The organism is Bacillus sp. K2I17 (genome assembly GCF_002209985.1).
Classification (GTDB): Bacteria; Bacillota; Bacilli; order Bacillales; family Bacillaceae_G; genus Bacillus_A; species Bacillus_A wiedmannii.
The window spans coordinates 173,015-225,658 of sequence record NZ_NJGF01000007.1 but is presented as its reverse complement, the minus strand read 5'-3'; the positions used below and the strand labels follow the sequence as shown (position 1 = coordinate 225,658).

Here is a 52,644-nt window from a genome sequence, read left to right as displayed (position 1 = left end):
ATATCGAATCTCAATGGCTGCTTAGTCTTTTTTTAAAGCTGTCTACTTGACGGGGATAAGACCAATTTGAGTGTCTTATTTTATTATCGTTGATATAGCCTGCTTGTATATAAGCTGTTGTTTTCCATCAACTAACATTAAAACGGTAAATTTGTCTATTGCAACAACTTCTCCTACTATTCTAACGCCACTCTTTAAAAAAATTGTAACAATACCTTTTTCTTCTTTTATTTGTTTATATAGCTCTTCTTGTAAATGTTCCAAATACTTTTCTCTCCTTTTCCGCAAAATATCTTAATATAAAACACTACAAATTATTTATGTACTTTATCTTTTACATTCATAAACTTATTAATAAGTATATCTAAATCTCGGCTAAATAACAAAACTTTATCATGATCCAATCCGTGTCTAGCAACAAGTTGGATTAGCTCTTTCTTTTTGTTTTCTATTTTATTGTGTAATTTTCCCATCTCCATCTCTTTACTAAAACTCCCTTTTCCCATAATATTACTTGTAAAATTATAGTACAAATCCTCTCATAAAAAAATATAAAAATGGTTTTTTTTACAATTTTTATATTTTTTTATGAACAAATTGCAAAATATATAATGATTTCTTCACATACCCCCAGCACAATATACAATCAAAATAACCATACAGGCGTTTGTCTAATTACAAAAGAGACTGGCTCCTTTTCCATACAAAAAACATACTGTATATAGTAGTCCATGAATTATATAGATTAACTTACTCAAAAGGAGGAAAACATATGAGCTATGGTGGAAGTTGCTCTGGTTTCGGCGGTGGATTTGCTTTGCTTATCGTACTATTCATCCTTCTAATCATCATCGGATGTAGCTGCTGGGGTGGCGGCGGATACGGATACTAATATATCCTATCCTTAACAAATGAACGAAAAACTATACGAAAACAGCTCATATTTGAGCTGTTTTTTCATACTTTCGTATGAAGTGATATCCCTCTTTTTTGTGATTTCAACTAATAAAAAAACGTTTACTATGAAATAAGAAATGTTTTACTAAGGAGGATTATAATGATTAAAGGTCTTTACGAAGCACACTTACCTGTCAGTAACTTAGAGATATCAATATCTTTTTATGAATCACTTGGACTGAAATTATATAAAAGAGGAGATGATATTGCTTTCTTTTGGATTAAAGAAAACGAAAGTTGGCTCGGTCTTTGGGAAGGCACAGAATACAAAGTTAATTATCATCCCTCTTTACGGCACATCGCCTTTCAAGTAAGCTTACATGATTTAGAAAATGCGATTCATTGGCTAAATCAAAAAGGAATTTCAGCAAGAAAAGATTTTGGAATGGAACCAATTGAACCGATTGTTTTTCCAGAATTAGCACATGCCGCCGTATACTTTAACGATCCTGACGGAAATAGTTTAGAATTGATCGCACAATTACCTGTTGGACTTCCTACAGCGGAGAAAGTGTATTTAAGCGAGTGGAAAAAACAAGTTCAAGCATCATCATTACATAAAGATTAAATTTTATGTCAGTTTCTTATTCCACACTTCTAAAAACAAATAAAAACTTCAATAAACTATTTTACGGGCAAACGTTAAGTGTACTTGGAGATTGGTTTCATACTTTAGCTTTAGTAACATTCGTCTATAGCATAACGGAATCTCCGTTTATGATTGCACTCACTTTTATAAGTAAAGGTTTACCACAGCTACTTCTTAGCCCTTTTATAGGCGGAGTTGTAGATCGTTTTTCTAAAAAGAAGATTCTGATTTTTACCGATTTTTTACGAGGCATGATCGTCCTCACTTACTTATTTGCATTATATAAAATTGAGATTATTTTCATTTCTAACATATGTTTATCCGTACTTTCTTGTTTATTTGAACCAGCTAAACAAGCAACCTTAAAAAATATCGTACACCAAAATCATTTCGTAACTGCTAACTCTCTTTCTAGTACAATTAATGGTTTTATGTCTATTATGGGTGCTTCTTTGGGCGGGATAATTGCACAATCTTTACATATTGAGTTCGCTTTTTTAGTAAATAGCCTGTCATACTTTATTTCAGCCTATTTTATTTATAATATGAATATCCCTTCTCATGATACTTGTAACAAGTAAAAAAGCATTTTTTACTGATATAAAAGATGGGTAAAGTTTTTTCATTCCATTATTCCATTTACGGATCTCTTATTCAGTTATCCATGTTTTTTACAGGAGCGCTTTTAGAAATTCTTTCTCCGCAAATTATTGGTAGCCTATTAGCTCTATGCTGTATTTTTGTTAGTTTTATATGGCTTTACCTGTTTTATCGCGGGAAACTGAGTGAAGAATCTACTAACACTTAATAGCATGTTTATGTACATGCTATTTTTCTTTATGTCGAAATATAAAGGAAAAAGGCGATTTATTTTCCTTACGTTCTAATTTTTTAGAATGTACAATAAATTTAGATCATAAGAAAGGAGATATCATAATGTTTGACGATAGACTTACTATTTCAGCTGAGCAGCAGAAGCTCATTTCTAATGCAACTCGCATTCAAATTCTTCACCTTTTAAAAGACGAGGCACTCACTGCAAAACAAGTAGCTACTAAACTAAATAAATCTGCTGGTAGCGTTCATTATCACGTTCAAATTTTATATGATGGAGGGTTACTTGAATTAGTAGACACGAAAGAAAAACGAGGAATTATTGAAAAATATTACAAGGCAAAATCTGCTCATTTCTATATTAAAGAAAGCGGCACAGAAGGAACGAATACAGGCAGTCATATTGTATCTCATTTATTTTTAACTCCAGAGGAATTACAACAGCTTACTTGGGAAGTTACACAAGTTTTATTACGCTGGGAAAACAAAACCGCTCGTCAATCAAACTCCGAAGAGGAATACGCTATTTCCTGCAGGATTAAAAAACAATGAAAGAAAGGTCCAACTGCTTATGAAAAATAAATTATTATTATTGTCGGGAACAGGAATTTCTCGTTTAGGTGATTTTATGTATCTCATCGCCCTAAACTTAATGGTGTTAAATAGCACAAACTCCCCTGCTGCTGTAGCAGGATTATGGATTGTAGGTCCAATTGCCACCGTTGTTACAAAAATATGGTCTGGTAGTATAGTAGATCGATTAAACAAACGGTCCATTATGCTCATCACAGATATAATTCGGGCAGCTCTTATTGGCTGTATTCCACTATTTGATTCTATTTGGGCCATTTATATTTTTATCTTTTTAACTCGCATCGCTACATCATTTTTCGATCCAGCTTCATTCACTTATAAAACGATGCTCATACGAGCTGAAGAACGCGCTCAATTTAACGCTTGGAATAGCTTTTGTACAAGCGGGGCTTTCATTATCGGTCCAGCTCTTGCTGGAATACTTCTCACCACGTACTCAGCATCCTTTGTGATTTACTGCAACTCACTTTCCTTTCTACTTTCTACCATTCTCATTTACTTCTTGCCAAACATTACACTACAAACAAAACAAAACGAAGAAGTTGCAAATACTTTAGTACAAACATTACGAAGTGATTGGAAACAAGTTTTTTCATTCGCTCGAACTGAAAGTTACATTATTCTCATATTCGTTTTATTTCAAGCTACTATGCTTGTCTCTATGGCACTCGATTCACAAGAAGTTGTTTTCACAAAACAAGTACTGTTTTTATCCAATATAGAATATAGCATGCTTGTTAGTATAACTGGTGCTGCTTACGTTTTCGGTTCATTTCTTGTTTCTCTCTTTGCTAAACGATTACCAATTCAACATTGTATCGGATTAGGTATGATTTTCACAGCAATAGGCTATGTAATTTTCGCCTTTTCAAATTCATTTATAGTTGCAGCGAGTGGTTTCATTTTACTTGGCATTTCTTCATCATTTGCTGGTACTGGCTTTATAACATTTTATCAAAATAACATCCCTGTACATATGATGGGACGTATTGATAGCGTATTTGATTCCATAAAAAATTTCATCCAAATCTTTTTCATTTTAGCAATTGGGGCATCCGCACAATTTCTTTCCGTTCAAATCACTGTAATCAGTAGCTCATTACTCATTCTTTTCCTTTCCTGTTTATTAGCAATCCGGGTAATGAAACCTTCACGAGAAAAATATTTTAAAGCTACAGGGTCATCATTGGAATATTAAATGCGAGAAAAAAGCGGCTATTTAGCCGCTTTTTTCCCGTTTTAAAGGACAGTAAGCCCCACTGATTAAAGTTTCACTTTATGTTAAAATATGTATTGGACCTAATTATGTAGGAGGACTATTTTGGAGATTATATTCACTTTCATATGTATTATATTAGTAGCTTCTATTTTACAAACAAGTACAGGTTTTGGCTTTTCTATTATGGCAACACCTTTCTTACTCATGTTATTTCTACCACAAGAAGCTATACAAATAAATATCATTTTATCATTAATTATTTCTATATCACTCATCTGGAAAATAAGAATGGACATTGATTTTATTCTACTGAAAAGATTAATTTTCGGAAGTATAATTGGTGTTCCTTTTGGTATTATCATTTTCACTTCCATTAACATCAACACATTTAAATTAGCAATTAGCATCCTTCTCTTACTATTAACGTTGATGCTAATATGCAACTTTAAGATTCAATCAACAAAATCTAGAGATTTCATAGTTGGCGGATTATCTGGTCTTTTAACGACAAGTATCGGTATGCCAGGACCTCCACTGTTACTTTATTTTACAGGAACTGATACGAAAAAGGAGAAGTTACGAGCAACTACATTGGCTTTTTATCTATTTATATATTTCATTAGTCTACTAACTCAAATACTCTTCACTGGGACAAACAAAACAATTTGGGAATCCAGTTTATATGCTATTCCAATCGTATTTCTAGGTTTGTATATAGGTCAAATTATTTTCAAATGGCTTAATCAACGGATTTTTCAAATATTTACGTACATCCTTTTGAGTTGTACGGGTATGTATCTTCTTATTGAAAGTTTGCATTTATTATAAGTAAGTTTTTCAAGATAAAACGATTAAAGCTTGCTTCATTTTTCTCCTCCAAAAAAGGCAGACCTGCATGCAGGTCTGCCTTTTTACTCATTTCTTATTAAATCCTTTTTCACTTAAAAACTCTTTCATATGCATTCTTTTTTCTTTAGCCATAAACGAACTCATTGATTCCGTCCATGTTACGTTTTTCTTGTTTGCTGATCTTTCTTTGTAATACGAGCTCATCGTTTCATCGTATTCGTTTAATAATTCATCATATTTCTTTTCATCATACCCATTTTCATGAAGAATTGCTGCTACTGGTAAACGCGGTTTCACTCCATGATTTTCATCTGGTACACCAACTGTCATTCCGAATATAGGATATACTTTATCTGGTAAATGAAGCAATTCACTTACTTCTCTCGGGTTATTACGAATACCACCAATATAACAAATACCGTATCCTAACGATTCTGCTGCTAACGCTACGTTTTGCGCGAACAGTGAAGCATCTACAGTCGCAACGATAAAGTCTTCTACTCCTTCATGCTTAATCTCTGTACCATGCTGTTCACACGCCATTTCAAGTCGTTTTAAATCTGCACAACAAACAAAGAATGCTGCGCAGTCTTTCACGTGACGATTTCCGGATAGCTCTGCTAGTTTAACCTTTAGGTCTTGATCTGTTACATATATAACAGAATACGCCTGTACAAAATGCGAGGAAGCAGCATGCTGCGCAGCTTGCACCATTCTTTCTACTACATCTTTCGGAATTGATTCTTCTTTATATTTACGAACTGAAACGTGTTGCTCCATTTTATGTATGATCTCATTCATGAAAAACACTCCTTTTTTCTCTTCATAATGAAAAATTAACATATCTTTTTCAATATTCACAACTTATAAGCACAAAAAGAGCAATTCTTTTTGAATTGCTCTTTTTTAAAACGTCTATTAGTACGGTAAATGAAATTATATCGACGATTCCTTGCATTATATCAACGATTTTTCAAATATATCGACTTATCAACAAATACCGACAGGTTTACATCAAATTATTTCTTGTCTTATTACGTTGTTTTCAAAACTTTAATACCTTTTACGATATTCCAAATGAAGTAATAAATCCCTACAAGAATGAATACTGCATATGTGATCATCATTCCAATTCCAGCACCATCAGATTGATTGAAGCTTAAACCATATATGCCGGATACTGCTAATCCACCAAATAAAACCGCATACGGGAAAATATGTGACCAAAATGATTTTTTCGCGTGGTATTTCACTTCATCCTCCGCAACGAAGTAGACGATAATTGGCAGTAAAAATGGTGCAAAAAAGATACTAAAGTAACATAGTGAAGATAATATATTATTTCCTTTCATCCGATTCACCTCTAAATAGTTTTTGTTATCTTCATTATGTCAGGAATCGATTCTAGAAACTATCGCTTTACCTTTCATGAACATGACATATTTGTAAGATTTTCATCAAAAATAATCCCGACTGGACTTCCAGACGGGATTACTTTTCTCTATATTCGATTCATAAACCAATATTGCGTAATGGCTAAATACTCTCGTATATTCGATGGAATGACAATTCGCTTCGGTGTTTCAGCCGGAAGACCTTCTAATTGTAAACCTTGCTTGGCTGCTATTTTTTTCGCTCTAAACATATGGAAATCGTTTGTTACGATCATTCCTTTTTTCATATTGTCTGGAATTAACGGTTTTGAGAATTTAATATTCTCATCTGTACTCGTTGACTTATCTTCCATTATAATGCGGTCTTCTGCAATTTTTAGTTTCATTAATCCATTTTTCATTGCTAATGCTTCTGAAATATCTTCTCCTTTTCCTTTCCCTCCAGATACTATAGCAAGTGTTTTCTCATGTGATTGTAAATACTCAGCTGCTTTATCAATACGATATTGCAATGAGTACGACGGTTTCGTTCCATTTACTTTCGAGCCTAATACAATTATATAATCCGCATCGTATGTTGCATTCATCTGTCCATGCTTATAAATGTTATATTGTAAAAATCCTGCATAAACGGTGCAAATGATTATAATGCCTATCATATACTTAATTATTTTCTTCTTTTTCATATCCATATACTCCTATGTTCTTTGCTTCTTTCATGATAATATCCATTTATTTGTTTGTATACAGACAAATTCCAATTCAGCCTAATTTATCCTCTGGAAAGTAATATTTATATTTCTTTCGGGAACAGTAAGTACAACTTTGCACGAAGGAGTGTCTCTATTGCTTCTCTTTTTATGTAACGTATCGTTCTTTTTCATCTTATTTTTACTATCACTTAAAATGCTCGGTAAATCAGCTTTAGCACAACTAACTCCTCATGATTTTGGTGCTATTATCTTTTTATCTTATTTAGCTTTTCAGGCCATACCTGTCTCTGGTGCTTTGCAAGCTTTTCTCGGTATGGTCGTTATTACATGTTTGCATTTGCTTCTTACAAAATTAAGCTTACTAAACAAACTAAATCGTTTTATTCTCGGGCACCCTATCATTTTAATTAAACATGGTGATATTATTTTTGAAAACTTACAAAAAAGTAGATATCCAATCGCTGAACTACTGTCTAACCTTCGCGTCGCAGGATATCCAAGTGTTCACGAAATTGAATATGCTATTTTAGAAGCGAACGGAGCCATTAGCATTTTACCAAAGCGTGAACTTGTACCATTAACTCCAAAAGATTTAAACATAGATGTTACGTATGCTGGATTACCAATTGCCCTTATCGTTGATTCGCAAATTCAATACGATAACTTAAAGTTAATTCATAAAGACGAAAAATGGTTATATAAAGAATTAAAAGAAAAGGGCATCACTAATATTAAAAGCGTTGCTTTCGCGTCTGTTCAAGAAACAGATGGATCTTTTGCGATTAGTTTAAAAGAGTAAAAAAATCCCCTTACTTGCTCAAGGGGATTTTCTTCATTAAATCGCTTCTTTCTCTCCCGCCATATTTAATGGAACAGGATGTTTCATGCGATTCATCGTAAATACGATAATCGCTGTCAATACTTCAGCTACTGGCATAACGAGCCAAATTCCATTTATCCCAAATACTTTTGGCATAATCCATAATAATGGAATAATAAATAGTAACCCTCGGCTCATTATAATCAGCACTGATTTTGTCGTTTGTCGCACTGATTGGAAGTACTCTCCATACACAATGTTATATCCTAAAAATACATATTGGATAAAGAACAAGCTAATACCCGTTAATGTTAACTCCAATAACTCTGGAGATTGGACATCAAATAGACCAATAATATATTTCCCGAAGAATAATCCGATAACTATTGCAATACCACCGAGTACTACCGCAATTTTTACAGCGAACTTTAATCCTTCACGCAATCTTTCTGGTAAATTTGCCCCGTAATGGAAACTAGCGATCGGTTGTAACGCTGCTCCAACACCGAAGAATAGTAGTAATGTCATCGCATGAATACTGTTCACCATCGCATAAGAAGCGACTCCTACTTCTCCTGCATATTGAACGAATGCAATATTAAAACCAATCGTAACAATCGCTACTGTACTTTCTGCTGTAAAACTAGGAAAACCTATAATCATAATTTGTTTAACTGTATCCCATTCAAAATGGAATTTCGTCCACTTTAAAATACTACTTTTTCTAAAGAAATGCGTTAATAATACAAGGAAACCAATTGCTGCTGAAAGAATAGTCGCTGAAGCAGCACCTGTTACACCCCATCCAAAGATGAAAATAAAGATATAGTCAAACACTATATTTAATACAGCAGTTACAACTAGACCTGCCATTGCTAAATTAGGATTTCCGTCATTTCGTATAAATGTACTTAAAATATTTTCTAAAACGTATATCATTCCAAATGTTAATAACACGTGTAAATAGTCTAACGCATACGGTAAAATCACTTCGTTTGCACCGAATAAGTATGCTAAATCTTCTATTCTCCATAAGCAAATCGCTGCTAACACACCTACGATAATTACTGCTACCGTCATGGATTGAGTAAAAATAGATCTTGCCCTATCTAATTTATTTTCACCTAGTGCAATGGAATATAACGTTGCCCCGCCCATTCCAATCCATAATGAAATAGAGAAGAAAATTGAAAACGCTGGAATAGCCACGTTTACTCCTGCTAATCCGTTCGCTCCAACTCCCCTACTAATCATAACCGCATCAATCACAATATTAACTGACATTAACACCATTCCTAGAACGGCTGGTATTAAATAAGAAATAAATAAACTTTTTATCGGTTTTTCTCTTAACTTTTCTGTTGTTTCCATCATATAAATGCTCCTTTTTCAATGCTCTGTTCACAGTTTAAACCTTAAAGTTACTTGAAGGTCAATAGAGAATTAAAAAATAGGTAACTTAATTATCGTGTTTGATGCCAATTTGTAATGATACGAGTCCTACAACTTATTGCTTTGTTTTTTCATTATAGGAATTTGAATTTCTGTTACTTGCTCCTCTGGATTATCTGTTACAGACCAATCAATTAATGCAATCTCAATCGCATCTCCACTTACTTCGTATCCTTCTTGATCAATATATTTCATTAACTTCTTATATGTTTCATCCGTTTCTTCATATGGTCCATGATGATATACACAGGCAAACATGCCTTCTTTAATTTCATCTGAACTATGTATTTGAAAAGGCATGTAATCCAAAAGAATAAAAACACTGCTATATGCTTGAAACTCATTTTGCATTAATCCTTTTTTCGCAACTGTTACACCGATATCTCCAGAGAATAAGCTATCATCCATTTGTTTCATATTTTTTTGCAACGAATGAATATAGTACTCAAACATATCATCCGTCGTATTCGGGGCAACCGCAATTGCTGTAATTTTTCGCTGCGGGATCTCTTTAATTACCATTTGTTCAGCTTTTGCTTTTGTCGCTTCCTTAATTAAATGAATTTTATGTTCCATTTTCGCCAAAGCATACTCAATTTCTCTTTGTTTTTTCAACATCATTTCTTGTTGTTTTTCCAGTAAATTGAGTGCGTATGCCGGATTTCTTTCATCAATATATTTCTTAATTTCCTTTAATGGAATATTTAATTGGCGTAAAAATTTAATCGTATCTAATAGTGAAAATTGATCGATCGTATAATAGCGATAATTTGTTTGCGGGTCCACAATGGACGGATGAAAAATCCCCTTTTCATCATAATAGCGTAAAGTAGATTCCGCTATATTATGCATTTTTGCCATTTCTCCAATTGTAAAACGTTTATTTAATAACATATACCCTTCTCCAATTCATAAAAAATGTAGCCTTATTTCTTCTTATTATATAGTGATTCCCTCCATACCTAAATCGAATCCTATCATGAAAATCTGCTATTTTTTCATTGATTTTTCATACATTTTATTATATATTAATTACAGGTTCAAATTACGAGTTCAAAAGAACTTGTAATCAGACCCTTTGTTTAATGGGTTTTACATATTTTCATTAGGCAAATTCCGAGAAATCGTATGATAAAAATAAAAATGATGAGGAGAGGATCCGATGGATTTCGAATTTTTCTTTCAAATTGCACTTATTTTATTAAGTACAAAGCTTGCTGGTGACCTTAGTGTTAGACTAGGTCAACCTTCTGTACTCGGTAAATTAATTGTCGGTATCGTTATCGGTCCAGCTATATTAGGTTGGATTGAAAATTCAGAGCTTCTAACACAATTAAGTAATGTCGGTGTTATTCTTTTAATGTTTATGGCAGGACTTGAAACAGACTTAGAGGAATTAAATGCAAATCGTAATTCTTCTTTAGCTGTTGCACTTGGAGGTATCATTCTACCATTCGTAGGTGGTTACGTTTCTGGTCTTGTTATGGGAATGGAACAAGGAAATGCTGTATTTTTAGGATTACTTCTATGTGCGACAAGTGTTAGTATTTCCGTACAAACACTTCGTGATTTAGGAAAGATGAAAACACGTGAAAGTACAACTATGCTTGGCGCGGCTGTATTTGATGACATTCTTGTTGTTATTTTATTAGCATTTGCAATGAGCTTCTTAGGTACAGACGATGTTAACTTAACAATGGTTATCTTGAAGAAAGTTGTATTCTTCGCTTCTATTATTTTAATCGGATGGAAAGGTGTTCCTGCGATTATGCGCTGGTTATCACCACTACGCGTATCTGAGTCTATCGTGAGCGCGGCTCTTATCATCTGTTTCTCATTCGCATATTTCGGCGAACTATTAGGAATTGCTGGTATTATCGGTGCTTTCGCCGCTGGTATCGCTATTTCTCAAACGAACTACAAACATGAAGTAGAAAAGAAAGTAGAACCAATCGCTTACGCTATGTTCGTTCCAGTATTCTTCGTTAGTATCGGTATGAATATTACATTTGACGGTATTGGCAATCAAATTTGGTTCATCCTAGCATTAACAGTAATCGCTGTATTAACGAAACTAATTGGTTGTGGATTTGGTGCACGAATGACTGGATTTGGCGCTAAGTCTTCTGCAATTATCGGTGCTGGAATGGTTTCTCGTGGTGAAGTTGCACTTATCATCGCAGGAACAGGACTTTCTTCAGGTCTACTAGCACAAGATTACTTTACAGCTATCGTTATTGTCGTTATTTTAACTACAATGATTACACCACCAATGTTAAAATACACTTTTGGTGCAAAAGATAAAGCAATGAAAGCAAGTAAATAAGTTTAATAAAAAAGGAGATTGCTATCTTATAAGATAGCAATCTCCTTTTTCGTTTTATCTTTAAACAATTTTATTCGTTTTTAACCATTTTTCAAAAATAATTCGTGCTTCTTCATCGTCCATATCATTACTAAATGAATACACCATAATGCCATAATCATCTATATATTCACCTAGCTTCATTTTCTCCACTTTCTTATAAAAATTGTCTACCTCATAGTGCGGAATATAAGCGTCCCAAACTGGTTCATTTATTCTTTTGTACGCCGTCACTTCTAAATCGTATCCATCTTCATAATACCCGATGTGATAATGTTGACTAGGGTCATATTTCTTCATAAAAGTTCCCTCCCTTTGAAAATTTATCATATTTCACATAATAAACAAAAGCGAGCTGTATATTACAGCTCGCTCGATTCATTAAATACGTTCCATCGCCGTCTTCAACGTTCCAACAACAAAGGCAATTTCTTCACTTGAAATAACAAGTGGTGGTGCTAATGTTAAGACGTTATTATATCCTGCTGTTGTCATGCCGTTTCGTCCAATAATTAAACCTTTTTCTTTACAAGCATTTACAACACTTGCAATTTTGTCGTTATCAATTGGTTCTTTCGTCTCTTTATCATTTACTAGTTCGATTCCAACTAGTAGACCTTTCCCTCTAATATTCCCAACAAGTGGATGCTCTCCAATTTCTTCTTTTAATTGCTCTAATAAAAGCGAGCCCATTTGTGCAGATCGCTCAATTAAATTTTCATTTTCCATAATCTCTAAGTTTTTAAGCGCTAATGCACAAGCTGCAGGATTTCCACCAAATGTATTAATATGACGGAAGAATTCATATTCTCCCTTCCCTTTAAATGCTTCATATATTTCTTTTTTCACAGCTGTCGCTGATAACGGTAAATATGCGCTCGTAATCCCTTTTGCCATCGTAATAATATCTGGCTGAACGTCATAATTCATAAATCCAAATGCTTTTCCTGTACGTCCGAAACCGCAAATCACTTCATCACTAATGAGCAAGGCACCGTGTTTTTGACACGTTTCATGAACAGCTTTCATATAGTCTTGTGGCGGCATTAAAATGCCTCCGCCCGTAATAATTGGTTCCATAATAAAAGCTGCAATCGTTTCACTTAATTCCCATGTCATAACGCGATCTACTTCTTTTACACATTCTACATCATAAATATTCTCTCTTTCTATTCCAGGCATACGATAACAATCTGGCGGCGTTACATGTAAAAATCCTGAAGCAAATGGCTCATATTGATATCTACGCTGTGCTTGTCCAGTCGCTGCCATCGTCGCCATTGTATTTCCATGATACCCGCGGTAACGTGACATAAATTTATAACGATGCGGTTCACCTTTTTGAGCATAGTATTGTCTTGCTATTTTAAAAGCTGTTTCGTTCGCTTCCGAGCCACTATTAGAGAAGAAAATAACATACTCTCCTCCAAGCCACTCATTTAATTTTTCTGCAAGCTTTATAGCCGGTTCATGCGATTGTGACATTGGAAAGTATGATAATGTTTGTAATTGCTTATAAGCCGCCTCTGCGAGCTCTTTTCTGCCATATCCACTATTCACACACCAAAGACCACTCATACCATCTAAATATCTTTTCCCTTCTATATCTTCAACCCAGCACCCTTCTGCTTTTGCCCCTACCATTGTACTATTTGGACTAAAGGGACGCATTCCGTGCCAAACATATTGCTCATCTTTTGCTAATAATTCATCAGTCTGTTTCGTTTTCATCATTTCTTCCACCTTCCATAACAACTTATTTTTCACAAAAGCTGTGCTGGTGCCATGATGATTTAATTTTCTCCCTGCTTATTTTCATTCCACAAAATTAAGACAAAATCCTACTTACAATACAGTAATATTTACAAGAAAAAAAGAGCTTTTCTTATATATCGAAAAGCCCTTCTCTTTTTAATGTGACGATGCATCACTAACACCATGACCTGTATTAGATTTCACAAGAATCTCATCAAATTTCGCAGCATCTTCTTTCTTACTAGATAACACGGTTCCTAAATATGCTGCAAGGAATCCAAGCGGAATTGAAATAATTCCAGGTGTCGTATATGGGAATATCGCTTCCCCAACAAATATAGCTTTTCCAGCTACAGGGTTCCAAACATTTGGACTTAAGGCTACGAGAACAATTGCTGATACAAGACCAACGACCATACCCGAAATGGCACCTGTTGTATTGAAGCGCTTCCAATATATTGTGAATAATATAACTGGTAGATTTGCACTCGCTGCAACTGCAAATGCTAATGAAACTAAAAATGCTACGTTCAACGTTTGAGCAAATAACGCTAGTATAATGGATAATACCGCTACCCCAATAGACGCATAGCGAGCCATTGACACTTGCTCTTTTTCCGTTGATTTCCCCTTGCGAATAATTTCATTATAAAAATCATGTGCAAATGCTGATGCTGCTGTTAATACAAGGCCTGCCACTACAGCTAAAATAGTTGCAAAGGCAATTGCTGATACGAAAGCAAATAAGAAATCTCCACCTAACGCTTTAGCTAATAAAGGTGCTGCCATATTACCAGCAGGGTTTGCTTTCATAATTGCCTCATTTCCTACAAATGCTGCTGCCCCAAATCCTAAGAAGATTGTCATAATATAAAATGCGCCAATTAACCACGTAGCGTACACAACAGATTGCCGTGCCGTTTTTGCATCACGTACTGTAAAAAAGCGAACAAGAATATGTGGTAATCCGGCAGTACCAAGAACTAGTCCTAAATTTAAAGACAGTGTATCAAGACCATCCTTATACTTTACCCCTGGATTTAAAAATGAATCTTTTAATGGCGTAGCTGTTTTCATTTGCGCGAACATTTCAGTCACACTAAAATTAAATTTTGAGAAAACGATAACAGAAATAATAAATGTACCAGCCATAAGTAATACAGCCTTAACAATTTGTACCCAGCTCGTCGCAGTCATTCCGCCAAAAATAACGTACACTGTCATTAATGTACCAACGATTAAAACGGATGTCGTATATTCGATCCCTAATAATAATTTAATAAGTGCACCAGCCCCAACTAATTGTGCAATCATATAAAAAATCGAAATCGTCATTGTATTAAGCGCTGCAACGCCGCGAACTTTTTTCGCATCAAAACGCGCCGCAATCATATCTGCTAACGTGTACTTCCCTAAATTTCGAAGTGGCTCTGCAACTAAGTATAATACAACTAAGTAAGCAACTAAGAAACCGATACTATAAAAGAACCCATCAAAACCAGTTAATGCGATGGCTCCGGCTATACCAAGAAAAGACGCAGCAGACATATAATCTCCCGCAATGGCCAGACCATTTTGCCAACCAGTTAATCCCCCTCCAGCTGTATAAAACTCACTCGCATTTTTCGTTTTCTTCGATGCAAAATAAGTTATGACGAGTGTACCAAGAACGATGATTAAAAATAATGCAAAAGCGGTTACATTCAAAGTTAGCCCCTCCCTTTTTGCATATCTTGTAGAATTTTTTGCGAGATTTTATCAAAGGATTCTGCTTTTTTGCTATAAATCATACATAATGACCACGTCATGATAAATTGCGCAAATGCAAACACCCATGCCCACGTAACATCCCCAAATGCTGGTGTATTGAGCACCTTTGAATACGATGTTAAAATAGGTAATGCAATAAAAAAGCTTAAAAAGAAAATACTCATCGGAACGATAAACTTCTTTTTCGTATTTAATAGCAATTGAAATTCTTCTGACTGAACAACCTCTGTATAATTCACTTCATTTTGTAACTTACGTGCTGATGTATCATCTCTTTTCATTCCCATTCCCCTCTCTTACTGAAAATACAATTCCCCCTTGTATACCTAAAGACTAAATTTTATAAATATTCAGAAACTTATTTCTATTTTAGACAATCCATACATTCCTGCAAAGATTTTTCGATAGACATTTTTCGCCAATTTCTCCTAAGTTTTTAATATACTTTTTCAACATAAAAATTACGCACTTCAATTCCTCACCAGTCAAGCTTTACAGGAAGTTATCTTCCATCTAACTTCCTCATATTTGCCGGATTTTGAGGCGGGAGTTTTACCACCCGGCAAATTTCCAAATAAAAAAAGTAGTGCTTATCGCACTACTTCTGTCTTTTTCTCTTTTTCTAAATTACGAGCTGTTTCACTTAATTCAACGTCTTTCCCATCTTTAAGTGTTCCAAATATGAAATCGAATACTGGATTTGAAACACCAAACCAAAACTTTTCATTTTTATAATGGTGTAATATGTGCTGTTTTTTTAGCCATCTTCCAAACTTAGTGAACGGACGAATCGGCTTATGTGCAATATAATGTTTCCATTCATAAACGAGAAGCATGATAATCATTCCAATTCCGAATGAAAGTGTAATAGTAGCACTTTTTGTTATACCATATGCTATAAGTAAATATATAGTAAAGCTAGGTATACTAAACCATACAGGCAAAAACAATAGTTTTAAATCATCTGGATATACATGATGATCATAATGTAATCTTCTTAACATTTTTAATAAAAATACGTTTTTAGGTGGCTTTAAATGGAATAAAAACCGATGTGTCATATATTCGTTAAGCGTATAAAAAACAATCCCAAACAAACACGCGAACATACCGATCCATGTGAAAAATTGCATTTTTAAAATAATGATGAAAATAAATAAAATACTATACATAATAACGATATCATGTTGTAAAAAGAACTCTTTCCCCACTCTCTTCATCTTCCTTCCCCCTTTTCCAAAAAAACAGCCGCAACATATCGTTACGACTATTTCTTTTATTTTTTATTTTATTCTATTCACTTTACAAATTTGCCTGCTGCTCTATTGTCGAGAAAAAATTGTTCGATCCAAATATATTTTGCTTTGGAATAATATGTTCCACCGCAAACACTGTTACTTCTCCTCTTTGTACCTCTCCAATAATGAGCCCAAATATTTCATGATTTAGCGCAAACGTTGGTTGCTTTGTTTGCAGTAATCTTGCTGCATTATGAAATACCGCTTCATATAGTGGATTCCTATCAGTAATTTCTTTTCGGATTTTGGGTGCTAACGTAATAATAATTTCTTTTCCGTCAATAGTGGTTCGATACATAAAAATCTCCCCTTCAATCTTATGTGAACAACTGTAAAGCTTTGTATGCAAAATGGATAGAATATCCTACTAAAATAATACCGGCTCCGGCTGTTATATAGCCAAGTGCTTTTTGCTTTAATAAAGTTCTGCCAAAATGGACAGAAAAAGCAATATTTAAATTCCATAAAATAATGCCAACGATAATACAAAGACTGTATAAAAAGGCTTCTTGTTTCGTTACCTTCGTAAGCAATGAGCTAAGTGTACTTCCGTATATACCAAACCAAAAAACAAGATTTAATGGATTGGATATCGCAATTAAAAAACCTGCCATAAACGATTGTTTAAGGCCACCTACCTCTTCCTTTTTATATTCCATATTCGAGTGGGAAATTCCTTGTTTTACACTTTGAAATCCTAAATAAAATAATAAGAAAAACCCTGTGCAATACATAAAAGCTTGTACATATGTATACATAAACACAGAAGATAAACCGAAATAAATGAGAAGCATAAACAAAATATCTGCAGTCATTCCACCAATTCCAACAACCCATGCATGCCAAAAACCTCGTTCAATTCCTCGTTTTAACATTTCAATATTAATCGGACCTACTGGCGCAGCTAATGAAATACCTAATACAATTTGTTGTATAATCGCTCCAAACATCGCTCTATCCTTTCTACTTCCTTTACTATTAAGTAATGATGTAATGATTAAAAATAGACTAGCTTTCATCAAAATATTTACTACTAAAATACCCTTTTTTATCCAAAATATGCAAAAGAACCATCTGGATGATGGCTCTTACTTTTCTAACTTATGAAGAAAAGGACATTTTCCTTTTATCGGCTCTACATCGTCTCCTATGAAGTATTGTTTCCATTCGCGATGATCTGGATCACCATAATGACTAATGTTAGGGTGTTTCGGCAGCTGATCCCACTTTTCAACTCGATCTCGGACCGTTTGTCTTGAATATGCTCCTTTAGGGCGATCCCCTTCTAATCCATCAAAGATGGTACGCGGTTGAAATCCAATAACGAGAGAATTTCCTAAATGCCTAGTTTTTCGTTGTTTATAAGCTGGCGCATTTCCAAATGCGAATATCGGTTCACCACCAAATGAAAATTCCCATAAGTAATGGTCTGGGTCTTCAGGAATTTGCTTCGGCCATGTTTGGTCATCGTTTTCATGTAAATATTGTAGTACTTTCCAAAAGTACTCACGATAATATTCCAGTGATTGTTCCTCACATTCCGGTTCCACAAAAAGAAAGAATCCTCTTCTTACAATTGGGCGCTCTTTCATTAACTCTAAAAAAGATAACATTGTATGTGGCAAATGACTCCAATCATTATGAGAGAGAAATGAATAACGAAGTTCATTCTTTTTCAAAGCTGTTAAGCCGAAATAACATGGGAAAGTTGGTTCTAGCACGACACTCGAAAAATTTTGAAATTCTTTTGCAACCCAATTTGGTATGTCAGTTCTCGTTCTCATTCCTTCATTATCTAATAAATAAGACTCATTCATTCTTTCTTTCACCTCATTATGTATAGCATTCAATTAAGAATATTACATACTCGGCCTGTCCTATACCTATTTAAAAATTCGGCTGAAAAATTATTTAAAAATACAAAAAAATAAAATCGCTTACTTGACTAATTTCTACCAATTCGTGTATATTTAAATTAATCATTTAGCAGAATATTCAAGATTATAGCATTTTTAGTTTATATTATCTTTCAAATGAATTTCACTAAATGAAAAAAGCAAATGTTTTTAGGAGGAATTGTAACATGCAAGGAAAAGTAAAATGGTTTAACAACGAAAAAGGTTTTGGATTTATCGAAATGGAAGGCGCTGACGATGTATTCGTACATTTCTCTGCTATTCAAGGTGACGGCTACAAAGCTTTAGAAGAAGGTCAAGAAGTATCTTTCGATATCACTGAAGGAAACCGCGGACCTCAAGCTGCTAACGTAGTAAAACTTTAATCCAACATATAACAGGAGGTTACCTTACTTGGTAACCTCCTTTGTTATTCCTTTGTATATTTCCGTTTTACAGAGCAAAAACTATGTGAAATGCGCAATATACAAAGGAGGAAGTAATAATGGGATCAGAAGTAAATGATTTTGAAGAAGTGAAATTCCGTGTAGAAACAGCACAAAAAATGGTAGGGTCAGCGACAATTTCAATGGATCCAGATACATTAGAGCATGCGACTACTGCTGTAGAAGCCGCTCGCTCTCAGCTTGAAATTATGAAATCTGTTGCGACAGATTTAGATGAGCCATTTTTAATGAATGAGGAAAAGAAATTAAGTAAATGCGAGCATCAATTAAATGAAGCAAGACACTGAAAAACATCCAGAGAATTTTCTCTGGATGTTTTTCATGATAACTGTTCCCCATACTTTTTCAATGTTTCTCCAACTGTACATTGTCGTATACAAAATGAATGAGCGTAATACTTACTATTTGTCTTTCGATTATGTTCTCGCAAGAAACATCCTTCACAATACGTTTCTAATAAGTCATTTACCTCTGTAATGAGTTGCTTTTTATCCACCTTTGCACCTCTCTATTCGGTTATTTCTTTATGACTATCAATGACTGTTCCTTCTAATGCTTGCGTAGCTAATTGATGCGCTTCTTTATTTTGTTTTCTAGATATCGGTTCACATACAAGTTTTAATTTCATTTGCTTCGCTTTTTGTTCAATTTGATCTAAGTAATGATTTAAATGCTCATCATAACAAGGCCATTCTCCAGCCAATTGCTGCAGTACAACTTGAGAATCGCCGCGAAGTGTAACTGCTTCATACTTAATTCCGAATTCCTCGAGTATATTCATGCCATATAGTAATGATGCATATTCCGCTTCATTATTATCATATATACCTTCTATATATGCATTACGGCGAATTCGGTATTTTGTATTTCCTTTTTTATAGTATACACATATACCTAATCCAGCTTCTTTCGTCTGTACATCATAACCGCCATCAAAATAAACGAGGATTTCTTGGGGCTCTTCCTCCACTTGTTTACTCAGCTTTTTCATTTCCTTTAATGACCATTCTGCATCCATTTCATCATAAAATGATAGTTCTTTCACTCTTCCTGTTTTCTCGAAATCCTCTGCAAATTGCAATACATCGTCTATGTTCATATAATCTGTCGTTAATTCCGTCTGCAATCCGCTCTTTGTTTTATACAACCAATGAATTTTATATTTCATACTAGATTCCCCTTATATAAGACTTCTTATATGTAGTCAGCTAATGAAAGCCTCACTTTATTTTATTATATTGTATCAAGAGTCACAGCATTATATTCAATATGATTACATACAAAAAGAGCTATCCCTATAGGAATAGCTCTTTCATCTATTGCATAAATCTTTCAAATTGTACTCGTTTATTAATCCAGTACATTACAGGCATACCAATTGCCATGACAACAAATTCACCGATGGCACATGTTAACCAAGTCAAAATAAATGGTAAATCAAATGCAAGATGAAGCTCAATTGCAATCATAAACATTGTAATTGTAAAAATAACTGTATTAAAAATCATACGAGCCCAAACACCTTTAATAAATCGCATAGAAATAATCGTTGCAACTAATGCAAGAATAGATTGCCCTACTCCAAATACTAAATCGTAAGCGATCATAGGTGAGAAAAAGAGATTTGTTAAAAATACACCTAATACAATTCCGTAAATTGCTTTCTTATTAAATACAACAAGATGATTAAACATCTCTGAAATACGAAACTGTACACTCGTAAAGCCAAATGGCTGAATAAGCATAGAAACAGCAATATATAATGCCGCTAAAATACCATTACCGACTAATGTTCTTATATTCATGACAAAATCTCCTTAGTTTTTTTACGTGGGATGGTTTCGAACCACGTTATTCGTTTTTTAAGCAACAAGAATATATTCTACGCAATACACACCCTCTCGTCAATAGATTCCTATCATTAACTACCTTTTTTCTTTTAGACAACGTATAATAAAACATATGAAAGTTTTAGGAGGTTTCACTTCATGACAGCAACAATTCAAAATGAAAAAGTGGTCGTTTCCATTTCTGACAAAGGTGCAGAATTACAAAGCGTTCGCTTAAAAGAAGATAACACTGAATACTTATGGCAAGGCGATTCTTCTTATTGGGGGCGCCGCGCACCAATTTTATTCCCAATTGTCGGCCGATTAGTAGATAATACATACTACGTAGATGGTAAACCATATTCTTTAACACAACACGGCTTTGCTCGTGATCTTACATTCTCTGTACAAGAACAAAGTGAAACGAAAATCACTTATATTGTAACTAGTAATGAAGAAACATTAAAAAAATACCCATACCAATTCGAATTACTCGTTTCTTATGAGCTAGACGGACAAATCGTTCATGTAACATATGAAGTAAATAACCCTACTTCAAAAGAGATGTTCTTCTCAATCGGAGCACATCCTGGTTTCAACTTCCCCTTATTAGAGGGCGAATCATTTACAGATTATCATTTATCATTTAATGGTTCTGAACGCTTAGAAACAAGCGTATTAGAAGGACCTTACCTTTCAAGTAAAAAACAATTAATCGCTGAAAATACGAATGAATTACCACTTACATACGATTTATTCAAAAATGATGCGCTTATTTTTGAAAATATGAATACGGATGAAATCTCTATTCGTTCTCATAAACATAATAAATTTGTAAAAGTAGAATTTGATGGCTTCCCATTTGTTGGCGTATGGACACCAGGTGAGAACGCACCTTTCTTATGTATTGAACCTTGGTACGGTATTGCTGATGAAGTAAATCCAGCAAAAGATTTAAAGGAAAAAAAAGGAATTCAATCTTTACAAGCGAATGAAACATTTACATGTCGTTATAGTATTACAATCGGCTAAGTTACTCTATCCCCTACTTCAAAGAAACATATAAGTAGGGGATCATCTTATAATTTGGAGGTTTCTCATTTTGATTGAAGTATATATTGATGGTGCATCAAAAGGAAATCCTGGTCCTTCTGGTGCTGGAGTGTTTATTAAAGGGGTGCAACCAGCTGTACAATTATCATTGCCCCTTGGGACAATGTCCAATCATGAAGCAGAATACCACGCTTTACTTGCGGCATTAAAATATTGCACGGAGCATAATTATAACATTGTCTCTTTTCGTACAGATTCGCAACTTGTCGAGCGAGCTGTCGAAAAAGAATACGCAAAAAATAAAATGTTTGCACCACTATTAGAAGAAGCATTACAGTACATAAAAAGTTTCGATCTCTTTTTTATTAAGTGGATTCCAAGTAGTCAAAATAAAGTTGCTGATGAGTTAGCTAGAAAAGCTATCTTACAAAATTAACGGGGGTATGAGTGTGAAAAAAGATTGGGTTGCTCCTCTTGCTTTATTATTTGTCTCTTTTATTTGGGGAGCTACATTTGTTGTCGTTCAAAATGCTATGTCTTTCGTTGGTCCATTTACTTTTAATGGTATTCGCTTTTTATTCGCTGGAATTATTTTATTATTCGTTCAAATGATTTTCTCAAAAAAATCTTCAAAACAAGATATAAAACAGAGTAGTCTCGCTGGATTAATCGTTGGATTTTTTTTATGCGTTGGCTATGTATTACAAACATTCGGCTTACTTTATACAACTTCTTCAAAAGCTGGTTTCTTAACAGGTCTTAGTATCGTTATGGTACCAATTTTGTCTTTTATCTTTTTAAAACAAAAAGCTACCATTTTTATCGTAATGGGCATTGCTGTAGCAACAGCAGGTTTATACTTATTAACTGCTGGTGATTCTTTTCAATTAAACATTGGAGATATACTCGTTCTCGGTTGTGCAGTTGCTTTCGCTGCCCATATTCTTGTTAACGGCTTCTTCTCTAAGAAAATATCACCTTTATTATTAAGCACGTCGCAAGTATTAGCTGTCGGTATGTTTTCTTCTATTTGCGCCTTTTTGTTTGAAGATTGGGAAAAATTATTTTCAGTAGCACTATGGACGAATTCTTCCTTTTTATTCGCTCTATTTCTAACTTCCCTATTTGCGACATCCATTGCTTTTTTTATTCAAACATCAGCACAAAAACATACGTCTCCAACGAGAGTAGCAATTATTTTCGCAATGGAGCCTGTTTTTGCTGCATTAACAGGCGTTCTCGTTGCAAACGAACAACTTTCTATTTCCGCTATTATCGGATGCCTATGTATTTTCCTAGGCATGGTTTTTGTTGAATTACCTTCCAAAACAAAAAAAGAAGCGCAGGCTGCGTGAAGTTACGCTTGTAACTTCCGCATAAAAGCCTTAGCGCTTTTTTTATCTGTAATTTCTTCTTCTTTCAAACGTTCTAATAACGCAACAAAATAACTCCCATCAAACTGTAATTGATGTTTAATTGTCGCTTCTATTGCTGCGTTCACAATTCCATCAGATGCACCAGTATATCCTTGTCCAAACATAATAAACCCTTGTGCTTCCTCTGATAGTTTAAATCCTTTCGTATGTAAGAATGAAAGATAATCTTCTACTGTTTGCATGATATTCCCACCTACTCAAAAATTCTCCATCTCCTATCATACATGTTTTTACACGCTATGAGAATGAAATTTCTTTGACAACTTTGTAAATCTATCGTCTACTGCATAGACAATAAAGGTTTTCCTTGCAATATGAATGAATATGTATAGTGGAACTTATTTCATATTAAAGGGGAGACACGATGAAACAAGCACTATTAATTATCGATGCGCAGCAAGAATTAATGGATGGGAATGAACAAGAAAAAGAAGTTTTTCGCAAAAAAGAGTTATTATCTACACTAAATACAGCCGTACAAAAAGCAATACATGCAAATGCCCTTATTGTTTTCATAAGAGATATCGATGTTGCTTCTGGTAGCGGAGAAGGATTTGAAGTACATAATGAAATTAAAGTACCTCAGTCTGTAATCCTTATTAATAAAGCAGCAACAAACGCATTCTATGGCACTTCTCTACTTGAACTTTTAAAAGAAGAAAAAATTAATCATATCGTTATCGGTGGATGTAAAACAGAACATTGCATCGACACCGCAGTTAGAACAGCTACTGTACAAGGATTTGATGTTACATTAATTAAAAACGGTCATTCCACAACTGATTCTAACGTGTTATCTGCAGAACAAATTATCGAGCACCATAATAAAGTTCTACACGGTCATTATAATGTGGATCATTTTTCTATGGTGAGAGATATCGAGGAAGACCTCTTCCAACCAACTCACGACCAATATCGTGATTAATAAAAAAGAATCCTTCATTTAGAAGGATTCTTTTTATCCAAAAATTTGCGCTGCAATACTGTATAGTTCCCCATTTCTTTTCAAAAATTGATCACTATTTCTCATCATAATTGGCGGTGTATTAACCTTTTGAAAACCAGTAATCTCTAATTCTTTCATGAAACCTTTCTTTCCTTCTGGTACATCAATTCTTAATTTACCATGGTGCTCTCTTGCTAAATCATGCACAATTCTCATTGCCATCGCATCATTTTTCGCAACGACTGGACCTATTATTTTATTTTCTGGTGTTTGTATACTTAAACCGTAACCTAATACATTTTGGTTGTTGTCCTTTACAACGATGCACTGTTCACTTTGTATAATTCTTTTCGTTAAAAATGCTTTTCTATTTATTCCAAACGCATTTTCATCTAATTTTATTATTTTTTCTAAATCACACTCTTCATAATTCATCATATAATCTTCATTTCCTACACAATAATCATTCACATTGTACGAGTTACATATGTATTTAGAAACATAGCTTACTGCCCTAAATCCTAGTTTTTCATATAACGGCTTTCCTTCATCCGTAGCAATAAGCATAATTGGAGTTTGAGCCGATACGCTCTTAATGCATGAATTCGTTATCGCCTTTCCAATCCCATTCCCCTCATATTTCGGATGTACAATGACCATTCCGATAGACGCTAATTTCTCCCCATATAATATAATTGCCGCGCTAGCAATAAGTTCCTTTCTCTTATTCCACACACCGTATATAATACCTGAATCAAAAATAGTTTCAATTTCTTCTTTATTATAATCCCACCCAATATAAGAAGATAATGCTACAATATCGCCTATTTGTTCGTCCCTAAGACGCTCCACCTTAATTTCCAATTCAAGCATACTTCATCCCCTTCTCTAGACATTTAAATCATTATTATTAAATCAACTTGTACATGTTTCCCTTTATTTGTCACACACATATCCTATTTTGACCAAGACTATATTATAAATGAGGTGACAACATGCCCATTACGAATCGATTTTCTACCACCACTAACGGCGCACTCGCGATTACAGGTAATACTTTAGGCTTAAGTAAAATTAGTAATCAAAACCGGGCTGGTACAATCGGGGCAATTGGTGCATTTATAACTACAAATACCGCTTTACAAGTACCGAGTTTTCCTGCTGGTACAACATTAAGTTATACACAAAATAGTTCTACCGCTATTTTAAATATCCCTGCTGGTAGTACTATTCTTTACGCAGAACTCGTTTGGGGTGGAAACTACTTATCTCGTGATCAAAACATTACGAGTGTATTAGGAAACTCGGTTTCTTTTACAACACCTGTTTCAACATACTCGATTACCCCTTCAGCTGTTACAGCTTCAAATCAAACATTCGTTTCCGGATCTGTCACATTTGGATTTTATACACGTTCTGCAGATGTAACATCCCTCGTTCAAGCTGGAGGATCTGGCTCTTATACAACCGGTTCTGTCCCTGGACTTGTTGATCCTTTAGATGCTTCTAACGGAGCTATCAATTCTTCTGGATGGACGCTCATTGTCGCTTATCAAAACGGTTCCTTACCCGCAAGAAATTTAACAATTTACGTAGCTGGTAACCGTGTTTCTGTAGAAACTGGTAGTGCAGATGTATCTGTCTCAGGGTTTTTAACACCTGCCGGAGGACCTGTAAGCGGGAGATTATTTATAAGTTCTACTGAAGGGGATGCTGATTTAACTGGGGATCAAGCATTATTTGGACCAAATTTCAGTTCATTAAATGCATTATCCGGGCCAAATAATGCTGTAAATAATTTCTTCGGTTCTCAAGTGAATAATGCTGCTGGAAATTTAGATACAACTGGGACATTTGGAACACGAAATCAAAGTGCTTCTACAAGTACAAATATCTCCGCAGGAAGGCAAGGCTGGGACATTACTTCTATTGATATTTCTCCTTATTTAACAAATTCCCAAGTGTCTGCCGCAATCCGTTTAACTACTAACGGAGATGCATATATGTTAAATACAGTCGGATTACAAATTAATATAAACTCGCCTAACATACAAGCAACGAAAAATGTGAATAAAAGTGTCGCTGCAATCGGAGACGTCCTCACTTATACCGTTACTATCCCTAACACTGGACTTCTTCCTGCCAATAACGTTATTTTTATAGACAGTCTTCCTAACGGCACTTCCTTTATACCTGGCACTGTAACGGTAGATAGCATACCACAAACAAATGCAAACCCGGCTGCTGGTATATCTCTTGGAACCATTAATAATAACGCTTCTCGTACAGTAACTTTCCAAGCAACTGTCGTTTCCCTTCCAAATCAGAATCCAATTTCTAACACTGCGAATATTACATTTCAATATACACCAATTGCCGGTGGAACAACTTTTAACGGTCTTGCAACAAGCAACTCTGCAGGAACACAAATTAATCTTGCAGATATTAATGGTACAAAATCAGTTAACAAACTTTTTACTGATATTGGAGAAACGTTAACATACAGTATTGCCTTAGCTAATATAGGAAATATCGCGGCAACGAACGTTATATATACGGATCCGATTCCTAGCGGGACAACTTTCATTCCAGGGAGTGTAACTGTTAACGGCGTTACTCAAGCTGGAGCGAATCCCGCTAATGGTATATTCATTGGAACCATTGCTGCTAATTCTACGACTACTGTTTCATTTCAAGTATTCGTTCCTTCTATCCCGCAAACAAATCCAATATTAAATAGTGGCACAACAACATATCAATACATTCCTGTACCAAATCAGCCAGCAGTAAGCGGGACTGATACGACCAATATCGTATCTACTCAAGTGAATAACGCTACTGTCACAATGACGAAAGCGGTAGATAAAAATTTTGCAGATATTGGTGATACACTAACGTACACTGTTTCCTTTACAGGTACAGGTAATACTAATGCGAATAACGTTATTTTTAAAGATATCATTCCTACTGGAACAACTTTTGTTCTCAACAGTTTAACAATAGATGGAACGACACAAGTTGGAGCAAATCCTGCTAACGGTGTAAATGTAGGATCCATCCCAACTGGCACAACAAAAAATGTTTCGTTTCAAGTAGTAGTAAACACAATACCCGCGTCAAATGTCGTTTCTAATGGATCAAGCGCTTCTTATCAATATACCGTCAATCCTAGCCAATCACCCGTTACAAAAAATATCTCTTCTAATCTTGTTTCCACTCAAATTAACAACGCGAATTTAACATTAACAAAATCAACAAACAAACAATTTGCTACAATTGGCGAAACGATAAGTTATACAATCCTCATTACAAACAGTGGAAATACAGCCGCAACTAACGTGCAACTAACAGATCCACTTCCAAATGGAACGATATTGACTCCTGGTACTGTAACACTAAATGGAGTTTTGCAAAATGTAAATTCTCTCGTCGCTTTACCTATCGGAACAATTCCTGGCGGAGCTACTTTTACTCTTTCTTTCCAAGTAACAGTTATTAATATTACCGCCCAAAATCCTATCATTAATAATGCTTTCGCTTCTTATCTATATACTGTTAATCCAAGTCTGCCACCAACTTCAAAAACAGCAAATTCTAATTCTGTTACATCAACAATTAGACTAGCAAACCTTCAAGCTACGAAGTCTGTAGATAAAACATTTGCGGAAGTTGGAGATGTATTAACTTATACCTTTGCTCTTACAAACGATGGAAATGTTGCGGCGAACAATGTAGTACTATCCGATTCAATTGCGAATGGTACTGCCTTTGTACCAAACAGTGTTACAATTAACAATGTTGCTCAGCCAGGTGTTACACCAGCTAGCATCAATATTGGTAGCATCAATGCAAATACTACAATTACAGCTTCATTCCAAGTATTAATAACTAGCATCCCAAATCCAAATCCTATTTCAAATAGCGCTTCTATTTCCTATAACTTTATCGTGGATCCAAACGCTTCACCTGTAAGTAAGAACACTACTTCAACCACTACATTTACTCAAGTAAACGATGCAAATGTCATTTCAGCAAAAACAGTGGATCGGGCATTTGCTACTGTTGGGGATGTATTAACTTATACTATTCTTTTAACGAATGCAGGAAGTGTTACTGCTGATAGCCCTACTTTCGTTGATACGAATCCAGACGGTACTACCTTTATTCCAGACACTTTCCTTATTAATAGTGTACTCCAAAATAACGCTGATCCAAACGCCGGTGTTCCGTTACCTTCCATTCCTGCTAACGGTGAAATTACTGTTTCTTATCAAGTAACCGTCACTGCTTTACCTACACAAAATCCAACAACAAATTCATCTAGTACACAGTATAGCTTTATTCTAAATCCAGGCGATCCACCAACTATAGAAACCTCTTTAAGTAACACTGTAAGCACACAAATTAATTTAGCAAATGTAGTTATTGTCAAACAGGTAGATTTAACTATTGCTGATGTTGGGCAACCAATCACATATACAATTGCCTTAGCGAACCTTGGGAATACTCCAGCGAATAATGTAGTTGTTACCGACATACTCCCTCCTGGTACGACTCTTGTACCAAATAGTATTTTTATAGGCGGCGCTTTACAGCTAGGTGCTGATCCAAGTGTTGGTCTTCAAGTTGGAACAATTCCCGCAGGTGGAATTACAACCATTGTTTTTCAAATTAGTGCAAATAGTTTACCTTCACCAAATCCAGTTCAAAATAGTGCTGCACTACAATATAGCTTTATCGCAGATCCAAATTTACCTGCTGTTGTTAGAAATGCCACTAGCAATATCGTAACGACACAAATTAACACCGCAAATCTTGTTGCTACGAAACTAACAAGTACAAATTTCGCTGATGTTGGCGATGTCATAACTTATGCAACAATTTTAACGAATAACGGCAATATCCCTGCCACTAATGTAACGTTTACAGATATCATTCCAGATGGTACCATCTTTCTTCCTAATACTGTAACGATTAACGGTGTCCCTATAGCAAATGCAAATCCTGCTAACGGCATTTTGATCGGTACGATTGGGGCAAATTCATCACGTACCGTTTCATTCCAAATTTTTGTACCAACTATTCCTGCTGTAAATCCAATTACGAATCAATCAGGCACTACATTCCAATACACGTACGATCCATCCAAACCAGCCATCATGCAGATGGTTGCTTCTAACACTGTACAAACAGCTATTAATAACGCTACGTTTACCCCTGCAAAATCTGCTGATAAACAGTTTGCGAACGTAAATGATATTATTACGTATACGACTACTTTAACAAATAACGGGAACACACTTGCATCAAGTATAGTATTTACAGATACCATTCCAAGCGGGACATCTTTTATTCCAAATAGCGTAACAGTAAATGGTACTACGCTCTCTAATGCAAATCCAGCAAATGGCATAGCAATTGATCCGATAAATCCTAATGCAAATACGACCATCTCGTTCCAAGTGCAAGTAAATTCCATTCCGAATCCGAACCCTATCCCGAACCAAAGTAACACAACGTACCAATATTTCGTAAATCCTAACTTACCTCCAACATCCTCCAATGCGTTAAGTAACGTAATAACAACTCAAATTAATAACGCTACAATCATCGCTACGAAATCAGTGAACACACCGACTGCTGCAATTGGAGATATCGTTACCTATACGATTGCAGTTACGAACACAGGAAATATTCCCGCTAGTGCAACTGTTTTAACGGATGGACTTGGCGCAGGGGCTTCATTTATCCAGAATTCTGTAACTATTAATAATGTTCCACAGCCAGGATTAGATCCCTCACTTGGTATTCACTTAGCAGATATTCCTCCCGGAGATACTATATTCATTACTTTTCAAGCACAAATTTTAGCGATACCACCTAGTGGCACATTAACAAATAACGCTCTTGTAAATTATGAATATAACGTGAATCCAAACCAATCACCTGCTGTTGGTAGTACAATTACGAATACGACGGTTACTCCAATTATTGATGCTACTCTATCTATAAATAAAACTGTCAATTCAACATTCGCTACTATTGGAGATACACTCACTTTCACTTCTACCATTATTAATTCCGGGAACACTACCGCAAACAATGTTATTTTTACAGATTTACTGCCAGATGGTACGACGTTTATCCCAAATAGTTTTACAGTAAATGGAATAACTATTCCTAATACAAATCCACAAAACGGTATTAATATCGGGAACATAAATTCAAATGCATCAGTTATACTCAGCTTTCAAGTAAACATTACAACAATCCCAAATCCTAATCCAATTCCTAACAAATCATCGCTTCAATATAGCTTTATTGTTGATATAAATGAACCGCCTGTTTCACGAACCGTTCAATCCAATAAAACTTTTACTCAAGTAAATACTGCCTCCGTTATCGCAACAAAAACTGCAAGCAGTACATTTGCTGCTGTTGGAGATACAATTACGTATACAACTACTCTCACTAATAGCGGAAATACTACCGCAAACACACCTGTTTTTATCGATATATTACCACCTGAACTTTCATTCGTTCCTGATAGCTTACAAATTAATACCATCCCACAACTTGGATTTAGACCAGATAGCGGGATTTCTTTAGACCCCATTCCAGTTGGGGGAACAACAACAATTAGCTTTCAAGCTATCGTTGGCTCAATACCAGCTACAAATCCTACGTTGAATCAATCCAGTACGACATATTCTATCATTGTGGATCCTACCCAGCCGCCAGTGACAGAAACAGCTACAAGTAATCCAACTTTAGTGCAAATTAACGAAGCTATTATTCAAGCAACAAAAAGTGTCGATCGTCTATTTTCTGACATCGCACCCGGAAATTCATTTTTAACTTATACAGTTTTATTGGATAATATAGGAAACACAACTGCTACTAATATCACTTTTACAGATCCGATTCCAAATAATACAGTATTTATAGAAGATAGCGTTCGAGTAGGTGGGGTTTTATTACCTGGAGTAAATCCGGCGAACGGGATACCAATTGGGGATATTATTGCAGGAGATTTTATAAACGTCACCTTCCGTGTGCAAGTAGTTAGCATCCCAAATCCTATTTTTACAATCGGACCTGGGGGACCAAACTCACCCGTTGTAAACGGAGCTTCTATTAATTATCAATTTATGACAGGGCCTAATTTACCACTCGTTTCACGAAGTACAACATCTAATCCGGTTTCAACACAAATAAATTCCGGAGAAATTTTGGCAATTAAATCTGTAGATAAAACTTTTGCAAAGATCGGGGATACACTTTCCTATACAATTTCATTAAGCAACCCTGGAAATGTCACTTCACAAAATATACTTTTCACGGATATTTTGCCTGATGGAACGACATTTATATCTGGTACTCTTGTAAATGATTCTGGTGCTCAGCAAATTGGAAACCCCGCTAACGGAATTCAAGTTGGAAATATAAATCCTGGCAGTACGATTGCTATTACGATAAACGTACTTGTAACAAACATTCCAAGTATAAATCCAATTTCAAATTTTAGTTCTGTACAGTATTCACATGTGGTCGATCCTAGCCAACCTGCCGTATCACAAACGAATATATCTAATACTGTTTCGACAACTATTAATAGTGCTATATTAACTACTACAAAAAGTGCTGATAAATCCATTCTTTCTGTCGGAGATACGATTACGTATACAACTACTATTACAAATACAGGAAATACTGCAGCAACGAATATTACTTTCACAAGCGCTATTCCAGCCAACACTACATTTATACCAAATTCGGTCACAATCAATGGTATGCAGCAACTTGGTGCACGGCCAGCACTTGGAGTCAATATACCCAATATCGCTCCTGGCGAAACAGTAACCGTTACTTTCCAAGTAACTGTTATTTCTATTCCCCCTTCAAGTTCAATTATGGATAACGATACAATTTTATACTCTTATACCGTTGATCCAAGCGCAGCTCCTGTTACTACTTCTACTTCAACGAACAGCGTTACAAACCCTGTACTAGATGCTATGATAACGATGATTAAATCAGTTGATCAAACACTTGTAACACTAGGTGATACTATTACCTATACGACACTTTTAACGAATAGTGGGAATACAAATGCTACGAATATTACGTTCACTGACCTTATTCCAGACGGTACAACGTTCGTTTTGGATAGTGTCACAATAAATGGCATCACACAAATTGGTCTTAATCCTAATACAGGTATTACAATTGGATCAATTGCTCCTAACAGCTCAATAGCAATAGCATTTCAAGTTACCGCTACTTCTACTCCTGTTCAAAATCCTATTGCCAATTCGGCTAGTGCTTCTTACACATTTATCACTGACCCTAATGCCCCTATTGTTTCAAGGAATGTTACTTCAAACACAGTGTTCACTACAATTAACACAGCTATCATTCTTTCATTAAAACAAGTCGATAAATCCTTTAGTCGTATTGGAGACACACTCACCTATACTGTTGCTTTAACAAACAATGGAAATTCATCCGCACAAAATGTTATTTTCTCAGATACAATGCCGAGCGGAACTACATTTATTGCAAACTCATTTTCTATTAACGGGGTTCCTCAAAGTGGTGCGGACCCATCGAACGGTGTAAATATTGGGCCTATAACAGCTGGGTCTACAGTAAATGGTTCATTCCAAGTAAACGTGGACTCATTACCAACTGAAAATACAATTGTAAACTTCTCATCGACATCGTACCAATTAGTCTCACCGCCTGATCCAGAAACTTCAATTAGTAATCCTGTTTCAACACAAATTAAAGAAGCTATATTATCCATGACGAAAAATGAAAGTGTCTCCTTTGCAGATATCGGGCAAACTGTTTTTTATACTACGTCTATTTCGAATATAGGAAATACAGATGCAACTAATATTGTATTTGCAGATGCATTACCAAGTGGACTCACATTTGTTCCTAACACATTAACTGTTGATGGTGTTTTACAACCTGACGCGAATCCAAATACAGGTGTATTACTTGCAACACTTCCACCAAATGAAATATATAGTATCGTATTTCAAGTTACGGTTAACAGCATCCCACCTATTAACCCTGCACCAAATATAGCATCAACGACGTATGAGTTTAGTGTTGATCCAGGTAATCCGCCGGTATCGAATACAGCTAGCTCCAACACTACACTTCTTCAAATAAACAACGCAAATATTATTAGCACAAAAACAGCAAATCTTACTTTTGCAGATGTTGGTAATACAATAACATTTACACTTAACCTTCCTAATACCGGGAATGTTGCTGCTACTGATGTAACTATTATCGATATTCTTGATAGCAATTTAAGTTTCATTCCAAATAGTTTCACAGTTAATGGGCAAACCATTCCAAGCGCTGATTTGTCTACTGGTGTAAACATAGGTTCAATTAATGGTGGTAATACGGCAATCGTTACATTCCAAGCAACTGTTACTACACTTCCAACACTTAATCCAATTTCTAATTTTGCTTCTACCACATATCATTATGTCGTTGATCCTAGCCAGTCACCTATTACAACTTCCAATCAATCCAATACAACGACAACACAAATTAATAGCGCTATCCTTACTGCACAAAAAAATTCAAATGCGGAAACAGTAGATATCGGGCAAGATATTGTATACTCAGTTACGATTACAAATAGCGGCAATGTTAGTGCGACGAATGTTATTTTTACCGACCTAATTCCAGACGGAACTTCCTTTGAACCGAATAGTTTTACACTTAACGGAACTACCATCCCAAATGCAGATATCATTACAGGCGTTCCAATTGGTGATATCGCGCCAAACGAATCTGTCATCGTAGCATTTCATATTAATGCCAATGAAATTCCACCTATAAATCCAATTACCAATCAAGCTAGCGCTAGCTTCCAGCATATCGTTAATCCGGCTAATCCACCTGTTTCAAAAAATATTACTTCTAATAGCGTTACAACAAAAATTGAAAGTGCTATTTTAAACACTATTAAAATAGGAGATAAAGCTTTTGCAACGATCGGTGATACGATTACGTATACAACCACTATTACGAATACAGGAAATATCTCTGCTAACAATGTTGTTTTCTCAGACCCTATACCGACATGGACACAATTTGTTGCAGGATCAGTCATTGTTGATGGCACTTCATTACCATCCGCTTCTATCATTGACGGTGTTGGCATAAATACAATAACTCCCAATCAAATCGTAATAATTATGTTCCAAGTGCAAATCATAAGCAACCCAACAACATTCACACCTGAACTCCAAAACTTAGGATTTGTGAACTTCCAATATAACGTAGGAAATGCATTACAACCTCAGCCTGGCAATGTGGAAACGAACGTCTTCGTTACTTCTATTAATTCAGCAATACTTTCAGCCGTAAAAACTGCTAATACAGCCTTTGCAAATATCGAAGACACGATCACTTATACAGTTTTGATTCAAAATAGCGGCAATACAAACGCTACGAATGTAAATTTCTCAGACCTCATTCCAGCAGGAACGACCTTTGTTGAAAATAGTTTTACTGTAAATGGAAGTACCATTCCAGGTGCAAATCCAAATAACGGAGTGAATATCGGAACCGTTAACGCGGGTAGTTCCTTAACTGCTACTTTCCAAGTCATAGTTACATCTACTCCACCTTCGAATCCAATTACAAACGTTGCATCTATTCAATACGAATTTATAGTTGATCCGGCCTCTCCTCCTGTTACCGGCACAATAAATTCTAATAGTGCTTCCACACAAATTAATAACGCGACTGTTACAACTGTTTTAGAAGCAAATCGTACAATCGTATCTACCTTAGATATAATTACGTATACAGCAACATTAACGAATACTGGAAACTTCCCTGCAAATTCTGTATTACTCATTAACGGAGTTCCTGAAGGGACATTATTTGTTCCAAATAGTGTCACGCTTAACGGGATTTCACTTCCAGATGCAAGTCCAACTCTCGGTATTCCAGTTGGTATTATCGCACCAGGTGATTCTGCTACTATTACGTTCCAATTTCTTGCAAGTTCTATTCCACCACAAGGAGCGATTATAAATCAAGCACTTACAAGTTACACTTATATTGTCGACCCAAGTCAACCTCCAGTTACAGCAACATCTTCATCTAATACGGTAAATACAGCTGTCGTTGATGCATCGCTATCTGTAATTAAAAATACAGATTCTCTCGTACAATCTACTGACGGTACAATCACTTACACGGTAGTCGTTCAAAATAACGGAAATACAACTGCAAATACAGTTACTTTAACAGATTTGGTCCCAGAAGGAACTGCATTTATTCCAAATAGTGTAACCATAAATGGCGTTTCAGCTCCGGGTGCTGATCCAAACGTAGGAATCTCCTTAAACGCCATTGCACCTTCAGAAATCGTCACCGTCACATTCCAAGTTATCGTTCAATCCATTCCAAACGTGAATCCAATTTCTAATATAGCCCGTATTGACTATACTTTTATCGCCGATCCAACTGCTCCTATCATCTCTCGAACAATTACGTCTAATCCAGCTTTCACACAAATTTCGGATGCGAATGTTCTTTCTTTAAAAGCTGTCAATGCACAACAAGCAACAACCGGTGACATTTTGACCTATACGATAACGCTAGAAAATACCGGAAATATTCCAGCTACTAATCTCATATTTTCAGATACGATTCCAGAAGGGACTACATTCGTAGAAAATAGTTTTACACTTAACGGAACAGCTATACTTGGTGCAAATCCAAATGCAGGTGTTACTTTGCCTAACCTAGTAGCAAACGCTACTCACCTTATTTCGTTCCAAATTCTTATTAACGATTCATTCTCGCAACAATCGATTACAAATCAATCTAATACAACATATACAATTCAACCAGACCCAGGACAACCGCCTATTACCGAAACATCTACAAGTAATATTGTCATTACAAATTTCGTGCAAGCACAATTGACAGTTACAAAAACGTCCAATCCAATAACTGTAGATATTGGCGGAACTATACTTTATATTTCTGAAGTGAAAAATATCGGCAACGTTGACGCAATAAATATTATTTTTACAGATTCTATTCCAGCTGGGACTACATTCGTTCCCGACAGTGTCACAATTAACGGTGTACTTCAGCCAGGTGTAAATCCAGAAAACGGAATACCAATTGGAACGATTACACCAAACAGTTCCAAAACAATACTATTTCAAGTACAAACAAATAATCCACCAACTGCAACCGAAATTGTAAATCAATCATCTGTAAATTACCAATATGTAAGTATTCCTACAGCTCCACCAGTGAATCGCTCTGCAAATTCTAATATCGTTACAACATCACTTCAAAATGCAAATATTATTTCTGTTAAACAGGCGGATGTTACTTTCGTAGCCATCGGGCAAAATATTACCTACACAAATACAATACAAAATATAGGAACTGTTCCAGCTAACAATACGGTGTTCATTGACAACTTTCCAGAAGGTACTATATTCATTGAAGATAGCTTATCAATAAATAATGTGATTCAGCCTGGTGCAAATCCTCAAAATGGAATAACTCTCGGCACGATACAACAAAATGAAACAGTCACTATTTCATTTCAAGTACAACTTACAAATATACCAGAGGGCAACACTGTCATTAACATTTCAGACACTTCGTATGAATACCAAATTGACCCTAGTTCTCCGATTGTTCAGCGTAGATCATTATCAAATGCAGTAAATACTGAAGTGCGGACGGCAAATGTTAGTGCAATTAAATCTGCTAACAGATCTATTACACGTATCGGTCAAATCATCACATATACAGTCGCAGTTACAAACGCTGGTACAGTACCTATTACAAATACTATCCTAATTGACGCAATTGCTGCTGGCACTACATTCGTTCCAAATAGCATCCTTGTAGACGGCATACCAAGACCTAACGAAAATCCAATTACCGGTATCAATCTTGGTATTATCCTTCCAAATAATACGATTATTGTTACGTTCCAAGTAAATGTAGTCTCTATACCTGCACAAAATACTATTAATAATATCGCTGTTATACACTATGAATATAAACCGGAACAAAGCGCACCACCAATTTCAGAAACAACCTCTTCCAATACTACAAATATACAATTTATTGATGTGATTCTTATCGCTACAAAATCTGCTAATAAAGTATTAGCTAATATTGATGACACCATTGAATATACAGTATTCATTCAAAATAACGGATCTACTACAACTAACTCCATCTTTTTTACAGATACTATAGAAGATGGAACAGTATTTATTCCGGGAAGTGTAACAGTTAACAACACTGTACTTCCTGCAGCAGATCCGAATATCGGCTTTTTCATTCCTAATATTGCGTCAGGGCAAGCGACTACAATAACGTTACAAGTTTCCGTTACGAATTTGCCAGCTTTAAATCCAACGCCTAATACTGCAAACATCGTCTACGACTTTATTTTCAATCCTGACTTTGCACCAATTCAAAAATCTACTACTTCCAATACTACTTTCGTCCAAATTAATGATGCTGATATCGTTTCACTGAAAACTGTTGATTTAACTTCTGTAACGATTGGTGACATTTTAACTTATACAACAACTTTAACGAATATAGGAAATGCAGATGCTACTACTGTTGTATTTACAGACAATATACCTGACGGAACAACCTTTATAGAAGGTAGCGTTTTAGTAAATAATATTCCTCAGCTTAACGCGAATCCAAGTACTGGTATACTTGTAGGAACGATTGCTCCTAACGTTTCTATCCCAGTCACATTTTCCGTTACTGTGGTAGCTCTTCCAGCTAGTGGTCGTATTCAAAATCAATCAACTTCTCGTTATACAATTAATAGCGAAGAACAAATATCGACTAGTAATATTACTATCACTGAAGTTATTTCTGCTCATGTAATTGCAACAAAAACAACACCTATCCAATACGCTGACCTACAAACGATTATCCCTTACACAATTTCCATCACGAACAATGGGAATATACAAGTTGAAAACATTATCGTTACAGATATTATTCCGGCGAATACGAGCTTTATAGATAATAGTGTTATTGTGAATGGAAACGCCCGTCCAAGTGACAATCCACTTAACGGGATACGAATTGATAACATTCCGCCTAATACGACAGCAACTATTCTATTTCAAGTACGGGTTACTTCGATTCCGCAAACAAATCCAATCTCTAACACGAGTACAATCGAATACCAATACACCATACCAAACCAGCCGCCTATTACCGAAACTATCATTTCATCAGCTGCCGTAACAGAAATTCATCACGCAAATTTAAATAGTAATAAAGCTGTTGACCTTGCATTTGCAACAGTCGGTGACACGTTAACGTATACGATTACACTCAATCAAACTGGTAATGTTGCAGCGAATAATGTAACCATTCAAGATATGATTCCTCAAGGTACTACATTTATAGAAAATAGCGTCATTGTAAACGGAGAAGCCCTTCCGGGAGTTAATCCAGTAAGTGGTATACCAATTGATACTATAACTGTCGGCGGAAACGCTGTCGCTTCATTCCAAGTAACCGTGACTTCTATCCCAACACCAAATGAATTGACGAACCAAGCCATTACTACTTTTAACTATATAGTCAATCCAAATAATTTACCTGTTACAAACACGACTACAACAAATACCGTCACAACAACTGTCCAAAATGATAATGTCGTTGCCATAAAGTCTGTTAATGCTACGAATGCTTTACCTAGTCAAACTGTAACGTATACAATTACGATTACGAATAGTGGTAATGTAACGATTGAAGATATTATTGCCATAGACACCGCACCAGTAGATACAACCTTCGTTACAGGCAGCGTTACGATTAACGGAATCAATCAGCCTAATGAAAATCCTGAAAATGGTATTACATTAGGAAGCCTTACTCCTAATGAATCTACTATCATTACTTTCCAAGTAACAATATCTCCTACAACTCTTCAACCAGCAATTAATAACGATGCTTCTGTTTCCTATACTGTTACCATTGACCCGAATGAACCACCTATTACAATTACAAAGCAAACAAATGTCGTTACAACAACAGTAGTTGATCCTATGGTTCGTATTAACAAAACAGCCGACACATCTATTGCCGTTATAGGTGATATGATTACATTCACATTAGAGGTATTGAACCATTCCCCGATTCCTACGATAAGTACTTCTATTTTAGATATCATTCCAACTGGTACAACATTTATAGAAAACAGCGTAACCATTAACGGCACTCCTGTTCTAAATGTCCGTCCAGACACTGGTATGAATATCGGTGCTTTACCAGCTGGCTCCGTAGCAAAGATAGCATTTAAAGTTCTCGTCACGTCTATCCCTTCAAACAGCACAATTATCAATTCTGCTTCCGTCACAGCCGCCTTCCAATTGACACCACAGGACCCAATTATTACTTTCATTGACAATTCAAATATCGTTCGTATACCAGTTCAATTTATAACTGCAACAGTAGTGAAAGATGCTTCCGTCAGCTCAGCTTATTTAAACCAATATTTTGATTATACGATGCGTATTACGAATACTTCTGATATTTCACTTTCAAATGTTTCATTACAAGATACCATTCCAGCAGGTTTACAATTTATGAACGGTACTGTCTTTATTAACAGCGAACGCTCTCCACTAGCGAATCCGAATATCGGTTTCCTAGTTGCTACTAATTTGGAACCAAACGAAACAATTATCGTATTATTCACAGTACAAGTGATAAGTCCACCTGTTAATAATGAATTTAAAAATACGGCGGATATTTCTTTACAACTTCAAGTCTCGCCTACCGATCCACCAATTACAGTAACCGTTACAAGCAACGAAAACATCGTCACTTTTATTCCAAAAAATCCTGATGAAACACTTCCAAATTTCAATTGTTTCTTTGACGGCGAACGTTTTATACGCATTACTCCTCGAAATATACGAAATTACTTTTGGACTTGGATTTGGTGGCGTTAATTTAAACAAAAAGAGATTGTAGTTTGGTTGAAACCAAATTACAATCTCTTTTTTATTCCCTTTATCGTAATACCTAATAACTCGTCCAAGCATTTACAACCAATCATCATCTCAAGTTATTTTAGTCGTAATAAGCTGACCAGCCTCATTAATCGTTACTTTCCATTTCGCTCCACTAGCAGTCTTCATAATGATACCTTTACTTGCTTCTATTTCAATATCTCCAAACATTCTTCCACCAGTTGTCGCTAACCAAGCATTCCCATTTTCCATCGAAGACCTTGCAAACATACGATTAATCCGAAAACGTTTATGGTCTTGAGAATAACCACTCAATGTAATTCTTACTTTATATAGTTGACTCGCCTTCATATTCGATATAATTGTATCGCCTACATTTAATGGAACATCCGATGCAACAACCCAATTTCCAGTTGCACTTAATGCATATTCAATTTTAATTTTCTTCGGGCTCTCTCCCCATCCAAAATACATTCCAAAACAATTTAACATTTTGATTGGATTTTTCGTAAAATCTAGCTCAATCACAACTGGATTACTATCTGGAACATCGATATAGTTTACACTTTGTTCATCTATTAAATTGAAGCAATTTGCAAGATTCCCCCCATAAGGTAATTTCCCACTAACTTGCTTAACAGTATACTTTTGCTGAGCGTTTACTAAAATATCATCTTGATTCCCTATTAAATGTGGTTTATTTAACGTAATCGGTAACTGAATTCGAAGAGATTCTTCATAGGTAGACGTACAAACATTGTATTGCCCTTTATCTACAATAGTTGTGGAAAGTAAATTTGAAAAAAGGTAGTTACGATGTGAATTAGAAGAAAATTCAATGACAATCTGTTCACTACTCATCCGGTACGTATCCCAAATCATACAATCAAATGTATTATAGGCACCCGTACAACGAATGACTTTTTTCGTTTGCTGTCTACATTGCACTTGAATATCCTGAAACGTATTTCCTGAACTTTCATTTGGTAAATCACTGTTTCCATCAACTTCTATCCCATACTGACATCCATCAATAAATATAGATTGAAATACATTTGCGTTAATCCAGCAAGGTGTATTTATATCATCTATATATTCTGTCTTCAAATGTATTGCAGTTTGAAAGTTTTTAATTTGAATAAAGTTAACTTGAAAGAAACTAATATAATCCCATGCTTTTTGACAATAAAAGTGTATAGCCTTACCTTTATATGACGACGTTGCATTTATTATATTAATATTTGATATAAGAGAGTGATTAGGAACTTCTATTTGTTGTGAACCGGAAACATAAATGACAGCAGATTGAAACACTGGGTTTATAACTTGAACTGTACCACCTGTAATAGACGCATTTTGTTGCAGTTCAAACGCATTAAAATCTCCATCAATTTGCAACGTAACAGTAGGATCTAGCTCTAATCTTACATTTGATTTAATAACAATCGGTTTTACAATTTTGTACGTATTAATCCCTGTAATTCTAACCGTCGAAATTCGGTTCGCTACACAATAATTTATAGCTTGTTGAATTGCTAATGAGCTATCATTCCCTGGGTTCGGAACTGCACCAAAACAATCAATATGGACACTATTTTCTGGTGCACAATCTTCTTGGGAAGAAATATATTCTGACAAAATAAATTCACTCCTCATATTACCTTTTTCATATAATATGTGAGTTTTCTCTTAAAAGTTTCTCTAATAAAAAAACAAACGACTTGCACGGTCATTTGTTTAATTCATATATACTTTTCGTTTCTTCTATCATTTTAGTTAATGAGAAATATCTCTCTGCTTTCTCTCGTGCTTTCAGTCTAATACGATTCACCTTTTCCTCATTTCCTTGTAGTTCCTCAAGCGCACTTGCGAATATAGATTCGCAATATTCAGTTAATAAAATACCTGATTCTCCATCTATTGCTTCATTTATTCCGCCAACATCTATTGAAACAATCGGTGTTCCTGTAGCCATTGCTTCAATTACCACCATTGGAAACACTTCACGAAAAGATAATAAAAGTAGGGCATTCATATTTCCTATAAACCTATGTGGCTCTGAAATATTCCCTAACATCTTTACACTTTGCTGCAATTCATACTTTTCTATTTCTTTCATAATAGATTCTTTTTCTGGTCCATCACCAGCAATATAAAACAAAAAGTCATCTCTTTTTTTCAACACATTTGCAATTTTTACAAATAATTGATGGTTTTTCTCCTTGGATAGTCTTGCTAATATCCCTATTTTATAAATAGATTCTGTCTTTTTCTGCTGGAATAAAAACTTTTCAATATCCACGCCGTTATAAATTGTCTTTATTTTCTCTTCTGCTACATGCATTGAAATTAAATTATTCTTTTCAAACTCACTTACTGTAATAATATTATTCACATATTTATTTATAAAATAACGAAAAAGAGTTGGCATTTTCTTTTCTAATATCGTTACATTATGTTTCGTATACACGACTTTTATCTTTTTTTTCATGAACTTTTGAATTGAAAAGGCATATAATACCATTCGTAAACTATTTGCATGAATAAGTTCTATCTTTCGTTTGCAAATTTCTTTTCGTAAGTAATGAATATTTCTCAAATGATTCCATCGACTAAGTAACATGAAATTTTCTTTTCTAGTAAGAGACTCATATAGTTCTCCATCACCTGCAGCTGTATAAACCGTAAATTTCTCATCACGCAAATTGCTTTCCAATTTACAGAAATAACTCTCGGCTCCTCCAGTTATCAATTTATCTGTCATCAACAATATATTCATAATTGCGTCTTCCCAACTACATTGATTTTATTTTTTCTATAGGCATGATAAGCATACTTACTAAAATAGTAAAGGATTTGCACAGCATTAAGTCGCTTTTGTTCCCTTAATAATTTCCAATAACGAAAAGCGGCTCTAATTTTATTTCTCGAAACAGAATTTGCTACAATTCTATACTTCGCTAACACTTGCTGTATCCCTTTCGCTTCATGTCCTTCATGTAATAAGTTCAGCCATAACGCTGTATCTTCCGGCTGTACACTAGGCATTTCAATATGCGGAATTTTTTCACGATCAATCATTACTGTTAAACAACCGATAATTGTATTTCCTGCCAAACAATGATAGTCAACAAATTTTGGTACATCCACTTCACGATTTAGTTCATTACTGTTTTCATCGATTAAACTATACGATGCATATGAAAAGGCCGCATTCATTTCTTCCATAAATAACAATTGCGTCTTCAATTTATGAGGCAACCATATATCATCGCTATCTAAAAAGGCAATATACCTTCCTCTCGCCTCTTCAATCGCTATATTCCGAGCTTTAGCAGCACCAACATTTTCTTTTAATGATAATAGTCTAATACGCGAGTCCCCTTCTATTATCTCTTTAATTTTTGCAAGAGATTGGTCCGTTGAAGCGTCATCAACGATAATCATTTCCCAATTTTCATATGATTGATTCTGTACAGATAAAATCGTCTCACCTATAAATCGTATACTATTATAAGAAGGTGTTATTACAGAAACATGAGGCGCATTATTATGTGCTGATAGACATTGTACCATCTACCTTTCCCCTTCCTTCATATATTGAAATGTACTTTACAACCATTGCTAAAAATAAAAAGAACGCTTCGTTAATAATGAGTGACAATGACATCATCTGAAATAAAAATGCAATCATAGTTAATAAAAGATACGGTTTTTCACGAAACAAAGTATACTGCGTTAACTTGAACATTAATATGCATAAAAAAGCGCTATATAAAAGAAAACCAATTGTACCCGATTCAGACAAAATTTCTAAAAATGTATTGTGCACATATAATTTTTCGTTAAATTGAAACTCATAATAATTCGAAAAATTAAACGCACCGATTCCGATATATGGATTGGATAAATAATATTTAAAAGCAGCTTCCCATAATGTAAATCTTCCACTTCCATTATCATGCGAAAAATCAGAAATTCGTTTATTCAATATGTCATCCAATTGGCCACCCATTACACTATTCGATAAACAAAAAATCACTACACCAAACATTAGTAAACTCATTATTATTTTTATTTTTTTTGCAAAACTAGATGTACATACATATACAAAAACGACAAGCACAAGTGCTAATATTCCTCCCCTTGAAAAGGTTAATAAACTTGTCGTAACACATAAAATCAATCCTAAAATGTTCGTCATATTATGTAGGTTTGTCATATAATACATAAAAAATATTGTATTATAAAAAATAAAAATGTTAGGATCATCTAGCAAACCAATTAATCTTGGATATCCTCTATCAACTAATAGTCCAGCAAAAATTTCTCTTTCTTCTCCACCGTACAATCCAAAGTGCTGTAAACCGACTATATACAGTATTAGGCTTACAATATTAAATATGAATCCTACATAGACAATAGATGATTCAAGTGTTGCTATTTCAACATTTCCTAATAAATTTCTCATTATAAAATAACACCCTAAAACAAGTAGCACACCAAAAATCATACGAATACTAGCATTTAAATATATAGAAAGAATTCCACTGAAACAATAGATGAAATAAAATAGCAAAAATACAACTTCATGAAAATATAGCTTTTGAATATGAAAGTTTTTAACTGTTAAACAAAAATATATGACTAAAAAAATCATATATATCTTCAGCGAAAATCCAATATATATGTTGTATTTACTTAACATGACAAATAATATTAAGAGCATAATCCATTTCATCGATATTTTCATATTATTTTCCATAGGCTATATCCCCTGTTTCGTAATATAATCCTTTTTGCGTGTTTTTCTTATAAACGAAAGAAGAAGTTTTTTCAACTCATAATCATATAGGAATATACCAACTACTACGATTAACGTATTCAGAACGAGCGCAATGAAATGATATGTGTGCAATATATATTGCACTCCAATAAAAGTTACACCAAAATAAATTGTATACGGTATTACAATTTGGAATACAATTTTTTTCTTCACTACACTTACCGCTATATACCCAACTAAAGCCACAATTTCAAATAAAACCATAGCGTAAGCCGCTCCTATCACTCCACCAATACTACTAAAGCTATAAAGCATAACCCCACCTATCACTAACGCTATACATTGCACCAACGTTCTTTTATTTTGACGTCCACTCGTTGTTAAGCCGTCAGCTATAGCAATATTTAAACTTTGCAGCACAATGAGAAATGATAATATTTGGAGTGGCTCTACTGCATTTCTCCATTCTTCCTGAAAAAATATAGAAATAAAGTATGGCGCTAAATGATATAAACCTATCGTCATACATATTCCCACAATCGCCATTGATTTTATTTGAAGTAAGTTTAATTTCGTATGCTCTTCTAAATTATTCTGATTATAATGCTTAAAGAGCACTGGATAAAATGCACCTGCAATCACCCCTGGCACTTGATATAAAGCTGCTGGCATCCGATACGCCACTGCGAAAACACCTACCATACTTAATGGCAATGTATAGTTAAGTAAGATAGGTGCTAATTGTGGCGTACTCATTATTAAAAAACCACTAATAATAAAAGGTGTCAATTGCCAAAATAACGCTTTATGAATTACGACCTTCATATTCATACTCGTCTTTCTTTTCATTACATATATGCTGAATACACCACCGATCATATAACCAAATCCATATAAACGAGCAGTTATATAAACTGGTAACTCTCCGAAAATACAAAAACATGTAATGATAATGACAACTGCCGCTGATACAACTTTAATAAGCGCTATATACTTCATACGCTCCGTCAGCTGAAAGTAGGCAATCCCTATATTTTGCCAAGTTAATCCTATTAACATGAAAAACATTACGTTTATCATCATATAAATCAAATTTCTATCCGCATACATATAATGAATAGCAATATAGCCGATTATAGAAATAAAAATAAGTAGAATCATCCTTACTTTTATATACGACGATAAAATTGTCTCTAAGTCTACTCCATCTTTTGCGCCTTCTCGAAGAAACGTATTTGTAAGTCCTAAATCTGTAAAAAATAACATAACAAACGTCACTGCTATAGCAACACTAAACATCCCATAATTTTGTGCATTAAAAAAATTTGCTAAAACAATTAAACTCACAGCCTGAAGAAGATTAGCTAAAATTGTGCTATAAAATAGATGGATAATATTATTTAAAATAGATCTCCCCATACCTGCTCTCCTTTGCAAGCAACCTACTTACATATATTTATCTTGCACCATTACCGTTCAATACTATTAAAACGGTTTTAAATAAAATCCGAATGTCCATCTTAATCGTTTTCATTTCAATATACTCCATATCCAATTTCAACTTTTCTTTCGGATCAAGATTATATCCTCCATTTATTTGTGCCCATCCTGTTAACCCTGGCTTCACTATTAAACGATCCTTGAATTCTGGAATATACGTATCAAATTGTTTATAAAAATACTCTCTCTCTGGTCTTGGTCCGACAAAAGACATATCACCTTTTAAAATATTTAAAAGTTGCGGTAACTCATCAATTCTCGTTTTCCTGATAAACGATCCAACTTTAGTAATTCTTGGATCATTTTCATTTGCCCATTGTGGTCCATTTATTTCAGCATCTTTTACCATCGACCTTAATTTAAATACATTAAACTTCCTTCCATTAATCCCCAAACGTTCTTGAAAATAAATTGGAGCTCCTGCTGTTTCGAAAGCAATCATAATACAAAAGAACAACATAATTGGTAGCGTTAATAGTAACAATATGAGTGAAAATATAATATCAAACAAGCGCTTTATACTTCGATTCAAAATACTGGTCTTTTCTTGAGCCGGAATCGTATACAACTTGGCTTGGTTTGTTTCACGAATCATAGATCGTTACCCCCACATTCAAGAATATAAAACTATACCTATTAATTCACATTCTTTCCTCTTTATATTTGCTATCACTTTTTGCACCTTACGTAGGGAATCTTTTCGCTTTTTGACTGCTAAGACCACTCCATCGCATTTCCCTGCAATCATGTGCGTAGCAGGAAGCTCAAATACTTCAGAGGAATACAAGAAAATATAATCAAAATCTTCTTTCCACTTCGCCATTACATGATCAAATTCATCCGTAGCAACTAAAGGCGTTCCGGTGTGTACTGTTTTTTGGGCAGGAATACAATATAAGTATTTAGATAAATTACTAGAAAAAGATTCATAACTACAAGGGGAATCGTTTATTATATCGTTCACTGTTTTCGTATAATTGCTTTGTAATAGTAGATGTAGTTTAGGATCAGAAAAATTCACGTCGATAAGTAACACCTTTTTTTTCATCTCTGCAAACACTACCCCTAGATTTACTATAAGCGACGCGATAACACCTCTATCCTTCGTTGAAGTAACTGTGAACACTTGTTTCCCCGATTTTTTCAACTCGTGATACACCGTATAAAACTGCTCTTTCATAAAAGCATCATGCGGATTAAATGGCAGCTTTTTCTTTGTCTTAAACATCGACATGTTCACCTCGATATATAGATGATTGCGCATCAACTTCTGTAGATTTCTTTTTTCTATTCGGTTTCATATTTATGTGACCAATAACAGATACTGTTGTTATTTTCTCTAAATCTTGTTCCACGTATATACGCTCATCAAAATAATCTCGAAATACAGCTAAACCTATCCCAACAAAAAAACTAACAATTAAAGAGATAGGAATGATAAGTTGAAATTTCGGAAACAACTTTTCAGCTTTTTCCTGTAACTCAGGGTCAGTTAATATTTTTATCCCCTGTACATTCGTATACTGTTGAAAGCTTTTTTGAGATTGTTCTGCCAATGACTTTACAATTTCTTTGACGATTGTAGGATCCGAATCTTTTACTGTGACAGTAACGATTTGTGAGTTGTCCATATTCACCACTGAAATTTTTTGTGCTAATTCATAAGTTGATTGCTCTAATTTTAAATTTTTTTTAACCGTTGAAATAATGAGTGGACTTTTTAATATATCAACATACGACGTTACAAGTTGCTTATTTTCCTGTGTTTTATTCACTGCATTTTCCTTATTAAACCCATCTAAATTCCCAACGAGAATTTGCGTTGAATATTGATACGAAGGCTTTAATATATACATAGAAATAAGAATTAAAGAACCTGTTACACAACACATCGTCAAAATAATTGTTACTACTCTTCTTTTCAATAGCTGCTGAAAATCCTTCATACTAATTTCTTGCTTCAATTATTTCACCGCCTTTGTTTGAATGACATCCTGCAACTCACTTTCTGCAGATAGTCTTTTCTTTTCTAAATTCGATTGCTTTGTTATATACTTTCCGATCCTGAATGCAAATTTTTCTACAAACAAATAAGAAATTATTGCTAGTATAAACGAAAGAATGAGCGATAACATTAAAACAATAGGTAACGGAAATATTTCATGAAGCATATACACTAGGGAAAATAAAGATATGATGTGGTATAAATAAAGACTGTAAGAAATCTTCCCCAAATATAACAAGTATTTATTACGTAGCAAGGATGACAAAGTTGATACTGACAAGCTTAATGTGACAAATAAACATGCACTTATCGCTACTACGTAGTCTCGAAATATAAAATTATTAAGCAAATTAATTTCTCCAACAAGCCCTTCATACATATAAAGTAAAACCGCAAATAAAAACCATGCAATTTTCTCATTTTTAGTACGATTACTATAAAAAACTATTAAATTATTTTTATATTTCGCAACTAGTGCTCCTAGTAAAAACAGCACTGTGTAATGCAGAGTTAATGCATAACTAGTTAATGTTAAACTTGAGTGAAATAAAAATAAAATCACGACAGAACATATACTAAAACTAAACAATGACAATAATGAATACCTCAACGTTTTTCGTAAACAAACCATCAAAACTAACGGAAAAATTATCGATATTCGCATTTCATGAACAAGTGACCAAATTACACCGTTATATGCATCTGTATTATATTTCCCAATTAATAAAATATGTTGCGCTATTAAGCTTAAAGAACTTTCAATCGTCCATGAGCGATTAAACCATTCACTTAAATTAGAAATGCCATATTTACTCATTGTAGTCTGGCATAAAATAGCTATAATTATTGCTACGATATATGGAATATAGATTCTACATATACGCTTTAAAAGGAATGATCCGTAGCTATCGTAGTTTTTTTGAATGGATCTATACAAAACAAATCCACTCAAAACAAAAAAGATAATAACAGATTCGTTACCACTACTAAAAATTAGACGAGCAGGTGTTTCTTTTAATAGATAAATAACAAATGGTTTATTATCTTCATAACTGTAATTTTGAAATACTGAAAAAATCATTAAATGATGGCCAATCATTACTATCAATGAAGAAATTCCTCGTATAGAATCCAGTTCTTCATACCTATCCATCGTTTTACATCAACTCCTACTGAAATGATAATAATCATTTCAAAGCGACACCATTATTCATATTCCTCTCCTTTCTTTTCATTCCAATTTTTCATATTAAAATGATTTTATAGCGTAATTTTGAATGTATTGTAACATTTTTTGTAATATTATGAATAGTGAATCTTCAAAATTGATATATACCAATTACAACCTCGAAAAATGAATAATATTGACAGAAAAACACTATAAAAACATCTTGCATAGTTACAAAATTAAAGAGAGGAATAGAGTTTTTTCAATATAAAATAAAAAAGATAGCCTTTAAAGGCTATCTTTTTTATTTTATTTAATTATTGGCACCACTATATGCTACATGTCGTTTCTCAATTCTCTCTTCAATTTCTTTCATATTTTCTTTATTATTTAATAGTGATTGTTTATTTTCAATTAATAATTGTTTAAAAGATTTTCTCACTTTTTTTCTCATTTTCATTGTCCTCCTTGGGGGATGGTTTATATAAAAGATAAGGAATTATCTGTGTGCCCTTATAATAATTGATTGTTGTGAATTCCATTTGAACTTCATATGAAAATTTCATTTATTTTCTGACAACTTTGTGAACATACAAAAATGTGATCATCTTAAAACCATTTTGAAATTGCTTCATTTCATTATAAAAGTTGCTATTGTCATCAACTTCTATCAATATATTTTGTCGAAACATTTATATATTTAAAATTGAGTTCGATATAATTTTATTTACTACTATACTGTTCTTAAAAACAAAAAGAGGGGTGTTATATAAGTCAAAGTTTGACTTATATAACACCCCTCTTTCAAAACTATTTATAGCATATTGATTAATATTTCAGGTCTTCCCCAATTCATTTCTTCACAAACGAATCTAAGTTTTTCTTCATCCATTGTGTGTAATCCTTCTTCTAGTAAACATGAAATTGGAACTTCACAATGAATTTGTGCCAATTGTAATGAAATATTTAAGTTCTCTAAATCACTTTCAATCTTTGTACGCTGCGCTTTCGTTAATGTTGCTACATTTTCTAGTACGGTTGCTACTGTTCCATGCTCTTGAATCAATTTATACGCTGTCTTTTCGCCGATACCTTTTACACCTGGGTAATTATCACTCGTATCTCCCATAAACGCTTTCGCATGCACGATTTGCCACGGCTCTACGCCTTTTTCTTCCATGATTTTCTCTGGTGTGTAATATTCGTAATTTCCAATTCCTTTGCGCAAGAGCATAACTGTAACGTTCTTATCAACAAGCTGAAGTAAATCCGTATCGCCTGTTAAAATATAAACTTCCGCTTCATTACAGTATTGTTTTGCAAGCGTACCAATACAATCATCCGCTTCATACCCTTTCATACCGATAACTGGAATAGACAATTTCGCAGTCATTTCTTGAACTAAATCAAATTGCGGAATTAATTCTTCAGGCGGCGCTACACGATTCGCTTTATAATTCGAGAACGATTCTGTTCTAAATGTCGTACTACCCATATCCCAGCATGTTACGATATGTGTCGGTTCAATTGCTTGCATAGCTGTTAATAAATGTTTCATATAACCATGAATCCCATTTGTAGGGGTACCATCTTGTCGTTTCATAAATTGTCCGTAGACACTTGTTGCGTAAAAAGCACGAAATAATAGTGCCATACCATCAACTAATAATACTTTTTTCATAATCCCTCTCCTACCAAAAAAATAATAACCCCACGTCATCACGTAAGGTTATATAAATAGATTACCATTCTACGTTTTTTCAACTTTGTCTATTATACATTGTTTTTGTATATTTAGCATCATTTACACATTAAGACGTTCTACTACAACAAGTATGAAGAATTCCTGTATACGTATTTTTCCCAGTCGAAACAACTACAGCCTTTGCATTTCCGCCAACAATATGAGTCCCTTTGAAACATACGTTTTCAAGTTCAAGTGGATTATAGTCTTTCATTCGTTTTAAAGGAATAAATCGTTTACGCTCAAGGTGATAGCAACTTTCAAATTTCTCAATACTTGCATCTTTTCCTGTTAGCACGGATTCATTTACTAATAAATCATTCGCGTAAATGATACGTACATCTGCTGGTACTGTATCACCTTCTGAAAGAAAAATCATATCCCCAGGAACAAGTTCTTGTACTGGCACATTCATCATTTTTAATTCACCGTTTAAACCTGTTACACTAGAACATTCTACTCGAGACACAGTAATTTTCTCACATTGTAATCCATCACGCACATGTTGTTTTGAAAAACCTGGAATCATTCCACTTAGCTTCATCATTACTTCCGCAATACGCGCTCTTTTTGAAATTAATTCGTTTCGGCCGTATACTTGAATGCGTTTTTGTGCCTCTTTCATAGATAATCCGTCTCTTGTTGTTTTAAAATACGCAAATACAGATTTTACATCTCTCGTTGCGATTTCAATTAATAAATCTTTATTTTTTTGAAGCATTGTTTGTTCTTTCATTGATTTTTTACTTAATTTATATGACGTGTTACCCACAGTTTTGTTTGCATATAACATATTATCGTCTCCTCCTGTACAACATAGGAAGAAACGCTTTGTTTCTCAATTTATCCACTTTACCGTAACAGTGTTTAGCGCTTAAACATGCATATAAACGCTACATTATGATAAATATAGAGGGAGGAACAAGTCGTTTCCTGCCTACATCATATATTTTTGATTTGAAGTATATGGGTAACGGAACCGAGTCAGAATTTGACATGCTCCTCACCTCCTCGTTTAATTTTATAGTTTATACTATGAAGTTACTCATAGATTTGTAACAAAAAGACCCTTACTCCGAAAAGAGTAAAGGTCTTGGCATACACAAATAAACGATTCCTAAACAATTAGAAATCTACGGACCTCTCCCTCACCGAGT

At 34.6% G+C, this 52,644-nt stretch carries 46 protein-coding genes, 1 pseudogene and 2 riboswitches (1 of these 49 running past the window's edge); of the genes and pseudogenes, 15 read left to right on the top strand and 32 right to left on the bottom strand.

Going from position 1 to position 52,644, the window contains the following annotated elements; all coding sequences use genetic code 11:
- Positions 1–75: 75 nt before the first annotated feature.
- Positions 76–264, bottom strand: a complete 189-nt coding sequence (hfq, locus tag CER22_RS11615) for an RNA chaperone Hfq (protein ID WP_087985600.1) — start codon at positions 262–264, stop codon at positions 76–78.
- 50 nt (positions 265–314) lie between these two features.
- Positions 315–533, bottom strand: a complete 219-nt coding sequence (locus CER22_RS11610) for an aspartyl-phosphate phosphatase Spo0E family protein (protein ID WP_002096752.1) — start codon at positions 531–533, stop codon at positions 315–317.
- 239 nt (positions 534–772) lie between these two features.
- On the opposite strand from CER22_RS11610, the gene CER22_RS11605 reads away from it, so the two are divergent.
- The 6 genes and pseudogenes from CER22_RS11605 to CER22_RS11580 all read left to right on the top strand — a co-directional run bounded on the left by CER22_RS11605 (position 773) and on the right by CER22_RS11580 (position 5,021).
- Positions 773–892 carry a YjcZ family sporulation protein gene (locus tag CER22_RS11605; RefSeq protein ID WP_000120183.1) on the top strand — a complete coding sequence of 40 codons (120 nt, stop codon included), beginning with the start codon at positions 773–775 and terminating at the stop codon, positions 890–892.
- 165 nt (positions 893–1,057) lie between these two features.
- The gene (locus CER22_RS11600; RefSeq protein WP_000589719.1) at positions 1,058–1,525 is read left to right on the top strand and encodes a VOC family protein; all 468 of its coding nucleotides are present in this window, start codon (positions 1,058–1,060) and stop codon (positions 1,523–1,525) included.
- Between the two features lie 5 nt (positions 1,526–1,530).
- Positions 1,531–2,354 (top strand): annotated as a pseudogene (locus tag CER22_RS11595) (MFS transporter).
- Positions 2,355–2,482: 128 nt separating this feature from the next.
- Positions 2,483–2,932, top strand: coding sequence for an ArsR/SmtB family transcription factor (locus CER22_RS11590; RefSeq protein WP_088608793.1), 450 nt, complete (start codon positions 2,483–2,485; stop codon positions 2,930–2,932).
- A 19-nt stretch (positions 2,933–2,951) separates the two neighbouring features.
- Positions 2,952–4,172 (top strand): MFS transporter, encoded by a 1,221-nt coding sequence (locus CER22_RS11585; RefSeq protein WP_088608792.1) that lies wholly within the window; start codon positions 2,952–2,954, stop codon positions 4,170–4,172.
- A 123-nt stretch (positions 4,173–4,295) separates the two neighbouring features.
- On the top strand, positions 4,296–5,021 hold the full coding sequence (locus CER22_RS11580; RefSeq protein WP_088608791.1) for a sulfite exporter TauE/SafE family protein: 726 nt from the start codon (positions 4,296–4,298) through the stop codon (positions 5,019–5,021).
- An 87-nt stretch (positions 5,022–5,108) separates the two neighbouring features.
- Here the strand turns inward: CER22_RS11580 and nfsA are convergent, their stop codons facing one another.
- The 3 genes from nfsA to CER22_RS11565 all read right to left on the bottom strand — a co-directional run bounded on the left by nfsA (position 5,109) and on the right by CER22_RS11565 (position 7,122).
- Positions 5,109–5,843 (bottom strand): oxygen-insensitive NADPH nitroreductase, encoded by a 735-nt coding sequence (gene nfsA / locus CER22_RS11575; protein WP_088608790.1) that lies wholly within the window; start codon positions 5,841–5,843, stop codon positions 5,109–5,111.
- Positions 5,844–6,076: 233 nt separating this feature from the next.
- Complete coding sequence (locus CER22_RS11570; protein ID WP_088608789.1) at positions 6,077–6,394, bottom strand: DUF4870 domain-containing protein; 318 nt, start codon at positions 6,392–6,394, stop codon at positions 6,077–6,079.
- A 149-nt stretch (positions 6,395–6,543) separates the two neighbouring features.
- Entirely contained in the window at positions 6,544–7,122 is a 579-nt protein-coding gene (locus CER22_RS11565) for a YdcF family protein (RefSeq protein ID WP_088608788.1), read from the bottom strand.
- Between the two features lie 160 nt (positions 7,123–7,282).
- Between CER22_RS11565 and CER22_RS11560 the strand changes: the two genes are divergently transcribed.
- Entirely contained in the window at positions 7,283–7,948 is a 666-nt protein-coding gene (locus CER22_RS11560) for a DUF421 domain-containing protein (protein ID WP_000923941.1), read from the top strand.
- Between the two features lie 36 nt (positions 7,949–7,984).
- On the opposite strand, the gene CER22_RS11555 is transcribed toward CER22_RS11560, so the two are convergent.
- On the bottom strand, positions 7,985–9,340 hold the full coding sequence (locus CER22_RS11555) for an MATE family efflux transporter (RefSeq protein ID WP_087985632.1): 1,356 nt from the start codon (positions 9,338–9,340) through the stop codon (positions 7,985–7,987).
- 129 nt (positions 9,341–9,469) lie between these two features.
- Positions 9,470–10,315: a MerR family transcriptional regulator gene (locus CER22_RS11550; RefSeq protein WP_088608787.1), complete on the bottom strand. Its 846-nt coding sequence runs from the start codon at positions 10,313–10,315 to the stop codon at positions 9,470–9,472.
- Positions 10,316–10,583: 268 nt separating this feature from the next.
- On the opposite strand from CER22_RS11550, the gene CER22_RS11545 reads away from it, so the two are divergent.
- On the top strand, positions 10,584–11,747 hold the full coding sequence (locus CER22_RS11545; RefSeq protein WP_088608786.1) for a cation:proton antiporter: 1,164 nt from the start codon (positions 10,584–10,586) through the stop codon (positions 11,745–11,747).
- 60 nt (positions 11,748–11,807) lie between these two features.
- Here the strand turns inward: CER22_RS11545 and CER22_RS11540 are convergent, their stop codons facing one another.
- The 8 genes from CER22_RS11540 to CER22_RS11500 all read right to left on the bottom strand — a co-directional run bounded on the left by CER22_RS11540 (position 11,808) and on the right by CER22_RS11500 (position 18,426).
- Positions 11,808–12,086, bottom strand: a complete 279-nt coding sequence (locus CER22_RS11540; RefSeq protein WP_088608785.1) for a DUF3986 family protein — start codon at positions 12,084–12,086, stop codon at positions 11,808–11,810.
- 81 nt (positions 12,087–12,167) lie between these two features.
- A complete protein-coding gene (locus CER22_RS11530; RefSeq protein WP_000850952.1) occupies positions 12,168–13,517 on the bottom strand; it encodes an aspartate aminotransferase family protein in 1,350 nt (449 codons plus the stop codon).
- A gap of 180 nt (positions 13,518–13,697) precedes the next feature.
- The gene (locus tag CER22_RS11525; protein WP_001103252.1) at positions 13,698–15,248 is read right to left on the bottom strand and encodes a solute symporter family protein; all 1,551 of its coding nucleotides are present in this window, start codon (positions 15,246–15,248) and stop codon (positions 13,698–13,700) included.
- A gap of 2 nt (positions 15,249–15,250) precedes the next feature.
- Positions 15,251–15,592 carry a DUF485 domain-containing protein gene (locus CER22_RS11520; protein WP_062822009.1) on the bottom strand — a complete coding sequence of 114 codons (342 nt, stop codon included), beginning with the start codon at positions 15,590–15,592 and terminating at the stop codon, positions 15,251–15,253.
- 309 nt (positions 15,593–15,901) lie between these two features.
- Positions 15,902–16,531 (bottom strand): sterol desaturase family protein, encoded by a 630-nt coding sequence (locus tag CER22_RS11515; protein WP_000832138.1) that lies wholly within the window; start codon positions 16,529–16,531, stop codon positions 15,902–15,904.
- An 82-nt stretch (positions 16,532–16,613) separates the two neighbouring features.
- On the bottom strand, positions 16,614–16,907 hold the full coding sequence (locus CER22_RS11510; protein WP_000286360.1) for a hypothetical protein: 294 nt from the start codon (positions 16,905–16,907) through the stop codon (positions 16,614–16,616).
- 19 nt (positions 16,908–16,926) lie between these two features.
- Positions 16,927–17,559, bottom strand: coding sequence for a LysE family transporter (locus CER22_RS11505; RefSeq protein WP_000466560.1), 633 nt, complete (start codon positions 17,557–17,559; stop codon positions 16,927–16,929).
- 138 nt (positions 17,560–17,697) lie between these two features.
- Positions 17,698–18,426: a YqcI/YcgG family protein gene (locus CER22_RS11500; RefSeq protein ID WP_088608784.1), complete on the bottom strand. Its 729-nt coding sequence runs from the start codon at positions 18,424–18,426 to the stop codon at positions 17,698–17,700.
- A 266-nt stretch (positions 18,427–18,692) separates the two neighbouring features.
- Between CER22_RS11500 and cspB the strand changes: the two genes are divergently transcribed.
- On the top strand, positions 18,693–18,890 hold the full coding sequence (cspB, locus tag CER22_RS11495; protein WP_001161731.1) for a cold shock-like protein CspB: 198 nt from the start codon (positions 18,693–18,695) through the stop codon (positions 18,888–18,890).
- A 119-nt stretch (positions 18,891–19,009) separates the two neighbouring features.
- Positions 19,010–19,258, top strand: coding sequence for a DUF2564 family protein (locus CER22_RS11490; protein ID WP_000534395.1), 249 nt, complete (start codon positions 19,010–19,012; stop codon positions 19,256–19,258).
- Positions 19,259–19,290: 32 nt separating this feature from the next.
- On the opposite strand, the gene CER22_RS11485 is transcribed toward CER22_RS11490, so the two are convergent.
- The 3 genes from CER22_RS11485 to CER22_RS11475 all read right to left on the bottom strand — a co-directional run bounded on the left by CER22_RS11485 (position 19,291) and on the right by CER22_RS11475 (position 20,776).
- A complete protein-coding gene (locus tag CER22_RS11485) occupies positions 19,291–19,467 on the bottom strand; it encodes a zinc-finger domain-containing protein (RefSeq protein ID WP_000358801.1) in 177 nt (58 codons plus the stop codon).
- A gap of 12 nt (positions 19,468–19,479) precedes the next feature.
- Entirely contained in the window at positions 19,480–20,139 is a 660-nt protein-coding gene (locus tag CER22_RS11480; RefSeq protein WP_088608783.1) for a ribonuclease H family protein, read from the bottom strand.
- 148 nt (positions 20,140–20,287) lie between these two features.
- Positions 20,288–20,776: a QueT transporter family protein gene (locus CER22_RS11475; RefSeq protein ID WP_088608782.1), complete on the bottom strand. Its 489-nt coding sequence runs from the start codon at positions 20,774–20,776 to the stop codon at positions 20,288–20,290.
- Between the two features lie 6 nt (positions 20,777–20,782).
- Positions 20,783–20,827: riboswitch (PreQ1 riboswitch) on the bottom strand.
- Positions 20,828–20,959: 132 nt separating this feature from the next.
- Here CER22_RS11475 and CER22_RS11470 point away from each other — a divergent pair.
- The 3 genes from CER22_RS11470 (at position 20,960) to CER22_RS11460 (ending at position 23,208) form a co-directional block, all read left to right on the top strand.
- Entirely contained in the window at positions 20,960–21,832 is an 873-nt protein-coding gene (locus CER22_RS11470; protein ID WP_088608781.1) for an aldose 1-epimerase family protein, read from the top strand.
- 70 nt (positions 21,833–21,902) lie between these two features.
- Positions 21,903–22,289, top strand: a complete 387-nt coding sequence (locus tag CER22_RS11465) for a reverse transcriptase-like protein (protein ID WP_000573873.1) — start codon at positions 21,903–21,905, stop codon at positions 22,287–22,289.
- Positions 22,290–22,302: 13 nt separating this feature from the next.
- On the top strand, positions 22,303–23,208 hold the full coding sequence (locus CER22_RS11460; RefSeq protein ID WP_048543452.1) for a DMT family transporter: 906 nt from the start codon (positions 22,303–22,305) through the stop codon (positions 23,206–23,208).
- 2 nt (positions 23,209–23,210) lie between these two features.
- On the opposite strand, the gene CER22_RS11455 is transcribed toward CER22_RS11460, so the two are convergent.
- On the bottom strand, positions 23,211–23,471 hold the full coding sequence (locus CER22_RS11455) for a DUF6123 family protein (RefSeq protein ID WP_001195212.1): 261 nt from the start codon (positions 23,469–23,471) through the stop codon (positions 23,211–23,213).
- Between the two features lie 182 nt (positions 23,472–23,653).
- Between CER22_RS11455 and CER22_RS11450 the strand changes: the two genes are divergently transcribed.
- Positions 23,654–24,214 carry a cysteine hydrolase family protein gene (locus CER22_RS11450; protein ID WP_088608780.1) on the top strand — a complete coding sequence of 187 codons (561 nt, stop codon included), beginning with the start codon at positions 23,654–23,656 and terminating at the stop codon, positions 24,212–24,214.
- Positions 24,215–24,247: 33 nt separating this feature from the next.
- Here CER22_RS11450 and CER22_RS11445 read toward each other — a convergent pair whose 3' ends face one another.
- Positions 24,248–25,108: a GNAT family N-acetyltransferase gene (locus CER22_RS11445; protein ID WP_088608779.1), complete on the bottom strand. Its 861-nt coding sequence runs from the start codon at positions 25,106–25,108 to the stop codon at positions 24,248–24,250.
- Between the two features lie 122 nt (positions 25,109–25,230).
- Here CER22_RS11445 and CER22_RS11440 point away from each other — a divergent pair, with 122 nt between their 5' ends.
- Complete coding sequence (locus CER22_RS11440) at positions 25,231–40,263, top strand: DUF7507 domain-containing protein (protein ID WP_088608778.1); 15,033 nt, start codon at positions 25,231–25,233, stop codon at positions 40,261–40,263.
- A gap of 111 nt (positions 40,264–40,374) precedes the next feature.
- Here CER22_RS11440 and CER22_RS11435 read toward each other — a convergent pair whose 3' ends face one another.
- From CER22_RS11435 to CER22_RS11380, 12 genes are all read right to left on the bottom strand, one after another.
- On the bottom strand, positions 40,375–41,922 hold the full coding sequence (locus tag CER22_RS11435; protein ID WP_142293465.1) for a hypothetical protein: 1,548 nt from the start codon (positions 41,920–41,922) through the stop codon (positions 40,375–40,377).
- A 91-nt stretch (positions 41,923–42,013) separates the two neighbouring features.
- Positions 42,014–43,063 (bottom strand): glycosyltransferase family 4 protein, encoded by a 1,050-nt coding sequence (locus CER22_RS11430; RefSeq protein ID WP_088608776.1) that lies wholly within the window; start codon positions 43,061–43,063, stop codon positions 42,014–42,016.
- Positions 43,060–43,860 (bottom strand): glycosyltransferase family 2 protein, encoded by an 801-nt coding sequence (locus CER22_RS11425; RefSeq protein ID WP_088608775.1) that lies wholly within the window; start codon positions 43,858–43,860, stop codon positions 43,060–43,062. Before CER22_RS11425 ends, CER22_RS11430 begins: the two co-directional genes overlap by 4 nt.
- On the bottom strand, positions 43,835–45,049 hold the full coding sequence (locus tag CER22_RS11420) for an O-antigen ligase family protein (protein WP_088608774.1): 1,215 nt from the start codon (positions 45,047–45,049) through the stop codon (positions 43,835–43,837). The genes CER22_RS11425 and CER22_RS11420 overlap by 26 nt, the downstream gene beginning before the upstream one ends.
- A 3-nt stretch (positions 45,050–45,052) precedes the next feature.
- On the bottom strand, positions 45,053–46,489 hold the full coding sequence (locus CER22_RS11415) for an oligosaccharide flippase family protein (RefSeq protein WP_142293464.1): 1,437 nt from the start codon (positions 46,487–46,489) through the stop codon (positions 45,053–45,055).
- A gap of 37 nt (positions 46,490–46,526) precedes the next feature.
- Positions 46,527–47,165: a sugar transferase gene (locus CER22_RS11410; RefSeq protein WP_088608772.1), complete on the bottom strand. Its 639-nt coding sequence runs from the start codon at positions 47,163–47,165 to the stop codon at positions 46,527–46,529.
- A gap of 18 nt (positions 47,166–47,183) precedes the next feature.
- The gene (locus CER22_RS11405) at positions 47,184–47,804 is read right to left on the bottom strand and encodes a CpsD/CapB family tyrosine-protein kinase (RefSeq protein ID WP_137035195.1); all 621 of its coding nucleotides are present in this window, start codon (positions 47,802–47,804) and stop codon (positions 47,184–47,186) included.
- Entirely contained in the window at positions 47,791–48,534 is a 744-nt protein-coding gene (locus CER22_RS11400; RefSeq protein WP_088062739.1) for a YveK family protein, read from the bottom strand. Before CER22_RS11400 ends, CER22_RS11405 begins: the two co-directional genes overlap by 14 nt.
- The gene (locus CER22_RS11395) at positions 48,535–49,728 is read right to left on the bottom strand and encodes an acyltransferase family protein (protein WP_088608771.1); all 1,194 of its coding nucleotides are present in this window, start codon (positions 49,726–49,728) and stop codon (positions 48,535–48,537) included.
- Between the two features lie 328 nt (positions 49,729–50,056).
- On the bottom strand, positions 50,057–50,197 hold the full coding sequence (locus tag CER22_RS11390; protein ID WP_046955196.1) for an FbpB family small basic protein: 141 nt from the start codon (positions 50,195–50,197) through the stop codon (positions 50,057–50,059).
- Positions 50,198–50,557: 360 nt separating this feature from the next.
- The gene (locus tag CER22_RS11385) at positions 50,558–51,424 is read right to left on the bottom strand and encodes a 5'-3' exonuclease (RefSeq protein ID WP_087980021.1); all 867 of its coding nucleotides are present in this window, start codon (positions 51,422–51,424) and stop codon (positions 50,558–50,560) included.
- Between the two features lie 130 nt (positions 51,425–51,554).
- Positions 51,555–52,280: a P-type ATPase gene (locus CER22_RS11380; protein WP_000964966.1), complete on the bottom strand. Its 726-nt coding sequence runs from the start codon at positions 52,278–52,280 to the stop codon at positions 51,555–51,557.
- Positions 52,281–52,622: 342 nt separating this feature from the next.
- Positions 52,623–52,644: riboswitch (M-box (ykoK) riboswitch) on the bottom strand; it runs 144 nt beyond the window's last position.

Coding starts and splice junctions, on each gene's coding strand:
- CER22_RS11605 (WP_000120183.1), top strand. CDS start 773: ATGAGCTATGGTGGAAGTTGCTCTGGTTTCGGCGGTGGATTTGCTTTG.
- CER22_RS11600 (WP_000589719.1), top strand. CDS start 1,058: ATGATTAAAGGTCTTTACGAAGCACACTTACCTGTCAGTAACTTAGAG.
- CER22_RS11590 (WP_088608793.1), top strand. CDS start 2,483: ATGTTTGACGATAGACTTACTATTTCAGCTGAGCAGCAGAAGCTCATT.
- CER22_RS11585 (WP_088608792.1), top strand. CDS start 2,952: ATGAAAAATAAATTATTATTATTGTCGGGAACAGGAATTTCTCGTTTA.
- nfsA (WP_088608790.1), bottom strand. CDS start 5,843: ATGAATGAGATCATACATAAAATGGAGCAACACGTTTCAGTTCGTAAA.
- CER22_RS11570 (WP_088608789.1), bottom strand. CDS start 6,394: ATGAAAGGAAATAATATATTATCTTCACTATGTTACTTTAGTATCTTT.
- CER22_RS11565 (WP_088608788.1), bottom strand. CDS start 7,122: ATGAAAAAGAAGAAAATAATTAAGTATATGATAGGCATTATAATCATT.
- CER22_RS11555 (WP_087985632.1), bottom strand. CDS start 9,340: ATGGAAACAACAGAAAAGTTAAGAGAAAAACCGATAAAAAGTTTATTT.
- CER22_RS11550 (WP_088608787.1), bottom strand. CDS start 10,315: ATGTTATTAAATAAACGTTTTACAATTGGAGAAATGGCAAAAATGCAT.
- CER22_RS11545 (WP_088608786.1), top strand. CDS start 10,584: ATGGATTTCGAATTTTTCTTTCAAATTGCACTTATTTTATTAAGTACA.
- CER22_RS11540 (WP_088608785.1), bottom strand. CDS start 12,086: ATGAAGAAATATGACCCTAGTCAACATTATCACATCGGGTATTATGAA.
- CER22_RS11530 (WP_000850952.1), bottom strand. CDS start 13,517: ATGAAAACGAAACAGACTGATGAATTATTAGCAAAAGATGAGCAATAT.
- CER22_RS11520 (WP_062822009.1), bottom strand. CDS start 15,592: ATGAAAAGAGATGATACATCAGCACGTAAGTTACAAAATGAAGTGAAT.
- CER22_RS11515 (WP_000832138.1), bottom strand. CDS start 16,531: ATGAAGAGAGTGGGGAAAGAGTTCTTTTTACAACATGATATCGTTATT.
- CER22_RS11510 (WP_000286360.1), bottom strand. CDS start 16,907: ATGTATCGAACCACTATTGACGGAAAAGAAATTATTATTACGTTAGCA.
- CER22_RS11505 (WP_000466560.1), bottom strand. CDS start 17,559: ATGTTTGGAGCGATTATACAACAAATTGTATTAGGTATTTCATTAGCT.
- CER22_RS11500 (WP_088608784.1), bottom strand. CDS start 18,426: ATGAATGAGTCTTATTTATTAGATAATGAAGGAATGAGAACGAGAACT.
- cspB (WP_001161731.1), top strand. CDS start 18,693: ATGCAAGGAAAAGTAAAATGGTTTAACAACGAAAAAGGTTTTGGATTT.
- CER22_RS11490 (WP_000534395.1), top strand. CDS start 19,010: ATGGGATCAGAAGTAAATGATTTTGAAGAAGTGAAATTCCGTGTAGAA.
- CER22_RS11480 (WP_088608783.1), bottom strand. CDS start 20,139: ATGAAATATAAAATTCATTGGTTGTATAAAACAAAGAGCGGATTGCAG.
- CER22_RS11475 (WP_088608782.1), bottom strand. CDS start 20,776: ATGAATATAAGAACATTAGTCGGTAATGGTATTTTAGCGGCATTATAT.
- CER22_RS11470 (WP_088608781.1), top strand. CDS start 20,960: ATGACAGCAACAATTCAAAATGAAAAAGTGGTCGTTTCCATTTCTGAC.
- CER22_RS11455 (WP_001195212.1), bottom strand. CDS start 23,471: ATGCAAACAGTAGAAGATTATCTTTCATTCTTACATACGAAAGGATTT.
- CER22_RS11450 (WP_088608780.1), top strand. CDS start 23,654: ATGAAACAAGCACTATTAATTATCGATGCGCAGCAAGAATTAATGGAT.
- CER22_RS11445 (WP_088608779.1), bottom strand. CDS start 25,108: ATGCTTGAATTGGAAATTAAGGTGGAGCGTCTTAGGGACGAACAAATA.
- CER22_RS11440 (WP_088608778.1), top strand. CDS start 25,231: ATGCCCATTACGAATCGATTTTCTACCACCACTAACGGCGCACTCGCG.
- CER22_RS11430 (WP_088608776.1), bottom strand. CDS start 43,063: ATGAATATATTGTTGATGACAGATAAATTGATAACTGGAGGAGCCGAG.
- CER22_RS11425 (WP_088608775.1), bottom strand. CDS start 43,860: ATGGTACAATGTCTATCAGCACATAATAATGCGCCTCATGTTTCTGTA.
- CER22_RS11420 (WP_088608774.1), bottom strand. CDS start 45,049: ATGGAAAATAATATGAAAATATCGATGAAATGGATTATGCTCTTAATA.
- CER22_RS11415 (WP_142293464.1), bottom strand. CDS start 46,489: ATGGGGAGATCTATTTTAAATAATATTATCCATCTATTTTATAGCACA.
- CER22_RS11410 (WP_088608772.1), bottom strand. CDS start 47,165: ATGATTCGTGAAACAAACCAAGCCAAGTTGTATACGATTCCGGCTCAA.
- CER22_RS11405 (WP_137035195.1), bottom strand. CDS start 47,804: ATGTCGATGTTTAAGACAAAGAAAAAGCTGCCATTTAATCCGCATGAT.
- CER22_RS11395 (WP_088608771.1), bottom strand. CDS start 49,728: ATGGATAGGTATGAAGAACTGGATTCTATACGAGGAATTTCTTCATTG.
- CER22_RS11390 (WP_046955196.1), bottom strand. CDS start 50,197: ATGAGAAAAAAAGTGAGAAAATCTTTTAAACAATTATTAATTGAAAAT.
- CER22_RS11385 (WP_087980021.1), bottom strand. CDS start 51,424: ATGAAAAAAGTATTATTAGTTGATGGTATGGCACTATTATTTCGTGCT.
- CER22_RS11380 (WP_000964966.1), bottom strand. CDS start 52,280: ATGTTATATGCAAACAAAACTGTGGGTAACACGTCATATAAATTAAGT.